This window comes from Sutcliffiella horikoshii (genome assembly GCF_019931755.1).
GTDB lineage: Bacteria > Bacillota > Bacilli > Bacillales > Bacillaceae_I > Sutcliffiella_A > Sutcliffiella_A horikoshii_E.
On the sequence record NZ_CP082918.1, the window covers coordinates 2357430 to 2414508 of the forward strand.

The following is a 57079-nucleotide window of genomic DNA, read 5'->3' on the forward strand; positions in this document are numbered from 1 at the left end:
TTCACGCCCCAATTGCAAGTTGATTTGATCAATGTGATTGGAATAAATATGTGCATCACCAAAGGTATGAATGAATTCACCTGGTTCTAAGTCACAAACTTGCGCAACCATCATGGTAAGCAAGGCATATGAAGCAATATTAAAAGGGACGCCGAGGAATACATCGGCCGACCTTTGGTAAAGTTGACAAGATAATTTTCCGTTAGCTACGTAAAATTGAAACATGGTATGACAAGGCGGTAAAGCCATAGAATCGACATTCGCCACATTCCATGCAGAGACGATCAGTCTTCTTGAATCTGGGTTATGTTTAATTTGTTCAATCAGGTTAGTTATTTGATCAATGCTTTCTCCATCTGGTGTTGGCCATGACCTCCATTGGTATCCATATACAGGGCCGAGGTCTCCGTTTTCATCTGCCCATTCATTCCAGATTCTTACCCCATTATCTTGCAAGTATTTTATATTTGTATCTCCGTTTAAAAACCAGAGTAGTTCATGAATGATTGATTTTACGTGTAGTTTTTTGGTTGTTACTAATGGAAACCCTTCTTGAAGGTCGAATCTCATTTGATAACCAAAAGTGCTAATCGTTCCTGTGCCTGTCCGGTCTTCTTTTTCGGTACCGTTATGTAAGATGTGTTTGCATAAATCCAGATATTGTTTCATTCTTTCTTCACCTCTTGGACTGTCTTTATTCTTAGTACATTCTATCATAAAAGCCCTGCGATTTTACTACTAACACAAAAAGAAAAAACATTCCTGGGAATGCTTTTCTAATAAGTGTTGGATATTAGGTTTCTGGTTACGGGGAGTTTTTCCATGTTTTGATAAAATAGGAATGTGTGGGGTGCGCTTTTCGCTAATTCTAGTCTTGACACATCATTTAAGTAGTACATGGCAAACGTCTCTGCGAAATATTCTTCTGGGAAAGTGTGAAAATAGTTTCTGTTTGGAAACAAGGCAGAAACCTCACTTTTCCATGCTTTGATGAAAGTCTGGTTAAAGCGGACATTCCCTAAGACATAACGGTCAATGGAATGTGCGAGTTCATGCAGTTCTAAATTCACAGAACCATGTCCCAATCCTTTATTGCTATGTCCAATCTTTGCTAATACAAGCTTGGAACCCCCAATGCCGGGAACATCTTCCCAGTTAGAGCCCTGATCACTATACCCCCTGGGCTTAACACCATGTAAATGTTCAAACCCTTCCACATCTGTAAGATTTCCGTTAAATAAATATAGGTGAACATTCTGTTGGACCAATACGTGTAATATGTGGGATGGTATATGGGAAACGTGACGGATCATGATTGCTGCTTCTTCTTCGGAGAAACTCCCTGGTGGAAGATAGATAAGTTGATTTAAAGCTTCTCGGTTAGCTATATCTTTAAGGTGGGAATCCATTTCAGAAGACCTATACTGTTTAAGTGAAATCGCATCCAAGCTGGCATATGCTTTCCAATATATCGGAATAATTGTCATTGTAATCAATATTACTATTGCAAATAAACGTTTCTTCATCTTTCCTCACCTTCTCTAGTTGTCCTGTTCATGTTGTGTAAAAATTATTAGAAAATTCAATTCTATTATAATAGTATTATAACATCTAGGGCTTTAATTGGTATGACATTTTTGTAATCTCTTCTTAATAAAAGGGATTAATTTTTTCCAGTCTACCTTCACCCTCTAACGAAAAGAGGCCTCTCTTGTTTTATTTTATTGTCATCGAGGTCTTCATCACAGCGATGAGGACTTCTCTACTCCTTTTTTCTTTTCACCGAGGTCTTCATATCGACGATGAGGACTTCTCTAATCCTTTTTCCTCGTCAGTGAGGTCTTCATGACGGCGATGAGGACTTCTCTAATCCTTTTTCCTCGTCAGTGAGGTCTTCATGACGGCGATGAGGACTTCTCTAATCCTTTTTCCTTGTCACCAAGGTCTTCATAGCGGCGATGAGGACTTCTCTAATCCTTTTTTCTTATCACCGAGGTCTTCGTATCGACGATGAGGACTTCTCTACTCCTTTTTCCTTGTCAGTGAGGTCTTCATGACGGCGATGAGGACTTCTCTACTCCTTTTTCCTTGTCACCAAGGTCTTTATATCGGCGATGAGGAATTAGTACGAAGGCTATTCTACAATTAAATTATTCCTATACAACAAGAAAAAGAGTGATTCTACAAGAGAATCACTCTTTTCAAACATGCTCTTATACAATTACTTCCTCTTCGCTTAATTCAGCCTCTTCTATATCTCTTGATCTGTGGGCAATCCTACTTGCTGCTGCTGCTGCAAGAGCACATACTATATCATCCATAAAGGTATGAACTTCTTCCCCTTCATGTTCGTCCAACCTCTTTATGATCCCAAATTTCTCTTTATCGAGAAATCCAAAGTTCGTCAATCCAATGGATCCGTACACGTTTACAATCGATAATGGGATGATTTCGTCAATACCATATAACGGTTCGTCAGTCTCCACCAAGTATTGAAGTGGATCTGGGAGCAGTTTTTTTTCTGCTAAAATATCAAGCGACAGCCCCGTTAGCACTGCATGAACAATTTCCCTTTTTTCCAAAACCTTCTCGACGTTATGTACACAATCTTCGAGGGTGACATTACTAATATATTTTTTTTGAAGAAGAAGAACGATTTCAGCGATATCCTGTATGGTGACGCCTCTGTCTTCTAACATCTTTTTTGTTGTTTCTCTCATCTCTTTTAACGTATATTTTCTCATATGGCCCCCTCTTTCTCTCTAGCTCAACCATTTAGGTGGTGTGTTCTTCGCCCAGAAAATAGATCCCAAAGCATGGTGCCCATGAAAATCATCATGATAAGTATGATAATGAAAATTAAAATAATAACCGTCAAGTGGTGGATGATCCTTTCTCACATGAAAGCGGATAAGATCTTTTCCAGTAACAGCATGATAAATATGAAAAATCTTTTCGCTATCTCCACCTGTCGGGTTTTCAGAAATAGTCAAATTACTGAGATCTTCTTCAGGATGCTCTTCTGCCAGATCCTTTAACACCTGTTCCATTTTTGGGAAAATTACATCTTTAAACTCATCTTGTATTTTAGGACCGATTCTTGAGCCGAATTTTGCAAAACTTTGTAGTTCAGCCTGTTCGGTAGCTAAAGACAGGAATGAATCTTTTGACAACCTTTGCTCAAAGGGTTCAATAAATTCATTTGAATAATCTTTGTTTGTTACATCGCCAAACGACGAATCATCCTTTTGGTCATCTATCGTCAAATAGGCAGGTGGCGATACTGTACCGAACGTAAGCGCTGTAATTAGTACGACTAACGATTTCTTAAGCCATTTCGGCATGACAGTCTTCCTTTCCATCTGTTTAACCCCATTCTATTATTTTCTCTATTATTATGTAAAACTAGTATATCACAAAAGTAAGAAAATTTTATCAATTTTGCGTTAACTTTTCTTTTCTAAGCTTGCACGTCTTACATCTCGTTAATTTTTGTTACGGAATCAGTAATAATCACTTGAATTTAGTAAAAATGATTTAATAATGATTCATTTATTTGTGTTTTTTTGTTAATATTAATGAATAGTACATATTGGAGGTTAAACTCATGGCAGATATTGCGATTTTGGTATCAAGCTTTGTTACTTTAGGTGCATTAATTTATTTATGTTTTGCTGATTGATGTGATGGAAATAAAAACTCGTGTTGAGATATGCTCAACACGAGTTTTTTTATATTCTAGCTAACACTCTATATAGCCAAAATGGAATTTAGCAGTTTTTCTTTCTAAGACAGTAAATCCAAATTGAGCAAACTTTTCGCTTTGCCAATGGTCTTTTAATACTACTCTCTCTTTGGCAACTCTTATTGCTTCCTGCAGTATATGTTTATTAAAAGCGTCTTTTACTGCAATGCTTCTTAGGGGCGCTATTCCATTAGATTCTTGGATCTCAATATCAAACATAGGGTCAAAATATACAACATCGAAGCTCTTATCTTGCAGAGTTGATAAAAGGTCCTGATGTTTACCTTGGAGGACTTTGATGCGTCTCATTGCTTCTTCTACGTTACTATTTTCTGATTCCCAAGCAGCGAGGCCTTTTTTTACAAGATAAGCTAGAACCTCATTTCCCTCTATGCCCCACACTTTTCCTTTTTCACCTGTTGCCAAGCTTGCCATGATGCTGTCTGAAGCGAGACCAAGTGTGCAATCAAGAAAACTCATTCCTTCTTTTAACTCTGTTGCTTCTAAAAACGGTTCTATTTCTCCTTTAAGCCACCTTTTAACTCGAAAGCCAGCGGTATTTGGATGAAAGAAAATAGGTTCTGTTATATTTAAGCGATACCATTCATAACGATTTTTCCCTATAACTAAGACATCTTGATTATATTCCTTGAATAAAGTAAGGACTGATTTTTTATTTCTTTGTATGTACATGCACCCAAGGTCTTGTGAAATATGCTTTGCAGTTTGAATCATTTCTTCATTGGTTCTCCCCGCGGTGGTTACAATCATAATTTGCTCCTTTATAAAAGGATGTGCGCAGTATAATACCTACACACATCCTTGCGAATTAACAGTATTGATGAAAAGCTCCTTGAAGGTTGGTCATGATATTTTCCATCGTGTTTGCTTCAATATCATGGCGATGGATGAAATGTACTACTTCTTTCCCTTTTAACAATGCCATGGAAGGCGAAGAAGGTGGGATGTCTCCAAAGATCTCCCGCATTTTGGAAGTAGCTTCTTTATCTTGGCCAGCGAAAACCGTTATCAGGTGATCTGGTGTTTTGTCGGCTTGGATAATGCTTTGGGTTGCTGCCGGTCGTGCCAATCCTGCTGCACAACCGCAGACAGAGTTCACTACTACAAGTGTTGTTCCTTCTACTTTATTGAAGTATTCCTCTACTTCATCGCTTGTGGTTAGTTCTTCAAATCCTGCTCTTGTTAGTTCATCTCTCATCGGTTTTACTATTTGTTTCATATAATCTTCATATGCCATAGACATGTTCATTTCCTCCTTTAGTTATTTCTTTCTGTCATTTGTTTCCAGACGGAGCCTTTTGCTTCTTCTCCGCCTTCTATGCGTTGGATAGCCATTTTTACTTGCATGCTCACTTCGAATTCTGGGTCGTTTTCTGCTTCTCGTAGTGCAGGAAGCGCAGTTTCGTCACCAACTTCGTAAAGGAACATGGCCGCTCTCCAACGAACTAATTTGTTTTTATCTTTCAAAGCTTCTATCATGGCTGGCATCGCTGCTTTATCGCCAAGGTCTGACATACAATCTCCAGCTGTTCTTCTAACTGTTACGGACTTATCTTTCAATGCTTTTGACAAGTAAGGTAAGATGTCTGATTCTTCAAGCATTCCAAAATAAACCGTTGCCAACCTGCGTATAGAACCCTTTTCGTCTTCTAGTGCCTTAGCCAGTACTGGGATGTCGTCTGGTTTTGGATCCATTTGATCTAGAGCAGCAAAGCGTTTGGACCAATCAGGGTCATCTAGCATTTCCAATGTCACTTTATAACGTTCTTTTGATTTTATTGTATTCGACTTATCCTTATTATCTTCTTGTTTTACCATTTTTTCCAAGCGATCGTCTGTAAATGTCGCAGAAAGCTCTTCCACTATCTCTACCCCAACAGCCTCTAAGTCTCCATAACGGACACCATGTTCCTTCCATTCACGTTCAAGCACCACATTATCTTGCTTTTCTTGTGCGGAAAGAATAGCTTTCATGAACCTTTCGGGTAAACCGACACGTTTTTCCTGATCCCCATCTGTCAATTTCACTTGCATCGGAATTCCTTGGAACATCTGAACAAAGACTTTCACTTCGCCAAAACCTTCTAGTGATCTTTGATCTTCTGTGTCTTGATTTTCCTCTGTTTCACCAAAAGCAGCCCTTACTTCTGAAAGAATCCCTTTCCAATCAAAGCGGGCATTTCTTTCTACGGCCAGGAAATCCGCTACATGATAAACCCCTTTTACACCTTCTATACCTAGTATGTCCTGGATGATTTCAGGTGCCTGGTCGCTATTGTCTTTTGTATAATTGTTTCTTGAACCTGCCGGCAGTTCCTCACTAAGGATAACTTTCATCGTGTTAGGACTTGGAGTTGGTTCAATTGATTGTATATTCAAGAATAAACACCCCTTCTTTACTTATGATTGCTCTTTAATCTTTTCTACTTTTTCAGATAGTTCTTCCCATCTGTTCATTGCCTCTTCCAACAGTTGGTTGGTTTGGTCTTGTTCTGAAAGCCACTTGCTGACCTTTTCATAATCGCTTCCTGCGGTTGCAATCTCTGTCTCGATGGTTTCAAGCTTTTCCTCAAGCTCCATAATTTTTTCCTCTATTGTCTCCCAGTCTTTTTGTTCCTGGTAGGACAATTTCAAGGTTTTTTGTTTTTGTCGTGTTACAGTTTGTGTTTCTTTTTTTGCTTGCTCTAACTGTTTTTGCTCTTTACGCTTTAGTTGTTGATCTTGAACATAATCTGAGTATTCGCCGAAAATCCTTTTAACGTTACCGTCACCTTCAAGGATAAACAGTTCATCAACGACTTTATCTAAGAAATAGCGATCATGGGAAACGGTTATGACAACTCCAGGGAATTCTTCCAAATATCCCTCTAAAATGGTCAATGTCTCCGTATCCAAATCATTTGTCGGCTCATCAAGCAGCAAGACATTTGGCTGTGACATGAGTATTCTTAATAAGTATAACCTTTTTCTTTCGCCTCCTGAAAGTTTCCGTATCGGAGTCCCGTGGGAATGCGGAGGAAAAAGAAAACGCTCGAGTAACTGTGACGCACTGATGTGCTGACCGTCTTCGCCTTTAATGACTTCAGCTTCTTCTTTAATATATTCTATCATTCTTTGATCAAGATTCATTTCCTGCTGCTCTTGGGTGTAGTAACCAAGTTTAACCGTCAATCCAATATCCACTTTACCGTGGTCAGGTGAGATTTTCTGAGCAAAGATATTTAAAAGAGTAGATTTCCCAACCCCATTTGGTCCGACAATTCCTACTCTGTCTTTTTGCTTGATCAATAAGCTAACATTTTTCAGAATAACCTTGCTTTCAAATTGAAGCGAAACATCTTCTATTTCCATTACTTTTTTTCCGAGTCTTGCAGAGCCCGTCAGAAGTTCTAATTCACCTGTGGAGGTAGAGGAGGATACTTTCTCATCCAAGTCCTCAAAACGTTTAATTCTTGCTTTTTGTTTTGTCGTTCTGGCTTTTGCTCCTTTTCGCATCCATTCCAACTCTTGGCGATAGAGGCTCTTCTGTTTTGCTTCCACTTTAAGCTCTTCTTCCTGCCTGATAGCTTTTGCTTCCAGATAATCTCCATAATTTCCCGAATAAGTATAAATGGATCCATTATGCAACTCAAATATTTTGTTTGTTACCTTATCAAGGAAATAGCGATCATGCGTTACAAGCAGCACCGCTCCTTGGTATTTACTCAGGTAGTCTTCCAGCCATTCGATCGCCTCAAAATCAAGATGGTTGGTAGGCTCATCCAAAATTAGCAAATCGGCAGCTTCCACCAACGTTTGTGATAGGGCGACACGTTTTTTTTGTCCACCAGAAAGGTTGGATATTTGCTGGTTAGTATCCGTAATTCCCAGTTTATTGAGAATGGCCTTGGCATTTGAGCTTGCATCCCATGCTTGGAGTTGGTCCATTTGTGATTGCAGCTTAGCAAGTTGATCCTGAAGTTTTTCGTTCAGCGGGTCAGCTTGGATTTGCACTAGGAACTTTTCATATTGCCTAATAACATTGTTTGTATTTGAGTCTTTGCTGAAGATTTGTTCCATTACAGAAAAAGTCTCATTTAATTCAGGCTGTTGAGACAGAAACCCAATTGTATAGTCATTGGAAGTAGTGATAGTTCCTGCATCAGGAGTTTCTAGTCCAGCGATGATTTTTAATAAGGTCGATTTCCCTGTACCATTTACACCTATAAGGCCGACTCTTTCTTTTTCCTGTATACTGAAAGAAGCATTTCCGAGAAGCACTTTTTCCACATATGATTTTGATAAATCTTCCCCAATCAACATTTTCATTTTGTTATATCTCATTCCATTCTTTCATAAATTGATCTACAAACTTCATCATAAATTCGTGGCGTTCCGAAGCAATCTTTTTCGCTTCTTCCGTTTGAAGTGTATCTTTTAATAGAAATAACTTTTCATGGAAGTGATTGATAGCAGTGGACTTTTCCCCTCGGTACTGCTCATAGGTCATAGATGTTCTAGCCTCTATCAGGGGATCGTACATCGCTTGTCCTTTTGCTGCCGAATACATGAATGTTCGGGCAGTCCCGATGGCACCTAGTGCATCAAGCCTGTCCGCATCTTGGACAATTTTCCCCTCAAGTGAGTCAAGTACTACCCCATTACCACCTTTAAACCCAATGTTTTCAATTGTATATATAATTTCATCTATATGTATTTTAGTTAGTGGCAGTTCAGACAATAGTGCAGCTATTTCTTCTTTGGCCTTGTCTTTATTTGCAGTTATTTTGTCATCCAGTACATCATGCAAAAGTGCAATGATCTCTACCATTAGAAGATTTGCTTTCTCTTCTTTTCCAATATGTAAGGCAAGTCTTCGGACTCTTTGGATATGAAACCAGTCATGTCCTGTACTGTCATTGTTGAATATCGATTCTACGTATTCTTCTACTTTATGTATCACTAAATGTAACTCCCTTTTTCATTTGATTCCTTTTCATTTTAACATGTTAAAGTCAATATCTATACCATTTCGCAATGGATGTCATTTCTTAAGTGTAACATATGGGTGATTACTTTCATAAAATGGGCTGAGACTGCTTTATTACTTTTAGTTATTGGTTTATACACCGCTGTTGATTTCCGCAAATGGCTTCGCTTTCCAAGGGGCGCTGCTGGAACTCACGGACCGCCCGCAGGCAAGCGAAGCGCCTGGAACGGAAATCAACTGGATTATAAACTCGCTTATCATCAAAAAAGCTAACGGCAATGTCTGGGTTAGCAGACGTTGCGCATTAGCTAGAAAGGAGAAAGATATGAATTTCCCATGGATTATGAACCGTACTCAGATTGGAACTGCCTGGTTTGGGACTCATATTGTCCTTATAAGATGCAATTATATAACCAATCAAGTGGTAGCGGTAGCCAAGAGTGACCATGCACCGTTCGAACCAACTGCTAACAGCTGTGCTGAAACGTTGTCCAGATATCTTAGTATTGGTTATACCTTAATAGGAGCCTATCCTCTTGGTGATAAGGAAGTCCAATATGTCCTTCAATATCGCTGATTTTTACTCGTTGTACCAGGAGATGCCGATTGTGTTGACTCCAGCATGTACGGCAATGGCCGTAGATAACGGAAAGCGGTTAATCGGAATATCAGGATATTTCCCCCTAAGGTTGTCCACTAGTGCGTCCGCTTCTTCTGTATTTGTTCCATGAAGGACAAACAGCTCTTTTATAGTAGAATTCGCTTGGGCCTCATCTAAGAAATCCACTATTTTTGATAGCGCTTTCTTCTGTGTGCGTACTTTTTCCGCGACATCCAGTTTGCCATCTTTAATTTGTATGATTGGTTTTATTTGAAGCAGACTGCCTAATAACTTTTGAACTCCAGACATTCGGCCGCTTCGATGCAACTGTTCTAAACTGCCTATCAGAACGTATATGTCACATTTAGTGGCTAATTCATTTAAATATTCCACAATTTCTTCATGTGATTTTCCTGCTTCTTGCGCCTCAATTCCCTTTTTCACCATTGCAGATAAGGGAAAGGAAATGACTTTGGAATCTATGGTATCAACAGGAATATCCACAAGCTCCCCTGCCTGTGTACTAGATGACACGGTTCCGCTCAAATGACTGGATAAATGGACAGAAATGATCCGATCGTATGATTCTGACAATTTATTGTACAACTCAACAAATGCACCTACAGAAGGTTGCGATGTTTTGGGTGGCGTGTTACTCGCCTCAAGTTTTGTATAAAAATCCTCTAATGATAGTGTCACACCATCAAGAAATTCCTCTTCTTCAAAGTAGACCACCATCGGAATGCTGTATACATCAGGATGATTTGTCAACATCTCGTCCAAAAACGCCGTGCTATCTGTAACCCATGCTATTTTCTCCATTAATAACTCCCCCTGTTCTCTATCTTTTTTCCTATTTTATTCTACTATTCTGATAATAATTCTTGCAACCGTGGAAATACCTTTAGTGCAGTGTCATGAAAAACTGCTTGATGGTAGTCTTTTGGAATGATTTCTTTTATAAACGAGAGATAGGATCCGACGGTAATAAGTGGCCAATCGGTACCAAACATCAATTTTTCGTAATGGTCGCAATAATCCAGTGCATGTAACAGATGTTGAAGAAATCTCGTTTTCTTATGACGGTTTATTTCCTGATTGGTACCAACAATCAAGCCGGAAAGATCGGCATACATATTTTTATTTTTATATACGACTTCCGCACCATCCAATACCCATGGATCCCCGAAATGTGCCATCACAAACGTCACATCTCTGTTAAACACCGCTACCTCGTCTAAAGTCAAAGGATGAGAATACTTTAATAGTCCTCTTTCTGAGTAGGTATCCCCTGTGTGGAACACAACCGGTAAATTATATTTGGCAGCCAAGCGGTATACTGGGACATAGACTTCATCATATGCGTAAAAAGGGTAGTAACCCAAATATATTTTCATTCCTACCACATTTCGCTTCTGAATTTCCCTTTCTAAACTTTGTATATTCTCTTCCTGTAATTTATAAGGATTTATCCCGGGACAATAGCCCATGGTTGGAGGAATGGAGTTTGCCAGATTCAATCCCATCGGTGTATTACTTTTATAATCAGGGAATGCATTTGGCTCTGTCTCTGTGACCCCCATTGCCACGGCCCCTACCACATTATAATCTTTCCATTCATTAAGAAGTCCTTCATATGTATAGGAGAGTCGGGATATGTTATCAGCGGTGTCCTGAAAGCTCTTTATTTTAGAAAAATGGACATGGGCATCAATAATCTTCAATAGGTTACTCCTTTCTTTGAATAGTGATATTATTATTTATTCGATAGTAATATAGAAAAACCCTTCTCTATTTTAAGAAAAGGGTTTGCTTTTATATTAACTTTAATAATGCAGACTTATTCTTATGCCTGAAAAAATAGGGATGAAATTATTATAGTAATTTTTCAATATCATTTTTCATTTTTGATGGGGAAGTTGCGGATGCAAAGCGTTCCACTACTTTTCCGTCTCTGTCAACCAGGAACTTTGTGAAATTCCATTTTACTGCTTTAGATCCCAACAATCCCTTTGCATTTTCTTTTAAATAGTCAAATAGTGGGTGAGCATCCTCTCCGTTCACATCCACCTTTGAAAACATCGGGAAAGAGACACCATAATTCAACTGACAAAATTCATTTATGTCTTCTTCTTTACCAGGCTCTTGGTTTCCAAACTGGTTACATGGAAAGCCAAGTACCATAAACTTTTTGTCCTTGTATTCTTTGTACAGCTCCTCCAGCTCTTCAAATTGTGGTGTGAAGCCACATTTGCTTGCTGTATTGACAATCAATAGAACATAATCTTTATATTCTGAAAGCGGGACTTCATTTCCTTTAATATCGAGTGCAGAAAAATCATAGATTGTTGTCAATGTAATCACCTCATTTTTCTTTTCATTATGGATGAAGGTTTTTTCTCTGTCCATTAATTGTGTGTTTATTCACTTAGAATAAACCTACCGCTTTTCCTTTTTCATCAACATCCATCTTCAGTGCTGCCGGTTCTTTCGGAAGTCCAGGCATCGTCATGATGTTACCTGTTAATGCAACGATGAATCCTGCGCCAACGGAAGGCTTCAGCTCTCTAATAGTAACCGTGAAGTTCTCTGGCCTCCCAAGCTTTTTCGCATCATCTGTCAGTGAATATTGGGTCTTCGCCATACACACTGGCAAGTGCCCCCATCCTTCTCCAACTATTTGCTGAAGTTGTTTCTGTGCAGCTGGCAACAACTCCACACCTGATCCTCCGTAAACATTCTTCACAATTGCCTCAAGCTTTTGTTCAAGCGTATCCTCTGATTGATAGAGCGGTGTATAGGCAGGCTTTTTAGTCTCCATTTGTTCAAGGACCGTTTGGGCTAGCTCTAGACCACCATCTCCACCCTGCTCCCATACTTGGGTAAGGGCCATAGGAATTTCATTATTTTGACACCAGTTTTTCACGAACTCTATTTCAGCAGCAGTATCTGTTATAAATTCATTAAGGGCTATCACATATGGCAGGCCGAACTTTTCTACTGTTTCCACATGTTTTTTTACATTTTCAATCCCTATACTCAGCGCTTCAAGGTTCTCTTCTTTTAACTGATCTTTTGACATGCCTCCATGCATCTTAATGGCACGGATCGTAGCTACGATGACCACTGCCTCGGGATTAAATCCAAGCGCAGGCGTTTTAATGTGCAGGAATTTTTCCGCGCCAAGATCTGCTCCGAACCCGGCTTCTGTGACCACGTAATCCCCTAGTTTTGCTGCCATTTGTGTCGCAATCACACTGTTACATCCATGAGCTATGTTGGCAAAAGGACCTCCATGAATAATGGCAGGCGTATGTTCCATCGTCTGTACAAGGTTTGGCATGCAAGCGTCTTTAAGAAGTAACGTCAAAGCACCTTCTACTTTTAAATCCTTTACTGTCACTGGTTTTTTATCTAAGTCGTATCCGATGACAATTCTAGCAAGTCTCTCTTTCAAATCAGCTACATCTTTTGCCAAACAAAAAATCGCCATAATTTCAGAAGCAACCGTAATATCAAAGCCATCTTCTCGAGGAACCCCTTGTGTTGGTCCGCCCATTCCGATGACTACTTTTCTCAGCGAACGGTCATTGAGGTCAAGGACCCTTTTCCAAGTAATTCTTCTTGTATCAATCTTTAAGTCATTTCCCTGATGGATATGGTTATCAATCATCGCAGCTAGCGCATTATTTGCCGTCGTAATGGCATGGATATCCCCTGTGAAATGAAGGTTGATATCTTCCATCGGCAACACCTGGGAGTACCCTCCCCCAGTTGCTCCTCCCTTCATTCCCATCGTTGGTCCAAGTGAAGGTTCGCGCATAGCAATAATTGTATTTTTTCCTAGCTTGTTAAGGGCCTGTCCAAGTCCAACTGTGACTGTAGATTTCCCTTCTCCGGCCGGAGTAGGATTTATCGCCGTAACTAAAATCACTTTACCATTTTGTTTATTATGTAAACGTTTCGTAATGTCAAGGGAGAGCTTTGCTTTGTACTTTCCATAAAGCTCTATTTCATCTTCTTCAATATCAAGCAGACTTGCAATATCCATAATCTTTTTCATAGAAGCTTGCTGGGCAATTTCAATATCGCTCTGCACTGCTGTCTTGGTATGCTTCATCCTTCATTCCCCCGTTATAAATGATAGACTTTTTTGTTTTTTTACAATGCTATTATTGTACCACTATTCCTGAAAATTATGGATTGGTTCTGCACTTATAATTAGCAGCGAGAAAATTTACGTAAAATTTAAAAAACTATTAATTCTACATAATAAATGGTTGATAGAATTTTTAGTAGGTAAAATTGGATAGGAGGCTTAAAGATGAGGAAAAAAGGGCTGAAGATTATTATTTTGACTGCTTCTTATGGAAACGGCCATCTGCAGGTAGCTAATTCACTTTATCAAGAATGTCTAAATAGGGGCTTAACAGATGTAAAAATATGCAATCTTTATGCAGAATCACATCCATTCATTTCAGAAGTGACAGAAAATCTATATACAAAAAGTTTTACGTATGGGAAGCAATTCTATAAGCTGTTTTATTACGGAACGGATATCATTCAAAATAAAAAGATGCTACGTTGGTATTATCAGTATGGACTTAAACGACTCACTTCCCTAATCCAATCAGAAGAACCCGACATCTTAATAAACACCTTTCCCATTAACGCTGTACCTGAATTCCGTCGCCGGACTGGAATTGTCATACCCTCCTTTAATATCATTACTGATTATTGCCTACACAGTCTTTGGCTCCATGATGATATTGATAAATATTATGTTGCCAGCAATGAATTGAAAGCAAAGGTTCATTCACGCGGGGTACCTGTTTCCAAAGTTGTGGTAAGCGGCATCCCCATCCGTCCTGCCTTTTCTCAATCGTACGATAAACAGGCTCTTTATGAAAAGTATCATATAAGCCCTGAGAAAGACTTAATCCTCTTAATTGCAGGAGCACATGGTGTGCTTAAGAATATTAAAGACGTTTGTGAAACTCTTCTGTTAAGTACTGATCACCAATTGGCGGTAGTATGCGGCAAAAATCTTTCATTAAGAAACGAGTTGGCACAACTATATAATAGTTACTCAGGTAGGTTTCATTGCTTCGGGTATCTGGAGAGAATCGATGAACTTTACAAGCTGGCAAATGTTATGATTACTAAGCCAGGTGGCATTACACTAACAGAGGCAACCGCTACCGGAACACCACTCATCCTTTATAAGCCTGTCCCTGGTCAGGAAAAAGAAAATGCACTATTTTTTTCTGAAAAAGGAGCAGCACTGATCGCCAAGAATCATGATGAGTTAGTGCTTCATATTAATACATTACTTCAAAGCAAACAGAATCAATCTTCTCTTCAGTCATCAATTGAAAAATTGTATCTGCCAGCATCTCAAGAGGTGATTATGACCGATATTCTCAAAGAGAGCGAAAATATTGCGAGAATTAATTATTCCTCTACTATTAAATCACCGAAAAAAAAGCTTGGGAGCTAATATTTACGCTTCCAAGCTTTTCTTGTTATATTATTCCGATTCACTATTGCCTTTGGCTTTTACACCTTTACTTTTGTAAGGTTTATTGCTTTTGGCCTTGTTGGCTGCTTTCTGCCAGCGGCTCCATCCCTTTTTGCCTGTTCCGCGGCCAGTTCCTCCGCCCTTGCTCTTTCCACTACTCATTTGTTTCACTCCTATATATATAACAACTAAGATTGTGATTTCGTTAAACATCTAGCTTACTACATTAGAGTGATTTAGCAAAGGGTTTTTATGTGGAGGAGTGCTATTCGCCTGTTGTGTAGACTTCTTCAAACGGCTGCACTACCACAAATCCGTTACCTGCGAATTTCATTTGAATCGATTCGCCGCTTCCTCTTCCAAGGAAAGTTTTCAATTGCACATCTGTAACAAACTCCGGTTGAAGGTTTCCTGACCATGCTACCGTTGCATTTGGATCTGTATAAACAGGCTGTCCTGGATGTACCATCAAAGTAAGAGGCTCATAGTGTGAGGTAAAGGCAACCATGCCCTGACCTTCCAATCTTACATTGAATAGACCACCAGCCATCATACCTGCCACTCTTCTCATAAGCTTAATGTCCCAGTTCAATCCCTTCTCAAAAGCAAGCAGATCGTTGCCATTGATATATATGCTGTCACCTTCGAGATCAAGAATCGTAATTTTTTTACCCTGATCGGCAATATACAGTTTCCCTTTCCCTGAAGCCTTCATAAGTTGTGAACCTTCCCCAGTAAGAGCCTTTTTCATCAGTTTCCCAAAACCGTGTTCTAACATACCTTCTCGTTGAAACTTGATGGCCCCTTCATTGGAGATCATCGAGCCCATTTTGGCCCAAATATCTCCATTAAGATTCACCTCAAGTATCCTTTCCGTCTCTAACTCAAATAGACCTTGCCCTTTATCCTCTTGCCTGCTTTTTTGAATAAATTGCTGAATGGAGTATTTAGACATAAACGAATCGCCCCTTTATTTTTTCTGGAATTCAAAAACCCACATGAACGTTAAAGCTTGTTTTAAAAAACGAGGTAAATTAGTGGTATCGAGTTTTTTAGCTTCTTCCTTATATACGGGCATCCCGTCCAAAAGTTCCCAACCTTCTTCTAGAGCAAGCCGTTCAAACTCCCACGGCATCATGGTGTTGCAGATTGCTTCTTTTCCATACAGCCTTTGGTAGCTATGTGCCCTTGGTCCGGCAGTGGGCCCCAACAATCCCAAAAACAATTTCCCTCCTGGCTTTAACACTTTATGAAATTCTTCTAACACTTGAAGAGGTTGTTCTACCCACTCGATAGAATTAATGGCCATCACGGCATCCATGGAATCATTCTCTAATGGTAGTTCCGTCAAACTCCCTTTTTGAAAATTAATGTTTGTATGTACCCGTTTTTGTACCGCTCTTTCTATCATGGCTTCTGCTATATCCACTCCTGTTACATGGTACCCGCTCTCAGCCAGTAAGAAGGAACCAAAACCATCTCCACAGCCTGCATCCAACACATGAGCTTCTTGTCTTAACCTCTCTTTTATAAAAGGAATGATCGTTTTCCTGCTACCGTTTAACCACATATTTTCACTGTTTTCGTGCCAAAAATCTGCTCGCTCATTCCAAACCTTCTCTGTTTCTTCATTCCAATTGAACTTCTTCATACGAACCCTCCCCATTTGAAATCGCCAATAACTACTAAGCAACTGAATAATTTTATTCTACAAGGAAACGCTACAATCGTATAGAGAAAGGAGGATCTACTTTGAGCGAAACATTTGTAGCTGTTCAGAAAAATGGCGATGGTGATATCACAGGGTTTAAGACATCCAGCGGCAGAGTTCTCTCCTATCAAGAAGCTGTAAACGACGTAAATCAAGGCACTGTCCTCGGAGCAAATGTGTTTAAAGGTAAGGACGGCGATATGTATATAAGAGGAAACGCCGACGGGGATCCAACAAACAACCTGGATAACTTACCTTTATTCTAAACTTTCAGAAGGAGCCAACAATCATGACGAAGAAGAATAACAAAGGCGGTAGCCAAAATCAGAACAGCCCTACAAGCAGCTTTACAGCCGGGAGCGAAAAAGTTGCCGGGGATAATAGCAAAGGCAATAAGCGTAATAAGGATCAAAAAGATAAAACAGAATTATAATACTTAGGAGCTGCCATTTAGGCAGCTCTCTTATTTTTTCTCCACATACCCAAAAAATCCTATATAATTTCATTAAGAGTTATTCCATTGAAACTGTAAATGTAAAGGAGCCGTGCATCATGTATATACCTAAGCAATTTAGAAAAGAAGAAACAAGCGATATAGTCCAATTTATCCGAGCAAACAGCTTTGGAGTATTATTCTCTCAACATAACGGAGTGCCCACCGCTACACATTTGCCATTCATCATATCTACTGAAGAGGACGGCAGTATTACACTACTTTCCCATATGGCTAAGGCGAATCCTCAGTGGAAAACCATGGACTCTAAAGATGCACTAGCAGTATTTAACGGGCCTCATGCCTATATTTCTGCTTCCTGGTATGAAGAAGAGAATACTGTTTCCACTTGGAATTATGTAAGTGCCCATGCACATGGGAAAGTAGAAGTTATACAAGACGACCAGGCACTATTACATATCTTGAAAGAAGCAACAGATTTCTACGAAGAAGGGTTCGAGAAACCTTGGAGATTGGAAGATAACCGCGAAACTGTCGAAAGTATGTTAAATGGAATTGTAGGGTTAAGGATGAGAGTGGAAAACCTTCAAGGTAAGTGGAAGTTGAACCAACATCATTCAACAGAAAGAAAAGAGCGTGTCATCCAACAACTAAAAAAACAACCACACTATGACTCAAATGAAATTGCTAGATTAATGGAATTAGAGCTACAACCTAAAAAAGAGGAGGCTGGGACAAAACCCTCCTCTAAACTGAAAAAGCCGGTGAGATTTTACAATGAGTAAAATTTCACCGGCTTTGTTTATTTTGGAATTAAAATAAGGACCACTTCTGATAAAATAAAGTTACCACACCAAATCTCATCGGAAAGAAGGGTCCTTATGTTTAAAAATTATATCATGAATCAAATAGTTTTGCCTTTAGATTTAGAAGTGAAATTACAAAAAAATGATATTGCCTTCCATGTCCATCACTTAGTTGAAAGTATCCCTCACGAAGTGTTCGAACCATTTCTCCGAAATGAAGGCTGCCCAGCTTATCATCCGCGTATGATGCTTAAAATTATCTTATGCGCCTACACACAATCAGTTTTTTCAGGACGTAAAATTGAAGCCTTAGTAAAAGACAGTATTCGTATGATGTGGCTAGCTCAAGGATATGAACCAAGCTATCGCACCATCAACCGATTCCGTGTGCAACCAGAAGTGAAAGAATTAATTCGCGAGTGTTTTGTCCAATTCCGTTGCCAATTGGTTGAAGAAAAACTCATTGATCAAGAAGCCATTTTTATTGATGGTACAAAGATTGAAGCAAATGCGAATAAATTTACATTTGTATGGAGGAAATCTATCGAGAAATATCATGAAGGTTTAATTGAAAAGTCAAACCAGTTATACAACGAGCTTCTTAAGAAGGAAATCATCCCTGAAATGGAACGTGAAACTGCTGAACAATTAACAGTGAAAGAGCTCGCTCAATTGGTTCAAAAAGTAGACGAAGTTGTAACCGAGTATGATAAAAAAATTGAAGCTACCTCAGACATTCCTAAACGAAAAGCCTTAAGAGGTGAGCGCAAATATCCGAAACAAGTCCGTAAACAATTGATTGATTTTGTCGTACGTAAACAGAAATATCAACAAGACTTAGAAACCTTTGGTACACGTAATAGCTACTCTAAAACAGATACCGATGCGACATTCATGCGAATGAAAGATGATTATATGAAAAACGGACAATTGAAAGCTGGGTACAATGTACAAATCGCCACGGAAGGTCAATACACGCTAGCCTATAGTTTGTTTTCAAACCCAACAGATACCCGTACGTTGATACCATTTCTAGATGAAATCGAGCAACATTATTTTGAGTTGCCGAATCACATTGTCGCAGACGCAGGTTATGGCAGTGAACAAAACTTTACCGATATTCTTTACAACAGAAAACGAGAAGCACTTATTACCTATAATCTATATTTGAAGGAACAAAAGAAAAAGTACAAACAAAACACATTTAACCCCGACAATTGGGAGTATGATGAAGAAACAGATACCTATACATGCCCAAATCAAAAACGACTTACATTTCAATACCACTCTACTCGCAATGATCGTACAGGCTTTGAACGGAAGTTCAAAATCTATGAGTGCGAAGGCTGTTTTGGGTGTCCATTCCGTTCAACGTGTACCAAAGCAAAAGAAGGCAACAATCGAAAACTTATGGTGAATGAGAAGTGGGAGCAACAAAAAGAATATGTAAGATCTAAGCTTTCAGAAGAGAAAACGAGTTCCATCTATCGAAAACGCAAAATCGATGTGGAACCAGTTTTTGGATTTTTGAAGGCTAATTTACGTTTCGCTCGATTTTCTGTGAGAGGAAAATCGAAGGTCGAAAATGAAATGGGCCTCGCGTTAATGGCAGTGAATTTGAGGAAATTCACTGCCAATCACTGAGGGAGTAGGAACTCTTACTCCTAAAATTAGAAAAAGATGAATTTGAGTGTGCTCAAATTCATCTTTTTCACTATTTGAAGCTAGTTATGTCCCAGCCTCTTTTGTTTTGCGTTTTCAAAGAAATATCTTCCATATACCCTTTAAAATGTTTATAATATTCTCTTGTTAGTGCTTTCATTCGGAAAGGACCAGGAGGTTGAAAACATGATTGAAGTGAAAAACATCAGCAAGCATTACCGTTTATTCGAAAGGGATCCAGGACTATCCGGTGCGGTAAAAGCTTTATTTAAAAGAAAATATATAAATAAAACCGCAGTAAATGATATCAGCTTCACCATCCCAAAAGGTGAGATTGTAGGGTACATCGGTTCTAATGGAGCCGGTAAATCCACTACTATCAAAATGATAAGTGGAATTCTCACGCCAGACGAAGGCTCTGTCATCGTAAATGGCATCACTCCTTATTCAGATAGAACCAAAAATGCTAAAAATATCGGGGCTGTTTTCGGTCAACGTACACAGCTATTTTGGGATATTCCAGTCCAAGAATCTCTTGAACTATTAAAACATATCTACGAAGTTCCACAAGAAGTTTATGAAAGAAACCTTGCGAAATTTAAGGAAGTGTTAGATTTGGAAGCGCTTTTGCCGATTCCGGTGAGACAGCTTTCTCTAGGGCAAAAGATACGTTGTGAGCTTGCAGCAGCCTTTTTACACAACCCATCCGTTGTTTATCTAGATGAACCCACCATTGGTTTAGATGCATCAGTCAAAATAAAGATTCGTCAATTTATTAAACAAATGAACAAGGAACATCAGACAACCGTCATTTTAACCACCCATGATATGCAAGACATTGAGGAGCTGTGTCATCGTATCATCATTATCGATAAAGGCAGTGTCATTTATGATGGAAGTCTACTTGGTCTTAAGCAACAGACAAGGTTTAACCGGACAATCAAGCTTGAAATTGATTCCAATGGGCCATTTATCCTTCCTTCTGCCTTGAAAAATTCTGTTCTTGTTGAATTACCAGAGGAACAAGATCACTTTTTACTCCATTTTAACAATACGGTCATTTCTGGCAGTGAAATTATGAAAGAGATTATGAGAGACTACCTCGTTCAAGATTTTACAATAACAGAACTTGGGATCGAGAAAGTGGTACAGGAAATTTACGAACGGGGGCCAGAACATGCGGAAGTACTTGGAGCTGTTAAAGTCTCAAATTAAAGTCGAGACGGCTTACCTAGCTTGGTACTGGGCTGATGTTGTCTCCACTTTGCTCCGGTTGGTCATTATGTATTTTTTCTGGGTGGCTGTCTTCCAAAATCGAACAGAGATCTCCTCCATTTCCTTTGAATCCATGATTACATACGTTGTGATTGCCATGATGCTAGAAAACTATGTATCTGGTGCAGGAAATGAGATGGCCAGAAATATTAAAAATGGCGATATAGCGTTGGAATTATTAAAGCCCTACGATTACCTGACTAAGTTAATCTTTATGGACCTCGGTTCTAAAGCAAACAGCTTTGTACGTACGACTATCCCTATTTTTCTTGTAGCCATCATTTTTATTGGAATTCAAGCCCCTCCATCTCTCGAGGTTGCTATTTTGTTTTTGGCCAGCATGCTGGTTGGGATTTTAATTGGTACACAAATCGACCTTATCATTGGCGTGCTAGCTTTTTGGACGGTCAATGTGTGGGGAGTGAGAGTATTACGCGAAGCTATTGTGAAATTCTTTTCAGGAGCCCTCATTCCACTTACCCTCTTTCCGGGTTGGTTTCAAGAAGTGAGCAGCTACCTGCCTTTTCAGTCCATGATTTTCGTACCTGTAGCAATATACACTGGCCAAATAAAAATGGGCCCTGATGCCTTGATTGCCTTTGCAACGCAACTGTTCTGGCTAGCCCTTTTATTTATCGTTGTCAGAGTAGTTTGGACTCAAGCTGTAAAAAAAGTAACCGTGTTTGGAGGTTAGTCTATGTGGAAAAAGTGTAAACGATATACGTTCTTATACGGAAAATACTTTAGCAATCACTTAAAAGTGATGATGGAGTATAAAGCAGACTTTTTCATCGGATTGTTCTCGGTTATGGTCCAACAATTCACTGCTCTTTTTTTCTTAAAAATTGTGTTTGATCACATAGAAGTCCTAAAAGGCTGGACTTTCTATGAAATTCTTTTCATATATGCCATCGCCTTTTTAGGCCGCTCCATTCACCATATTTTCTTTGATAATTTATGGACGCTTGGATGGCAGTATATAAGATCTGGTAACTTTGACAGACTACTGCTAAGACCTGTCAACCCTCTTTTTCAAATTGTAGCGGAAAGAGTGCAGCAGGACGGGTTCGGACAATTAATCATCGGTGGGATTGTGTTAACGATCGCCAGTGTGAATTTGGAGATTGAATGGACGGTACAAAGTCTGCTTTTATTATTTGTTTTTATTATTTCAAGTGGAATCTTATTTGTTGCCATTAACCTGTTTTTTATTACTTTTTCATTTTGGATGGTAGACAGTCTTCCTATTGTGGTTTCCGTTTTTCAGTTAAGTGAGTTTGCAAGGTATCCTTTGACCATCTATCCAAAGGCTGTCACGTTGATCATCACTTGGCTGATTCCATATGGATTTACGGCTTACTACCCTGCAACCTATTTTTTCGAAAAGGAATCCGTGGTCGCAATGGCACTTATTACACCCGTTATTGCCGTTATTTCTTTTATCATTGCATACTGGTTCTGGAACAAAGGAATTCGGGCCTTTACTAGTACAGGGAGTTAAAGCCAAAAGCAAAAAAATAGTCATTTGTTTATCACAGTTGTTCCTTTCCGCAAATGGCTTCGCTTTCCGCGGGACGGTGCTTGAGCCTCCTCACTTCGTTGTGGGGTCTCAATCTACCGTTACTCCCCCGCTGGAGTCTTTGCCATTTGCTCCAATCCACAGCTAGAAATTACGTAAGAAATGTTAATGCTTTTTAAACAACACGATTAGATGGTTTTTATTTGTTATTAAACTTAGTTTAATGAAGTAACCTTGTTGGTTGGAGTGGAAGGCGCGCAGACGCCCGCGGGAGGAAGGGACAGGTGAGACCCCGGAAGGCGAAGCCTGAGGAGGCTCACGGACCGCCCGCAGGCAAGCGAAGCGCTTGGAACGGAAATCAACTGTTTCTAATACTTTATGTTAAAAAAAGCCACTCCAGGTTGTGGTGGCTTTTTTGCTGTTTATTTTACCTAAACCTCAAAAGCTGCTTTCTATTGTTAAACAGGGTTGGATATGACAATAATCCAAGCATGGTGCTTGTGACAGATGCTGTCGTTAGTAATAAGAATACGATAAGCAGTTGAAATTGAACGGCCTGAATGGGACTGGCTCCAGCAATTATCTGACCGCTCATCATTCCCGGGAGCTGAACAAGTCCAATCGTTTTCTGACTTTCAATCGTCGGAATCATGCTGGCTTTGATTGCCTGTATCAATTGGGTATGTATGGCCTGTTTGGTTGTCCCGCCAAGGGAAAGAATTAGATCGATTTCATCCTCTCTTGCTTCTATCTCAGAAAGGAATCTATTGAGAAAAAGAATGCCTAGCACCATGGAGTTCCCGATAATCATGCCGCTTATCGGAATGATATATTGTGCAGTTGCCGGAATAATATTGAATCCAATCAAGATCCCTTGTGTCAGTACTTCAATAAAAATGAAGGTTATGGCCACCTTCCAAGTGATCCCTTTAATCGGTGTCTTTTTTCTCGCAACATTTTGAACGGCGGCGCCAATAATAATCAGTACCATTAAAATGATAAAGAAATAACCACTTGATTCAAAAACGAAGGTTAACAGATAACCGACGATAAATAGCTGAACAACAGATCTGATTACAGCAATTATCGTATCCTTTTCTAGGCCAAGTCGGAATGTTTTAGAAAGCATGATAGGTATCACAACAAAAATAAGGGCTATTGCGAGTGTAAAGGCGTTCATTTCAACTCCCCCTTAAGAAATGCTTGTACATATTCGTTTGTTGAGTTTTGAATATCCTGACTTTTACCTGCTTCTAATAATTCTCCGTCCATTAAGATCCATGTATAGGTTCCGACTGTTAAAGCCTGATTCAAGTTATGGGTGATCCATATTATAGTAGTGCCGTACTTTTTGCTTACCCTTTGTATTAATTCATCGATTTCTCTTTGTGAAGTATGATCCAACGAAGAAGTTATTTCATCCAACAGTAACACTTTCGGACGATTCACAAGTGTCCTTGCAATGGATAACTTTTGTCTTTGTCCGCCTGAAAGATCTTTCACATTCTGATGCAACTGGCCTTCTTCAAGTCCCACTACATTTAATATGTTGATCGCCTCTTCCTCTTCAAGAGAGCGCTCTTGCAGCCGCAAAGGTAAAGAAAGGTTATCAAATACATCTCCGTCAACCATCGGAGCACTTTGAAGGGCAATCCCTACCTGCTTGCGAAGCTCTGTTGGTTCGTAGTTATTCAACTCTTTTCCATTAATTATTATTTCACCTGATGTAGGAGTCAAAAGACCATTAAGCATTTTCAACAAAGTGGTCTTACCCGCCCCAGAGGGTCCGACAAAGGTGGTGATTTCTCCTTCGGTTATGCCTCCCGAAATACCTTTAAGAATAAGTTTATCATCGGTTTTATACTGTACATTCTTTAACTGTATAGCCTCCTTCAACGGTACCCCTCCTTTCCAGTTAATAGTACATACTATACCCTTGTTTCTAAAAAAAATAAGGCCGGGTAGCTCACGCTCGGCCTTTTACGTAATTTAAGAAAAAGCTAAAATACAAATTGTAATTTATCTTCCTTCCATTCTAATGAAGCATTAAAAACCTTTTCTCCTTTTTTAAAACCCTTAATTTCAGCAGTTCTTCCTTCTGTTAAAAGTTTTTTCGCGTTTGTAGCAGAGATGGTCTTACCGAGAATTTTTTTAGAAATGGTGAAGTTGCACTTATTGGAGTTGTAGTTCGAACATCCGTAAAATGATCCTTTGTCCACTACATCTCCATCGCACTTTTTACACGCACCCACCTTTGTTCCCACTCCCGCCGAACCACGTCCCTTGCGCTTGCCTTTTGAATATTTAAATTCACTAATGTCCATTCCTTCGAATGACCATTGATCGCTTTCATTCTTTGCATCCTCTATCAATTTTATGGACAGTTTTTTTGCCTGTTCCATGAATTCTTCAGGTGAAGCTGTACCTTGACCTATTTCATGCAGGCGCTGCTCCCATTTTGCCGTCATTTCGGGACTCGCGAGAATGCTAGATCCGATCGATTTAATCAGCAACTTGCCTTTATTGGTAGCAAATACTTGATTTCGTTTGACATCAATATATTTTCTGTCTTTTAGCACACCGATGATCCCGGCGCGGGTCGCTTCTGTTCCAAGACCCTCGGTTTTATTCAGAACCTTGGTAAGCTCTCCATCTTCTAAATGTTTGCCAGCTGTCTTCATCACCGTAATGAGTTGTCCTTCTGTATAACGTTTAGGAGGCTGAGTCTTTCCTTCTTTCACTTTTACGTCATGAACACGCCCTGTTTCTCCATGTTCTAGGGAAGGTAGATCTTGTTCCTCTTCATCTGTTTCTTTTTCTTTCTTGTTGCCATATATGACTGTTCGCCAACCTGCCTGCACCTCTTCTTTTCCTTTTGAAAAAAATGTGGCGCGACCATCTACTAGTGTATGTATCGTCGTGTAGTCAAAAATTGCTTTATCATAATGAGCCGCAATAAGTCGCTTTGCGATAAGTGTATAAATCTTCTCTTCATCCGGTGACATCTTAGATGGATCTGTTACTTGCTCTGTTGGGATGATCGCATAGTGATCTGTTACCTTTTTCTCATTTACCACCCGTTTATTATTCATGACGGATGAGAATGGAAGTGGAAAATAATCTTTAAATGCGTTAAATGCACTCAATTTTTGCAAGGTTTCAGGAAACATTCCTGCCTCTTCTTTCGTCACAAAGCTTGAATCAGAACGAGGATAGGAGATGATTCCTTTCACATAAAGTTTTTGGGCCACCTCTAATGTTTTTTGCGGAGAGAATTTATATAGGCTATTGGCAGTAGCTTGCAAAGAAGAAAGGTTAAAGAGAAATGGAGGCTGAAATTCTTTCCGTTCTTTCTCGATGTTTTCTATTTTCGCTTCTTTTCCTTTACAGAACTGCACAATCTTTTCTGCTAAGTTCGCATCATCAAGCCTTGATTCTTCGTCCTTATGCCATTTACCTTTATATTTCTTTCCATTCATATCAAAAGTGGCCAGCACTTCCCAAAACGGCTTTGAGACAAAGTTTTCAATTTCAAGCTCCCTTTTTACAATCAACGCAAGTGTTGGGGTCTGTACTCTTCCTGTGGAGAATACATCGGATATTCCCTTTTGCTGCAGGAGCAACGTATACGCTCGTGATGCATTCATTCCGACTAGCCAGTCCGCACAAGATCTACTTAAAGCTTCATAGTAGACATTTCTGGTTTCGTGTTCCGCTAAAAGGTTATCAAAACCTTTTTGGACAGCCTTTGGGGTTAAGGAGGAAATCCACAACCGCTTTAGTGGTTTATGACAATTGCTAACAAGAAGGATGATACGAATGATCGCCTCTCCTTCCCGTTCTGCATCACCTGCCATAATTACTTCTGAAACTTCAGGGTGATGTACTAATTTTTTGACGGTTTGGAATTGCTTCCATTTGGATTTGGTTACTTTGTGTTGGAATTTTTCGGGTATGATTGGGAGAGTTTGCAGGGACCAGCGTTTCCACGCCTTATCGTATTCTTCCGGAGACAACAGTTCACAAAGATGTCCAACAGCCCATGTTAGCAAGGCACCTCTAGGGAACATCGGTTGAGGGGGAATCTCAACATAGCCATCCTTTTTCTTGTAGGAAAATGGAGCAGCAAGCTTTAATCCTTGATCTGGCTTTTCAGCAATTATTAATTTCACTACATCTTCCACTCCACTCTATAAAAATAAATGTAGGAAAAGAGTGTGGCTTCCCTTCTCTTTTCCTACATTTATTATAAAAGCAAAACATTTGTTTGTATAGTTACACGGTCACAATATTTTTTCTGGGCACTATGTTCTGGACAGTGATTAATGGGTATGCACTTTGTTGAGTTTCTCCAACTAAGAGGTATTCACCTACTTCCAGCGCGAAGGAATCCATGAAATATATAACAGTTAAAGATTCACGCAAGCTGTTGTAAATGGTCTCCTCATCTAATGAATACAAATGAAGATTCGTTTTAATACGCAATATTATTTCCCTGCCTTCAAACGTTGTCCGCAGCATAGCTTATCCCTCCTTTACCTATTTATATGAAAGGATAAAAAAAATAAAACAGGTACAAAGTTTGAAACCTTGACTATAATAGAAGAAATATTGTATATTGAAATTGTCATTAAACCGCTTTCTTTTTTAGGAAATTGGTTGTGATAATACAATTTCACGGCACATTGTGCGCTATTTTTAGGAGGAAAAAGAACAATGCAAAACGGTAAAGTAAAATGGTTCAACAACGAAAAAGGTTTTGGATTTATTGAAGTAGAAGGTGGAGAAGACGTATTCGTACATTTCTCTGCAATCACTGGCGACGGTTTCAAATCTTTAGAAGAAGGCCAAGAAGTTTCTTTCGAAATCGTTGAAGGAAACCGCGGACCACAAGCTGCTAACGTTACAAAACTTTAATTTATAATTGTAAAATATATATAAAAGCGAGAGACCATCATTTGTTTGATGGTCTCTTTCGTTTTAATGAATATCTTTTGCCTCTTTTACTAATTCTAAAATAAGAAGGAGGCTGTAAAAATGGATAAACAACAATATAATAACAATACTGAATTGCACACAGGATATAATGATCTGGCTCAAGTTCAGGTGTCCATCCAATCTGCAGAAAAAATGGTGGGGTCGGCTACTATGAGTCTTGATCCTGAAGCTATGGATCATGCAGAAAGAGCCATTTCTAATGCTAGATCTCTACTTAACGATGCAAAAAGCGCAGGAACGGGGCTAGATACCGATTTTCTTCAAAATTGTGAATTATCCCTCACTCAATGCGAACATCAGCTTTCCGAAGCACGAAAATAACCGCCTGGATGGGCGGTTTTTTTGTGCAGCAAAAAACCAGCCGGTAAAGCGCGAATTTATTTGCGCTCCACTAACTGGTCTCCTAATTTCTTGATTTCAGCACCTACTGTACATTCACTGATGCAAAAAGATTGAGCATGCGTCTTGCCGTAGTCTTTTCGTAACGTTTGTTTAACCAGGCACTCCGTACAGTACGTATCTAAAATTTCACCAACTTCCAAAAGTATCTTTTTTCGATTAATCATTATTTACTGTCACTCCTATATATTCACAATTGCAATTTACTTTCTATCGGGGTTCCTTCTAATGCCTGTTTGGCCAGCTGATGGGCCTCTGTATTATCTTTTCTGTTTACAGGTTCATATACTGGCCTGATTTTAAGCTCTTTCAACTTTTGTTCTATCTTATCAAGCCAACGGTTAAATAGGTCATCGTAACACGGCCATTCTCCAGACAGTTGGTTTAAAACCACAAGGGAGTCACCCTTAAAAGTAACTTCCATTGAACGTATTTCAAGATACTCCAATTGTTGAACCAGAAAATAAAAAGCTGCATACTCCGCTTCGTTGTTCGATTCCAATTCTTCAATCCTTGCATTTATTCTGTATCTGTAGTCTTTTCTATTTTGATTATAATAAACCACATTTCCGATTCCCGCCAGTTTTGTGTCTGTGTCGTATCCTCCGTCAAAATAGGCGACAACATCTGAAATTCCTACTTCACTCTGCTTAATCCACTTGTTTATTTCTTTTTTCGTCCATTCTGACCCATCTTGATCAAAGAAAGAGAGACGTTTTACTCTCCCCGTCTTTTCTATATCTTCAGCAAGCCTAAGAGCCAGCCTAATATCCAGTTCGTCACTTCTAAAAGTGGTCTCAATGTGTTTTGGTGTGTGATAGTGCCATTCTAAGGTTAATTTCATGTTTTGGGTACCCCTTTACATCTATGTGTTCCTTACTTATACCCAATGGTGCGAAGAAGTATGGGTAAATGGCTTTATTACTTTATTATTATTGTGTATTCTTATCTTATCACAGGACATATCGAAATATGTTCGTGTAACACTTATTTAATAGGCAGGCGAATGCAATGATTGAGGTATATATTGACGGGGCGAGTGCTGGAGATCCAGGTCCTTCTGGCGCTGGAATATTTATAAAAGGGCATGGCCGTGCTGAACAATACAGTATTCCGCTTGGAATGATGTCAAATCATGAAGCAGAATTTCATGCATTGATCGAAGCATTGAAAATATGTACAAAACAAGGCTATCAAATTGTTTCTTTTCGTACTGATTCTCAAGCTGTCGAGAACGCGATGGAAAAGCGATTTGCAAAAAAGCCGCAATATCGGGTGCTGTTAGAAGAGGCGTTGAACCTGTCCGATCAGCTTGATTTATTTTTTATAAAATGGGTGCCGAGTAAAGAGAATAAGGTGGCGGATGAACTGTCGAGGAAGGCGATTCAACTTAATAAACAATAAGGGGAATTGGGTGCGGTCTCTGTTAGTTTGAGCTTTGGTTGTCCGATTTAGGTCGTTAAGACGTGGTGTCTGTTACCGTTTGTGATTTTTATTGGCGGCTTTGGGCATTGAGACGGCTTCTTTGGTTACCGTTTGGGCTTTTGTTGAGCTGGTTCGGGCGTTGAGATGGCTTCTCTGTTACCGTTTGGGCTTTTGGTAAGCTGCTTCGGGCGTTGAGACGGCTCCTCTGTTACCGTTTGGGCTTTGGGTGACGGACTTCGGGCGTTGAGACGCCTCCTATATTACTTTTCACCCTTTTACCGAGTTGCTTCGGGCATATAGAACGCCTCTATTTTACCTTTCGTCCCTTTAACAAGCTGCTTCGGGCATATAGAACGCCTCTATATTACCTTTCTCCCCTTTAACAAGTGGTTTCGGGCATATAGAACGCCTCTATGTTACCTTTCTCCCCTTTGACAAGTGGTTTCGGGCATATAGAAGCAGCCATTCAATTACACTCCCCTCACAATAAAGAAAACTTCCCCAAAAAAATTGGGAAAGTCCTCTATATAATCTTCTTTTCCTTGGCCAATTCAAAAGCCGCATGCTTAGTATGGACTTGTTCCTGTTTGATCATTTCCAAAAATGATACAAAGAAACTTCCATCAAACTGCTTTTGGGCTTTTAGTGTAATTTCGATGGCTATGTTGACTAAGTAATCCGAGCTGTCTGTATAATGTTTTCCAAATTCTATAAAACCAAGAGAATCTTCTCCGAATTTAAAGCCTTTTGCGGTAAGTTGTTGAAGGTAATCTTCTGTACTCCATGATTTGTTCATGTCTATCCATCCTTTTGTTCGTCCCCTTCCTCAATTTTACCGCAAAATTTGTCGTTTGCCCATCAAAGTTTGTCCCAAAGTTCCAATTTTTTCTTTTTAGGCAACAAGCGCATTCCCAAAAAAGCGAGAGCGATACCGAATAAAGCCCCTCCAACTACTTCCTCTGGCTGGTGTCCCAACCGTTCTTTAAGACGCTTTTTCAATTTATCATGGACATTCTTATCAGGTTTCCCCTCTAATCTATCCAACTTTTCAGCAAGGTCATTTACAGCAAGGGTTATCTCTCCTGTTTGCCTTCTAACTCCTTGTGCATCATACATAACAATGAGCCCAAAAATGACGGAAAGTGCAAAATCTATCGTTTTGAATCCCCTTTTTAAAGCAATGATGGTGGCAAGAGCAGATACTCCGGCCGAATGTGAGCTTGGCATTCCTCCCGTTTCAAAGAAGGTATTCCATTCCCATTTTCCCGTTCTAAGAAATTTTATTGGAATCTTTAGAAATTGTGCCAACGTGATAGCACTTAAAGCAATTTTAAGTGGTCGGTTCAAACTAATCACCTCTTGTGTAGTTTGAGTCATTCTGAACTTCACAATGCAACATAATTTTTAGCTGAAAAAGGAAAACTACTAATGGAGGTGAGAAGCATGAGTAGAAATAAGTCAGCAAACAGAGGAAAAAAAGCACCTGGTGTAAACCCTCAAGGATATGGTCAAGATGCGGAGTTTGCGCAGGAAGTAAACTCCAAGCTTGAAAATAAAGCGAAAAAAGATAACACGAAACGTTAAAAAAGAGAAGATGACTTGCTCATCTTCTCCTAACAAACTTTATCTATAAACACATGTAAATTTTTAAATTCCAGCTCGTCAAATTTACTTGCGACTTTGTTGCGGTCAATCTTAATGGTGGCATCATGCAATTCACAAGAAACCGGTACATCACACTTAATTGTTGCAAGCTCTCTTGACAGGTGCAGTAATTCCAAGCTGTCTTCAAATTTCTGACGTTGACTTTTCGTAAGAGCTGACAGATTTTCTAAGATTCCATCTACTGTCTGATACTCCATCAAAAGTTTTGTAGCGGTCTTTTCCCCAACACCTTTAACTCCAGGGTAGTTATCACTGCTGTCCCCCATTATGGCTTTAAGGTCGATGAGTTGCTGCGGTGTAAGGCCTTTTTTCTCATAGAAGCCATTCTCATCTAACACTTCATAATTGCCATAGCCTTTCATTAACAATGCTACTTTGATATTCGGTTTGATCAGCTGAAGTACGTCTTGGTCACCAGTCAGAATGATAACCTCTGCTTCTTCTCGATAAAGTTCTGCAAGGGTTCCTAAGCAGTCATCTGCTTCAAAGCCTGCAAGGCCAATATTAGGGATATCAAACGCCTCTACCACTTCTTTTACAAGGTCAAATTGTGGAATCAACTCTTGTGGCGGTGCAGGTCTGTTTGCTTTATAGTCATCAAACATTTCTGTGCGGAAGGTTTTGCTTCCCATGTCCCAGCAGCAGACAACATGTGTCGGCTCGAACGTTTCCATGGAAGTAATCATATGTTTAACAAATCCCTGAATAGCATTCGTTGGGATTCCGTTGGATGTATACATGAATCGATTATAAACACTGGTTGCGAAAAATGAACGGAATAATAAAGCCATTCCATCTATCAGTAATACTTTTTTCAAAAGAACACTCCCTCTCTATTCCGTTTCTGATTATAGCATAAATCGGGGTGTGTGGACAGGCACTCATAGATAGACCGTGAAGGGCAAATAGTCAAAAAAAATACTGAATTAGTCAAATAAGCAGGTGAATTAATCAAAAAACCCTTCAATTAGTCAAAAAATCACTCGAATATATCGAGAATCCATTTATTTCCTGAATCTTTAAAGGATTTATGTAGGGGCAAATCAAATAATTCCTAAAAACTGTTCCATTTAATAAAAAAACTGCCCAAAGTCGAAAAAATCGACCTTTGGACAGCGTTTTATTGCTTTAAAACTATTGGTTTTTCTTATTTGTCATTTTTGCTGCTTCGTATTCCGCATATGAAGCAAACTCTGAATCCATGTTACCTTTTTGTTTGGCGTTATTGTTGCGTTGTGCATTGGCATTTCCTTTTTTCGTACGTCCCATTCGAAATCTCCTCCTTCATATGGTGAATCTCTTATAGTTTGCGCAAGAGAATACCATTTAAGTGAGGGTAAATTTAGTTCTTTATTTAGAAATTGGGTTGTCTGTGTAACTTATCCAGTCGCTCCAGCTACCGGTATACAACTTTACTTTTTCATAACCAGCTTCTTTGAGGGCTAAAAACATTGAGCAGGCAGTTACACCCGAACCGCAGTAGACGACCACTTCTTTAGAAGGGTCAAGCTTAGAAAATCTTTCTTTCAACTCTTCCGTCTCTTTCCATTTTCCATTCTCAACGTTTTCCATCCAGAAAAAGTTAAGAGCACCCGGAATATGACCGGCAACCTTATCGATTGGCTCTTCTACTCCCCTATAGCGGTTAGGTTCTCTTGCATCAAGAAGGTACGCTGAACCACTTTCGAAGGCAGGTAGTTGGGATTTAACTTCTTTCATATCTGTTAGCAAATCTTCTTCCACTTTTAATGTAAGAGTACCTCGCTTTTCATGAGTAGGCACTTCTGCTGTTACAGGATAACCTTGCTTCACCCATGCACTGTAGCCACCATCCATAATCCAAACTTTCTCATGACCCAAAACTTTAAGCAAAAACCACAGCCTTGAGGCCATCGCACCGTTCTGATCATCATAAATAAGTACCTTGCCACCGTCATGAACCCCGATATCTTCAAGTTTAGAATGAAGTTCATGAATATCAGGTAACGGATGTCTGCCCCCATGTGTAGCGACTGAGCTGGATAAGTCTTTATTCAAGTGCATATAATGTGCCCCTGGGATGTGATGTTCTTTATATTCTTCAAGACCTTTATCAGGTGCAGGAAGATGGAAGCGACAATCAATGATCGTGAGTTCGTTTAAATGCTCCCTCACCCAATTTACCGAAACAATATGTTTCATGCTTTCCCCTCCGCATGCTAGTTACTTCGAGAAACAAATTCCTCTACCATTTCTTTCGTTACCAGTTGTCTTTGAGGTGCTATTCCTTTTCGTGCAAGTTCATTTATTCTTTTCGTTACCTCGTTAATTTTTTCCGTTGTATATGGTTTCTTTTGACGGCAAAGTACGATGGCCTCTTCTATGTATGCTTCTCTTTGCTGCTCAAGTTGCAGAAAATTCATTACCACTTGATTTTGTTTTCTAGAATGCTCACTTATGGCTTTATGTACGCTCATGGTTGTTCCTCCAATTTATCTGTTCTTTTTTCATTAATTGTATTATGTTCTCTTTCGGTTGCCAACAATCAAATTTATAATTCGGCTTTGTTTCAAAACCAAGTCTGCTGCAACGGTAAATAGTATGAGTAGTTAATTTTATCACTTGATAATGTTTACAGGTAGCACAAGCATGAAATCGATTTCCTTTTGTGATCTCACTCACCCTCTAATCCCAGCTGTTGAAAAAACAAATCCTCCAACATGTTACGATTTACCGTTCCCTCTTTTAATAAAATCAAAGACTCTTCAGCAGCATGGATAAAAGTACTTACTTTAGTAAAAAGTTGCGGAATGTGTGGTTTATCCGTTATTTCTTCTCCGGTCTTTAAGCTAAATAAATGAGATAAGTCTTCCTTGGTAAATGTCTTGCTTTTCTTTATAAGTTCTTCTAATTCTAAGGTTACTGGTTCATGGTGTATAACCTGTTCTAACATCAATGATGCCCGGACGGCATGAACAAGGTGAGAAACGACATTCTTTTTTCTCCATACTTGGAGATTGTTTTTCGCCATGTTCGCATAATGAAAAGCAAGTACCTTTCTGGAGTAATCCTTTAAAACGGTGTCTTTTAAAGAAAGCATGGCAAAATCCAACTCCCTATATACAATAGGAGATAGCATCCATTCATATAAAGATGGGTTGGACTTGCCGGCCAGTAACAATGCTTTTTTAAGGTCCCAACCTTGAATGTCGTATATGTCATCCTGCTGGGTAATGGTATCTTCCTTCTTCCATAAGGAAAGATAATCTTTTAGGGGAGCAACATAGATGAACCTGATATCATAATCACTGTCTTCGGTAGCAAATCCATATGCCCTGCTACCTGCTTCACAGGCATAAAGGATCTTCACCTTATGGGTTAATTCGATAGTAGTGAGCATATCCTCTATCCGGTTCACCTGTTTTCCCCCTTATTTTTGCTGTATGGTTTCTAGCACTTGTTCCAGATGCGGGATGTCCTGTTCTTGTTCAAGTGCTGACTTCATTCCTTCGTAATAGTCCTCGAGCTGTCTCAGGATATACTTTTTGACCTCATCAAGAGCCGTTTCCATTTCACCGTTATAATGGTGAGTTAGTTCCTGTGCGCTATCCTTTAAGTATGTGTCCATCAATGGAGACAGTTGCTCTTCTAGAAATGTTGCCATCTTTTGCTTTTCATTTTTCTCGAAAAAAGCTTTCGAATTTCGGAAGTAGCCAAGCGTTTGTTTTTCAAGCTTGGAAGAAATAGCGGGAAAAGAAGTTTTCACTTTAAAAGTTGTAAAATCCTCCGTTTCCAAAACACGCAAGGAAAGCTGAGTTTCTACCCGTTGAGCCTCCGCTTCTAACTCCTTTTGCCAGGAGTGCAAGCTCTTACGGATAAAGTTCTCTGTCCGCACGGTAGTTGCTCTAACTTCTTGGGAAAGATTGTGAGAAATATCTGTCACAAGTTCATGCAGGCAACTGATAAGCTGTGCTTTCATATTTCTTCCGTCTTCCCTGATCACTGCAGGATTGAAGCTTTCTTTAAAGAAATCAGAAAAACGTAATAATGTTCGTTGCTTAATATAATATACCAGTTCGTTTATTTCTTGCTCAAGCAGCGTATAGAAGCTCTCTGTTGCGTACCCTTTAATCTGAGTTTCCAGCTTCTCTTTGTTACTAGCATGTAAAAGCTGCAACTTCTCTTTTTCCTCGGAACCAAGCTTTGCTTGTTGAACAAAATGCTCAAATAAAGCGACCGCCCGGTTTAGGTCTGATTGTGCTGCATGAAGACTCATCTCAACCAAATCAGACTGAATGAAGGCTGAAAATGCTTTTTCAAAATCATCCATCAAAGAGCTTTCCAAAAATGGATGTTCAAATGAGCGGTCTTCTTTTTCTTTCAGGGCAAGAAGACTTGAAACTGGATATAATCTTGGATGACGAATTCCATAAGCAGTCAATTGATCTCCAACATAGTCACATACGAGTTCGAGTTCTTCCTCATTATTTGCAAGATCTGCTGCATTAACAAGGAAGAACATTTTATCCATGGCAAAAGCGTCTTTTACCCTGCCCAGTTGAATCAAAAACTCCCTGTCTGCTTTTGAAAATGCGTGCTGATAATACGTGACAAAAAGAATGGCATCAGCGTTCTTAATGTAATCAAATGACACATCGGTATGTCTTGCATTAATGGAATCCGCTCCAGGTGTGTCCACAAGTGTCAGCCCTTGTCTTGTGAATGGGCAATCATAAAACACTTCGATCCATTCCACAAAACATGATTTCTCTTCTTGTGCGACATACGCTTCAAACTCACTTAGCGTCACCTGTTGGAGCGTCCCTAATTTCGCCTTCATTTCATCCCAACCTGTTAAAAAGGCCTTTAAAAAATGAAAATGCGTTTTCTTGTTGGCATCCAGTTCAAGATGCTCATTTTTGGAAATGATGCTCTTGATTGCCGGAACGGCTTCTTCAAGACCCAATACTTCCATATTGAAAATTTGCAAGGCCTGTTTTACATCCTGAAACAGCTGATCAGTTGTTTTCATTTGTACACAAACCGTTCCATGAGGATTATCCTTGGTCACAGGAGAAATCTTGTTGATGGAAGCAGTTGTTGGATTTGGAGATACAGGCAGCACCTTTTCACCAAATAAAGCATTTGCAAGAGAAGATTTCCCTGCACTGAATGCACCAAATAACGCAACGGTAAAGGTCTGGTTTTCGATTTTTTCTGCTCTCTTTTTCAAGTCATCAACAATCGTCTGAAACCCATGTATCCCCTTTAAAGAGTTTGCTGTCTCGTGGAGTCCTCTCACTAACTTTGCCGGGTCATTCTGGTTTATTGTATCTAGAGTACCTTCTTGTTTCTGAATGTCAGTTTTTCGCTTACCTGTCGAGGAAGGCAATTCATCTCCGCGAACTTTTCTATAGGAACGGTGCAGATATTTGGTAATAAGATCTCCTGTATCACTTTGACCTAAATTCGCTGCAGTCTTAACTAAAATACTGTTTAGTTCTTCATATTGTTGTTCAAGTTTCATATGCAGCTGTGTAATCGCTTCTTGGGCATGATGTACCGCTGCTAATTTTTCCACTTCCACCGTCAATTCTTTTGTGCTATCTTGCATTTGTTTCTCAAGTTTTTCAAAGAAATCTTCCATGAATCTTTGTACTTGTTTCTGGTATTCTAGCTTGATGGAATGTGCTAAATCTTTTGTATAATGCAAAACGGCGTTTCCGGTATAGCCAGCACCAGGTTTTACATGGCTGGCAACAAACTCTTCCGAAATCGAAACCGTCAGCTCCTGGACTTTATCAAAAATGGCGGGAGAATAAAAGTTTTGCTCTTTTAGAAAGGAAATAATATGTTCATGAATGAACTTCTCGACCTGTGTTTTCACACGCTCTCTCAAATCACTTCGAAAAGCGGCACTTCTTTGCTCGCGCTCCTCTTGTGTTTTTTTTCCAGAGAACAGAAGCCCCACCTTGAATCCCTTTTGTTGCGATTCAAGATAACGTTCTGCTAGCTCCCTCATCTCAAAAGGTGTGATATTGGCATTTTCCAAGATTCGCTTTGTCTGATTGATAAACTCCTCTTTCATTTCAGCCGTTTCAGATTGGATGGTAGTAAGTTTATATTTTCTTATCCTTAAAGTCTCCGCAACATCTCTTGGCAGGTCTCCAACAGAGTCAATCGTTTGCTCATGACTGTTCATTTCCTCTGCCCGCTGATCGAGCTGCCATTCTTTATGTTCATCTATTACTTGAATGAGCGCTCGCTCAATCGTCTTTGGCAGGATATCCAATTTGTCCTGTCTTAAGATTTGAATCGTTTCTTTAACGATGGCAAGGTCGTTAAGAGGATGACTGGCATCCTTCAGGCTAGTAAAATAGATGCTTGCAGGGATAATTCCCCAATCCCCAAAGGACTCCATTATTCTATCGTTATAGGTGGAAAACGGGATTTCTTCCTCCCGATGCTTATCTATTTGGTTAACAATTAAATAGATCTTCTTCTCCTTGTCTTGAAGTTCTTTAATAAACTTAAGGTTTACTTCAGACTGGACGTGATTGTAGTCCATCACATAAAAAATGACGTCTGCCAAATGCAAGGCTGATTCTGTGGAAATGCGATGAGCATCGTCTGTAGAATCCACCCCTGGAGTGTCTAATATAACCATATCAGCCGGAAGTTTTTCAAACGGAAATTGGTATTCAACAGATTCTACTTGGTCTCCGTTTTTACAATACGCTTTAACATGCTCAAATGAGACTGGCGGGAGGATCTCGAGTGATTCTCCCTCAAAAAAATGAACATGGGCAAGCTCTTCCCCATTTCTAATTTGAACAACATTGGCGGAAGTTGGAATAGGACTGGCCGGCAGAATTGCTTCCTCTAATATCTCATTGATAAAGGATGACTTCCCCGCGGAAAAATGTCCGCAAAATGCTATACTTAATTCTTTTGTAGTTTGTTTATGTAAAAGTTCTGCCACTTTTCTGGCACTTTTTTGATCGCCGCGTTTGTGCAGTTTTTCTAAAATTAGCTGCAGCTTCATTTGGAGCTGACTTGTCTCTTGTTCTTGCTGCTGAATTTGCTGTTTTGGATTGTTTGATCCCATTTCTATTGTCCCCTTAGTTGTGTGTATCATTTCTCCGCTACTTAAGTCTATTTTACTTGATGTTGCAGTATTTTCCCACATAAGACGCCTTATTTATTAATATTTTTATTCAGGAAACTTGTGCATGTTTTGTATTGGCCAATTTATAAAAAAACAGGCCTCCTACACGAATGATGTAGAAGACCTGTTATGTATTATTTAATTAATCGACCTTGGCTCACATGTATGCTGTAATACAACTTTCATTAATACTGAATACGCTACCACAGTAGTACCAATCAACAATAATGTCATGTTGGTATGTCCCCCTCGTTGATAGTGATAATTATTATCATAATCATACCAGCTTATCGGCTAATTGACAATGACTTTCATTCAGATTCCTTCTGAAAAGTTGGCGAAAAGCGATTTCGGTCCTCCATATAAGAAGCGTAGTTGGTTGTTGTTTCAGCTAAAGCCCTTTCTTCAAGGGGAATTCGTACACTTAACATCCACGCGTTAAGTATGGTGAAGACTAAGACCGTATAAAAAGCATGAAACATCAATGGTATCAGCAAAATCTCTAACATAACTATTGTATAGTTGGGATGACGGAGAAACTTGTATGGACCTGTTTTCACAATGGATGCATCAGGTAGAATCAATACCTTTGTGTTCCAAAACTTCCCTAACGACTGTATAGACCAAACTCGGAGTGATTGTGTCATGATAAATAGACTTAGAATAGCCGGCCAAAAAGGGCTTATTGTCCGGTCGAATAGGATGACTTCTGCTAAGAAACTTGTTAAAAAAGCGACATGGAGACTGACCATGTATTTGTAATGCTCTTTGCCGTATTCTTTAGCCCCCATTGATCTGATCCATTTCTCATTTCTTCTTGCAATGCCTAGTTCCACCACTCGTTGTGTGACGATAAATGCAAAAAACAATGCGAAGATCATGTTACATCACTCCCATTCTAATAAAAGCATTTCAGAACTGAAACCCGGTCCAAGTGCAGCTGCAATCCCTTTCTCCCCTTTTTTCGGACTCTTTTCCATGATTTCCTTTAAAACGTATAAGACAGTTGCAGAAGACATATTTCCATATTCTTTTAGCACCTGTAGGGAAGTATTCAACTTTTCTGCCTCTAACCCTAAACAATCTTGGTATGCTTCCAACACCTTTTTCCCACCAGGGTGTAAGACAAAATGGTCCAGTTCATCTAGTTTTACGTGATGGTTATCTAGAAACCGTGTGACATTAGGGGCTAGCCAGTTCGTAATGATAACAGGGATATCCCGAGAGAAAACCACATACAGTCCTTCATTCTTAATCTCCCACCCCATCACATCTTCTGAATTCTCCATTAATGTAGACTGACTTCCTAACACTTTCGGATAAGCACCCTTACTATCTATCTGAACCTCATCTCCGGCCAGCAACACACAGGCAATGCCATCTGCAAAAAGAGAGGTTCCTACCAGATTACTTTTCGACCGGTCATTTTTTTGAAAGGTAAGACTGCAAAGTTCCACACATAATACAAGTACCTTTGCTTTAGGAAAGGCAAGACAATATTCATATGCTCTTGAAAGTCCCGCAGCACCTCCAGCACAACCGAGTCCCCAAATTGGTATTCTTTTAGTGTAAGGTGAAAACGGAAGGATATTCATGATTCTAGCTTCTATGCTTGGTGTGGACATGCCTGTAGTAGATATATAAAAGATAGCTTCAATATCTTCATGTGCTATAGATTGTGAGAGTGTTGCAGAATTATATAAACATGCATTAATTGCCTCTGCTCCATAAGCAACCGCCTCTTTTATGTAAATATCATTTTTTTCTTGAAGCGTATGTGGTTCCCTGAACCACTCTACGTCTCTGGCAAAATGCCGTTTCTCTATTTGGCCATTCTGAAAGACAGTAAGAAGGCGGTTAATATCCTTAAAAGAATCTTCGAATAGTTCTTTGGCAAATTCGACAACCGTATCTTGTTGGATCGGATATTTAGGAATGGACGTTCCAACAGACAAAATTTTTGGCATAATTTGAGCACCTCATCCGGTTTGGTACTGTTAATTTTTCCAGAATTTATATAATTATACCGATGAGTGACTTTCTAAGAGGGAATAACTTGCGGGAAAAAAGAAAAAACCTTCCCAAACTAATCCGGGAAGGTACATGTCGTTTTAAAGGAGTTGTTGTGTTGTGCATTTTTATTATAACGAATACCGCTAAATTTATCACTATAAATAATTGGAAATCACTTTTTGTAGAACTTTGCCATCCAAAGCTCATCCACATATTCTCCATTAATAAAGGCTTGTTCTTTTTGATTTCCTTCTTCATGGAATCCATACTTTTTATAAAGTTGGTAGGCAACCTGATTCGATGAGAAGACAGTTAACGATAATTTCCTAATATGTTGTTCACACCACATATCTGTATAATCCATGATTTTTTTTCCAATGCCGAGTCCTTGAGCTTCTTCAGCTAACCATGTTCGGAACAAGCCTGTATGCCGCTTCATCTGGATTTCTCCCCGAATAACACGGGCTATCCCGACCACTCTTCCATTTCTTTCTACTCCAATATACATATTTTCCTTTTTCTTCATATCACGGATGAAAAGCTTTTCTTCCTCGGGAGTTCGAGGGACATCCTTCTGTATGTATTGACCTGCAGCAATAATACTCTCTACTGCCGTCACGATATCTCCTGCATCTGATTCTTCCACCGGCCGTAAAATGACGGTCGACTCGTCTTTAGCTGTAAATTCAAAACGTAAATCTAACATGATGTTCCTCCTATAAACTCTTTAGGTACTACATCCTACTTCATTTATCTTTATTCTTCAACAAAAAACCCTTTATCAACCATGAAATTGCTGAAATTTGTTGAAAAATAGAATAGGAAGTGTGGTATGATTAATTTGTACTATATAGAAGGATTAAAGGAGGTGCCAAATGTCCCTTTCAGAGAGTTTAACACAGGTTTTCAACAGGACTTTAGACTCTCTTAAGACGGTTATTCCGATAGAGTTCACCTTTGATCAACCCAGTTTATATACGGAAAACCTAACGAATGTTACTTATGGAGTGCTTATCATGTTAACCGGAGACATTCGTGGTCAGCTGATTATCCAGGGAGACCAACATGCTTTTCAGCACATCGGAGAAATGATGTTTGGCATGCAGCTAGAAGGTGAAATGCTTCAATCTTTTACAGGTGAGCTTGGAAATATGATTGCAGGGACCCTCTCATCAAAAGTGGCGGGAAGTGGCATCAATATGGATATCACACCTCCTGACGTATTGAGCGAACAACAAAAAGAGTTTCACCTAATGCACCGATTACATACTCCTGTTTATTTAAAAGATACACTGCACATGCAAATCATTATGGAGTTGGAAGAAGCTTCATAACCATTGGACCCTCCTATATGGAGGGTTTTTTGTGTTTATTAAAGAGAAAAAGACCAGAGACTTTCTCCCTGGTTTTTCTGCCATCTATCATGTTAATTGATAAATTTTATTATACTTATCTTCCAAATACTTAATGAGGTGGTCCGCATTTAACTCTTCCCCTGTTACATCCTTCAAGATTTCTAAAGGCTTTTTCAATTTACCGTGTTGATGGACTTTTTCTGTTAACCATTCTTTCACCGGTCCAAGATCTCCGTTTGCCAAAAGCTCATCATAGTTTGGCAAATCCTTCAGCATGGCTTGTTTAAATTGAGCTGCGTACATATAACCTAATGCATAGGAAGGGAAGTATCCGAAGCTTCCACCAGACCAATGCACATCCTGAAGCACTCCTTTGGCATCATTTGGAGGGGTGATACCAAGATAACTCTGGTACTTTTCATTCCAAGCCTTTGGAAGATCCTTCACTTCCAACTCATCATTAAAGAGAGCTTTTTCCAACTCATATCGAATCATGATGTGTAAAGAGTACGTTAATTCATCCGCTTCAATTCTTATGAGTGACGGTTTGGACTCGTTGATGGCAAGGTAGAATTCTTCTAGGCTGATTTCATCAAACTTGCCGCCTGCATAGCGTTGAAGACTTTCATAATGACGCTTCCAGAAGTTTTCATGACGGCCTACAAAGTTCTCATAAAATAAAGATTGAGATTCGTGAATCCCCATAGATGTTCCGGTGCACAATCCTGTGCCTTGAAGTTCTTTAGAGATATTCTGCTCATACAGCGCATGTCCACATTCGTGAATGGTTCCAAAAACAGCCGTTCGGAAGTCCTCCTCATCATATTTAGTCGTAACACGTACGTCTCCAGGGTTCAATCCAATTGCGAAAGGATGGACGGTTTCATCCAATCTACCTGCATCAAAGTCATACGATAGCTCCTTTAATATCTCTACGCTGAAATCACGTTGCTTGTCTTTTGGAAATGACACCAACAATTCCTTTGCCCTCGGTTGAACGGAGGAATCTGCAATGTTTTGAACGAGAGGAACAATTCTTTCTTTTAGCTTAGCAAACACCTCATCCAATTTTTCAACTGTAATCCCCGGTTCGTACATATCTAATAAAGTATTATATTTGTTTCCTTCATAGCCCCAATATTCAATGAATTTTTTATTGAAGCCAACCAGTTTTTCTAAATATGGTTGTAAAAGAGAGAAATCCGATTTTTCTTTTGCTTTTTCCCAAAAGGACTCTGCTTTGGTTGAAAGCACTACGTACTCTTGATATTCCTTTGCTGGAACTTTTTTGTTGCGATCGTAGTTCTTTTTGCTTTCTAATAAAGAGGCTTTTGTAATGTCATCAAGTTCATGGAATACCTCTTCATTCAGAAGTTGGGTTAAGTAGCTTGCCATTTCTTCTGATGTGGACATGTTGAATACTTCTGAGGAAAGAATTCCGATGACGTCTGATCGACGATCTACTCCTTTTTTAGGGGCTCCTGTTCTGAGGTCCCAGAAAATAAGAGATAATGCTTCGTTATAGCTATCCATTTTGTTGATATGATTTCCGTATTCTTCTTTTACTTGGCTGATTTCTATCATATGTATCTCCCCCACTTTGTTATAAAACAGCTGAACACCGCTGGTGATTCCCGAAAATGGCTTCGCTTTCCGCGAGTCGCTGCTGGAGGCTCCTCGGCAAGCCTGCGGGGTCTCCACCAAGCGCTATCCCCCAGAGGAGTCTTCGCCATTTTCTTCAATCACCAGCTATATGTTACTCTGAAATATTAATATCGCTGATTAAAATTAATAATAGAGCTACTGTTAAGAATACACAATTTTCTCACTAGTTGGCAACAGTTTTGGAGCAGATGCTTATGGAAAGTTAGTTGTCTCTTACAGCTTCTTAAGTATATGGAGTCACCTTGTTGATTGTAGTGGAAGTCGCGTAGACGCCCGTGGGAGGAAGGGACAGGTGAGACCCCGCAACGAAGTGAGGAGGCTCACGGACCGCCCGCAGGCAAGCGAAGCGCCTGGAACGAAAATCAACAGTTTTATACACTTTCCATAATTCAAAAAAAGCACCGAATTCAGCTTCGGTGCTTTTGGTGTTTGTATTATTGTGTTACAGGGCTGGTAGGTAGGACGCCTTCGATTTTTGCACGTACAGCTTCCGGTAATCCAGATGGCAGATAGACGGTAATTTCTCCGCTATCATCTGTGGTTCGGATAAGTCGTCCCATTCCTTGACGAAGACGAAGTAGCATATACGGAACATCCAGTTGCATATATGGATCTTCAAGCCCTTTTCGCTTCGCAGCAAAGACCGGATCATTTGGTGGAAACGGCAAGGACCAAATAACAACATTAGACAATGAAGGTCCAGGTATATCCAACCCTTCCCATAGATGATAAGCACAAAGAACTGCACTTTCTTCATTTTGGAATTCAGAAACCAGTACACTGATTTCCTTTTCTCCTTCAAATAGGAATGGATAATCCGTGTTGTCGGCATTTTCGGTTTTGAACCTTAATAATTCCTCTTTAGTTGAAAATAAGACTAGCGTTCTTCCACCATTTCGTTCGATGGATTCCATTGTCTTGTTGAATTTTGTTTGAAAATCCTCTTCGACTGTTAATGAAAGTTTCATATTTTCTTCGTAATCAAATGGAGAATTAATGGAAAATGATAAATAATCTTCTATGCCTAGGGAAGACGCAAGATAACTAAAGTTCTCATTGTCAGATAAGGTTGCAGAAGAGAATATAAAAGGAATACGTTTAGAAAAGACATTTTCTCTTAATACTTCTTCGACTGTTTTTGGCATAACCACAAGTGTCAGGTCCTTACTTGCATGTTCAGCCCAAGCTATCACATCTTCTTTCGATAAAAGCAACTTTAATAAAAATTCAATAGAATCCAAGTATTCCTCCACAATGTGGAGCTGGTAATGGTCTACCGTGTGGAGTTCGCCTTCAAATACAAGCTGATTCCCTATCTCTTCTATTTTTGCCAGTAGATCTTTGGCGCTTTTCACAAGACGGGTATCCATCGTGATATCTTTGCGGTCAGAGCCCTCAATGCTTGTCAGGTTTTCTTCCAGCATATCAAAAAACAGATCGTTCGCCTGTAAAGAATCCTCTACTAAATAAGCAAACTCTTCCCTTAAATCGTTTCCTAATAAACGGGTAAGAATTTCTTCTACCTGTTGATTTTTAATTTTGTACGTTAGTGCCTTTTGGGCAGCAAACTCCAACAAATGCCCTTCATCAAAAACGACACTTGATGCTTCTGGTAAAAGAGGAAGCTGACCTTCCCTTTTTCTTTTTTCAAATGTCCAAACATGTTCCATGTAGAAATCATGTGAGCATATAATCAAATCGGTTGATTTTCTGTAATGATCACGGGAAAGAGTTTGTCCACAACGATGGCGTTTTTCACAACTGAAACAGTCCTGGAACGTGTCCCATCCGACCATGTCCCATTCCTCATCATTCAGTTTTGCGTAATCTTTGCGATCTCCATAAGGATGGAAAGACTGCATCGCAGCAGGTTTCGTCACAAAGCTTGGAAGTGCATCATACACTTCATCTATGTTGTCATTATCATATTTATTTACGGCATAATCTAATTTGTTCAAGCACAGGTATTGTTCTGGTGATTTCGCTAGACGTACATCCATTGTAATGTCTAGGACCTTTGATAGTTTTGCTATGTCCCCTTCTTTTTTGACAAGCTGCTCAATCAAAGACTCATCGGCACAGGTTATAATAGCAGGCTTCCCCATATATCTTGCATAACAGATTGCGTATAAAAGGTACACCATCGTCTTCCCAGTTCCAACACCGGCTTCCGAGAAAATCACCTTTTTCTCTTTAAACGCTCTTTCCAGTTGGAAAGCCATAAAAATCTGTTCATCACGCAATTCAAATCCAGCTTCAGGTAGGATGTCGTAAAATACATCCCCAATCCATTCGTTCAGGCGATCAAAAAAGGCATCCCCTTTGTTCATTGTAAATGGCAGACGATTGTTCATTATATGTACCTCCGAGAAAAAGTTTGCATCTAGTCATTATCTACTATTTAGGGAGTGCTTGTCAAGTGGGGTATTGGCATTAGTGGAAGGGGTTATTCTCTAATAGCAAAAAAAGCTATTCTTTTATAGGCTAAAGACTTTAGTTGCTCCATGAAGACTTCACCTTCTTATTTCCTGCTTCACTGAGGTCTTCATTCGCTTTATGAGGACTTCTATTTCTTTGTTTCCCCTTTACTGAGGTCTTCATTCGCTCTATGAGGACTTCTGTTCCTCGGTTTCCGCTTCACTGAGGTCTTCATAAGCCTTATGAGGGCTTCTGTTCCTCGGTTTCCGCTTCAGTGAGGTCTTCATACCTCCGCTCCAAATAAAAAACCTCCCAATAGGAGGTTTTCCGCTTAGTTCTTTGTAATATGGATTATCTCATCATCAAGCAGGGTGGCGTACAGCATTGCTTTTGTATATTCATCACGTGCAGCGTTCATTCGTTCTACACATTCATGATTATCTAGTAAGTTTTCACTTGCAAGGCGCTGATAGCTACTTTCCAATGCTTTGGAGATCCTCATAAAATCATTCACATGCAAAGGCATAGAAATCCCTCCAAACAGTATTGATAGGAGTATTCTATGCCTAATTTCTGAAGTTTATTCATCTAGGATGTATAGTGAATTATATGATTTGTTTAATCGTCATTACTTGAAGAACGATCTTTGGAGCCCTTCTTGTCACGTTCTTCCTCTTTTTCATATTTAATATCTTCAAGGGGAAGTTCATCAATCGGCATGACAAGTTGATCTCGGTTTTTCTGATTCTTTTTGTTTTCCTTAAATGCTTTGTCTTTCTCGTTTCTCTCAAGTAGAGTTTTTTCTTTAGTTTGGTCTCTCAACATCATCACTCCTTTTTAGGAGTAATTCCCTCTACTTGATGGTGATAAACGTTTTTTACCCTTTTCTGGGTGGACGCTTGCCCCAATATTGATATAAGTCGGTTTTGATGAATCCGTTAAATAGTTTACGTTTTTTGGTCGCTTTCTTGCCATAGAAGCTTTCAAATCCTTCATGGGATGTGAGCATATAAACAGACCATGTACCCAATACAGAGAAGGCCTTCCCCATCTCCCGATACATCTTCTCCACTTCCGGTCGCTCTCCAAGGCGCTCACCGTATGGAGGATTTCCGATAATAACTCCATACTCTTTTCTTGTGGTAAAATCTCTTACTTGCATTTGTTTAAAATCAATTAATTCTCCAAGGCCCGCTTCAAATGCATTTTCTTTGGCAATAGAAATCATGCGGTGATCGATATCATATCCTGCAATATCTAGAGGCTGGTCGTAGTTTGCCTTATCTTCCATTTCCTCACGGGCCTGACTCCAAAGGTCATCCCCAATCCAATGCCAATCTTCTGAGACAAAGTCCCGATTAAAGCCTGGAGCGATGTTTTGCCCTATTAGAGCGGCTTCAATAGGAATCGTACCGGAACCGCAAAAAGGGTCAACAAACGGCTTATCAGGATGCCAGTTCGTCAACATTACTAAAGCTGCCGCCAACGTTTCTTTTAAAGGCGCTTCCCCCTGATCTGCCCGATATCCGCGTTTATGTAAACCGATTCCAGAGGCATCAATAGTGATTTGCGCTACATCTTTCAGCAGGGCAACCTCAATTTTGTAAACTGCCCCTTTTTCATCTAACCATGCAGACTGTAGTTTATAATGCGACTTCATTTTTTCCACTACAGCCTTCTTCACAATAGCTTGGCAATCTGGAACACTAAAGAGCTTGGACTTTACTGACTTCCCAATGACCGGAAACTCAGCATCTTCTGGTAAATAGTCGCCCCACGGCAATGCTTTTGTCTTTTCAAAAAGTTCTTCAAAGGACGTTGCTTTGAATTCACCTACCACCACTTTGATTCTGTCTGCTGTCCTTAACCATAGGTTTGCCCGGCAAATAGCCATAGCGTCTCCCTTAAAAATGACCTTGCCGTTGTCAACCGTACATTCATAGCCCAAGTCTCTTACTTCTTTTGCCACAAGAGACTCTAAACCCATTGCAGCGGTTGCAATTAATGTGTAGTTTTTCATTGTATGATTCACCCTAACTATTATTCAAATTCTCTTATGTATTATTATCACAAATTCTTCTTCCCATATCCCATCTATCAAATAAAGCTCTCCTGGCAACAGGAGAGCTTATGTTACATAATCATAGTTGGATGCGACATTCAATCAATAGTGATCTGTAAGCCATGTTCTGTTCCTTTGTACTGCAAACGGATCGCTCCTTGTACGCAGGTGGTAACCATCTGTCTACAGAAACTTAAAGTATCTGTCCCTCTCATCGTTTGATTCCTTAGAGAAGGTGCCCCTACCATTATTTGGGTTTCTCGCTCGAGGGGTTTACCTCGTTCCACTCTTACAATTTCTTGTAAGACTACGTCACTGTGGCACTTTCAAGGTATTAACACCATATCTAAAAAGACTTAGGTGCGTTCCCTGCCGTTAGCTTCGTCCGAAAACCAAGCTACCCTAGCTTATTTTTTCGCTAGGCACGAACACTACAAGCATCTCAGCCTGTGCGAGCATGGACTTTCCTCTACAGCCGAAACTGTAGCGGTTACCCAATCACTATTGATGTCAGCAAGATATAGTATAGTAAATTTAAGCGATGATTGCAACTGTAAATTACTGTCAGTCGTATAACTTACTTCCGAATACATGCTTTTCTAGGTTTGATAATCTTCTTAAGATATCAAAGTTAGTAGATCCGCTGTTAGTATTTGTTTGCTGGGGTTTTTTCCCTGCTTCTTCGACTTGTCTTTTAAGCCTAGCGTTCTCCTGAAGAAGCAAGTCATATTCTTGATAAAAGGTTTCATAATCCTTTATGACGACATCCAAAAATTTGTCCACATCTTCTGCTTTGTAGCCTCTCATGCCTGATTTGAACTCTTTTTCTAGAATTTCTTTTGACGTTAATTTAATTTTATCTGATAGCATAAGTTCCTCACCTCTATGCGAGTGCCCACATTAATAGATGGGTCACTTCTCAATTTCTCTATTCCATTCTTACCAGTCTTGATTGTTATTGAATTGCTCTTCTTCGACAACAAGTTGAAGTTCGTAGCTGTCAATTATATATATAGGATAATTTGTCTGAGCTGATTTTTTACGTGCCATGTCTATTATATATTGAGGACTACCCGGGCCCTCTTCATCGTAAACAACCATTAAGGCGTCCGACTTATCCACGACAAACTGATTTTTCATTCTCAATTGAAGTGGGGATTCATATTTCTTTTTCGTAATAGAGTCAATATGATTAGCTTGCGACAAAATAGACTCATAATACTCCTTATTTTGTTCGCTCCATTTTTCTTCCTGTTCCAAAAATGGTGTAAATACGGCAAGTTTCAAGTTCAGAAATTCTGCTTGAAGGTCATAAACAACTTCTGCAGCCCAAAGTTCCACACCCAACTGCCCACTAATGACAACCCATTCTAACTCATTATGCTCTTCTAGTAAAGCAGTCAAGCGTTTCTCAACCGCTTTTTTAATGTATTGGATGGCAGGATCATCCTTTTTAAATATCTGCAGTTCTTGGGGTTTATACCCTGTAATTACTAATACTTTCATAAGCACCTCTACTTAAAATAATAAATAGAAAGCCAGAAAAGCGCAAGTGTTAACCAATAAGTGGAGTGGGACCGTTTATGTAATGGAAAAAGAACTGACTTAAAGCCAGTTCTCTTTCGACATTTATCAAGCAAAACAAGGATAAACTTGCTTATCTACCATAGCCATAATTTTTATTACATTTACCAGGCATGCCGCCAGGTCCCATTTGTCCCATTCCAGGACCTTGTTGCGCACCCATTACTTGACCAGGCATTCCCATTTGACCGTATCCAGCATTGGTTTGTGCACCCATTACCTGACCAGGCATTCCCATTTGACCATATCCAGGGCCGGTTTGTGCTCCCATCACTTGACCAGGTTGACCACCCATTCCAGGGCCACCTGGGCCACAATTGAAGTGTTGGTGTGACACAGAATCTACCATGGAATCTGTGTGCGGGAAATAGTGTTTGTGTTGGAACTGTTGGTTGTTTACATATGTTGTGTGTGAAGGATGAATGTGAGGAACCTCAGTAGTAGAATATAGATTTTTTACACAACATTTTGTAGGATGGACGATTGGTCCCATCATGTTAGGTCTACAGTTGTACATACTTTCGATCTCCTTTCAATTTGTTTTTTCTCTTTACATTAACAAACTATGAAAGAAGTGAGATACATGTACTAATACAAACACCTATTTTCTTAATTAAAATACATTTGCCTACCATTTTTATAGTAAAATCGTGTAGATATTATCCTTTAAATTGGAAAGTCCAAATAACGTAAGACCGATAACAACAAAAAACAAACATAAAATAAATCTAGACAACGTGCTCTCTCTCCCATATAACTAATAGTAATTTTGTCATTCACAATAGTTAATTTTACATGGTAAAAAGCACGTTGACAATATATGTTTTGCAGAAATTTAGACAAAATGTGAAAATATTTTCAATTTCTTGATTTATTTTTAAGTCGATTAATTCTTTTCTCCAAATCAGTTAACATTGCACTATTATTTTTAAAGGATTTATTATTAGATGACATATAAAATTCGAGTGATTTCTCAGCATAAAATAAAGCAAGGGAGTAGTCTTTTTCTTTGTGCTCGAGTATTTTTGCGATTTCTATTCCAGCCGTTTCCTTGTACAGATTATTTTCATCAGCAAAGCATTTTAGAAAAAGTATTTTTGCCTCTTTGTAGTTCTGTTCCTTCTTTTTCAACATCCCTAAATTAAAGGTGGCTTGGGGAGAAGAATCGGAAATATTGCTATATAAAGTTTTAGCGGCTTCCTTCTCTCCCAACGAGTCATACCATCGCCCTATTTCATACTCTTCCATTTTATCTCTTTGCTTGTTATCCACTAAAAGGAGTGAGGAGAGATGCGCATACAAAGTAATCAGGGTCAACACATCCCATTCATTGTGCTTCATTACTCCCTTTATTCCTTGCATTTCATGTGTTTTTACAAAATCAAAATAAATCATCGGTGCCAAAAATCCCGGTATATCATCTTTCCGCTCAATTTCAAGGATTTCTTTTTCTACATTTGCAAGCCTTACTGATTCTAATTTATTCTTCCATAGTCTTCTGGACGCATGTAAAAGGTCATAATGTCCAAAGGCAGGAAGTTTCGGGACATGTTCCCGAATAAGCGTATGCCGTGTTTTTACTTGAGGCCAGTCGAATGCCTTTCCGTTGTAAGTCACAAGTGTCGTATAGTCGACTTCTTCAAGGAAACTCTGATATAGTGCTACTTCATTCCCCGGACCAGGTAAAAGATGTTGTCTGACTACCACCTTATCACGTAGCACTCTTGCATATCCAAGCAGAAAAATTGTTGTACCCGTCCCTCCACTGAGTCCGGTTGTTTCAGTATCGAAGAAAAACAAGTCATTCGCCTGATGACCTTTTGCAGATAGCGGATGCTCTACACTGGACTTTTGCCACTCTTCCATAACAGGCAATAGATCCCCCAAGCGATATTTACCATGCTTATAATTTAAATCGTATTCGACTTCCCGTATAAGACAATATTCGCCATTTGCATAGTATGGTGTGACACCATAGGCTTCCCATTCTTTTAAATTAGGAATGCTAGCAAGTGAAGTCGCTGTCTGATCTTGAACCTTTTCAACTTTACGTTCCTCAGCCGATGTTTCTGAAGGATTCGATTGAAGATGCTTTCTCATTCTGTTTAATTTATTTTTCATGCTCATATGCGTTCCCCCCTTTACACAAGCTTTTGAAGTAGAGAGAGTGCCAATTCTTTAGAGTCTTCGTCTGGATAATCTGCACCTATGCAAGAAGGGCAACCTGAGTGACATGGGCAGTTTCCTATTAGTTCACCCGCACTGTTAAGCAACTCGTTTATATAGTCGTACGCTTTTTCACTTAACCCGACTCCTCCAGGATAGCGGTCATAAAAATAGACTACAGGCTTCTCATCGTGAGTCGATTTAACTTGAGGGACTACTTGCATATCCATCGGTTCACACATTAATAACAGCGGAGTTACGTGTTTAAGAGCATGTGCGATCCCCAACAGGCTCTTTTCTAAATCATCACCCTTTAGACGATCAGTAATCTCTTCTTCAAGTGTTATCCAAGTTGCACTCGTCTGAAGCTCATCTTCCGGTAGGTAAATCGGTCCTGAACCGATGTTTTCATGAGTTTCAAATTTTATCTTTTTGAAAATAGTGGCCATCGCTCGGACTGACACATCCCCAAACGAAATGGTGCCTGCTTGGTAATCGGTCTGTTTGTCCACCTCAAGTACATCAAGGGAAACAGCGAGATTTGCATCAGTAAAATAGTCAACATTTACTTCTCTTACAAATGCTTTCTTCTCTTCCCAATCAAGTTTCTCTACTTGATATTGAACTCCCTGGTGCAAATAGATCGCTTCATCATGCAGAAGAGTCATCGAACTGAAACGGTCCATTTCCCCAATCACCTTGTTTGCAGGTTCTGATGATTGGTCTATGATGATGACATTTTCCTGAGAGGCAGAACGCAAACTGATGTTATGTGCCGGGAAGGCATCATTCATCCAATGCCATTTCCCTCCGTTTTCGTGGAGCACTCTTTCTTCTGTCAAATAATCTAAAATATCCTCAAGCTCCACCCCATCAAAGGTGTCGCCCTCTTTAAACGGCAACTCGTATGCAGCACACTTTATATGATCTACAAGGATAACAAGATTGTTCGGATTAATCCTGGCTGATTCTGGATTGCTTTTCAGGAAAAACTCCGGGTGTTGTATGACGTATTGATCTAAGGGATTAGAGCTCGCCACCATGACAATTACGGCCTCCCCCTGCCTGCGCCCAGCACGGCCCGCCTGCTGCCAGGCACTTGCAATCGTTCCCGGATATCCTGTCATGATACAGACCTGCAATTGACCAATATCTACTCCAAGCTCCAGCGCGTTTGTACTAATTACACCGTATATCTCACCATTTCTTAAACCTTTTTCAATCGCTCGGCGTTGGGTTGGCAGGTATCCTCCCCTGTATCCTTGAATGGACTTTTCTCCAAGTTGATTTTTGACCAGCTCTTTAAGGTACGTTAATAAAATTTCTACTCGGACTCTGCTTTTAGCAAAGACGATGGTTTGAATCTTCTCTTGAAGAAACTCTGCAGCAAGCTTTCTTACTTCTAGCGTTGCGCTCCTCCGGATATTAAGCGGTTTATTGACGATTGGAGGGTTATAAAAGACGATATGCTTTTTACTGGATGGAGCCCCGTTATTATTAATGAGTTCAAAGGACTCTCCAGTGAGCTCCTGAGCTAGTTCTTTCGGATTCGCTATCGTTGCAGATGTACATATGAATGTAGGGTTGCTTCCATAAAACTTACAAATTCGTTTCAACCTTCTAATGACATTAGCTACATGGCTTCCAAACACACCTCTGTACGTATGCAATTCGTCTATCACGATATATTCCAGATTTTCGAAAAGGGAGACCCATTTCGTATGATGTGGAAGGATAGCAGAATGAAGCATGTCAGGATTAGTAATAACTACATGCCCTGCTTTTCTTACCTTTTGTCTGATAGTAGGGGCCGTGTCGCCATCATATGTATAACTGTTGATTGGCACACCCATTTGCGTAATAATTTCGTTTAATTCACTCTTTTGATCTTGTGCAAGTGCTTTTGTCGGGAACAAGTACAGTGCCCTGGCATCATTGTTTTGCACAATTTTCTGAAGTACCGGCAAGTTATAGCATAAGGTTTTTCCTGAGGCTGTCGGGGTGACAGCAACAAAATGCTTTTTATTGGATGCAGCCTCAAATGCTGCTGCTTGATGGGTATATAAAGAGTTGATCCCTCTTTCAGTCAAGGACTTCAACAAACGTTCATCTATTTGAGCAGGAAACGGAACAGTTTGTGCTTCTTTTGGCGGAACTGTTTCCCAATGTACGATATTTTTTGCTATTGATTCCTCACTTTTCATCCAATCAATAACTTCATATATTGTTTTTCTCCATTTCATTACAACTCACCTCATTGTCTATTCTCTATTTTAGCGAATAAGCGTTCGGTTAGTAAAGTCCAAAAAGAAAAACCAAGCACCTGTAAGGTGCTTGGTTTTTCTTTTGACTATATTTACATCTTCTGATTTTGACTGTAGTTATTGATGACTGCTAGCACTTTGGTGGATTGTGTCATGCTGCTGTGGCATAGAGGACATGTCGGGACATCGCTTTCGCTATTCTTGAAGTTATCTCTCATCCAACCATTGCAATCCTCAGATTCACAAACCCATACTTTCGTTTCCTCGGTAACAATTTCTTCTACTTCTCTTCTTCCAAAAGCCATAGTACCACTCTCCTATCTTTTGAGGTGGGGCGCAGTTTATCCTCACTAATATACTCTTAGTATGCCAATATACGAGGAAAAAATAAGAAAAAAATAAAAAAAGCATCCTCGTCATACAATCTCTTCCAATATATTATAGCATAAATTACAGAGAATTGCATTTTTCTCAATGATTAATAAGTTGCAAAATCTGCACCTAAAAGACAAAAAACATAGTAACCCAACTAAGCCCATTTTTATATAGTAATGATAAAGAGCAAGAAAGGAGCCATACCATGAAAGACGAACAGGATAAGCTTTCTAATAAGAAAGTACCTCAAAATAATATCATGACTTCTATTGATTCATTTTTCAGCAGTTCACCGATAAAAGGGATGCTTCAGCAAATGGATAATTTTTTTGGCCATGCATTTACAGAAGCTTCATTGCCAGTGGAAACTCGAGAAACATCAGGAGAGTTTATCGTCATCTGTAAGCTCCCTGGAATTAAAAAGGAACAAATTACAATAGAGACCTTTGATCGATACTTAACCATTGGAGTCAAAAATGAAGAACAACTCGAAACCATTGATGAATCAACTTCTTATATTAGCAACAGCTATTCCATGAAACACCAAAAACGGACCATACCCGTCCCGCCATATGTAAAATTAAATGCCCTTCAAGCAAACTACCGAGACGGCCTACTCCAAATCCGCATACCAAAGAAAAACATCAAACAAATTAAGATTGATGACTGAAAAAACCAGAAAAAAACTGCCCTGTTCTATTAAATCTTAGTTTTTTGGTAATCGCCGCTGTTCCTTTCCGCAAATGGCTTCGCTTTCCGCGGGACGGTGCTTGAGCCTCCTCACTTCGTTGCGGGGTCTCAACCTACCGTTACTCCCCCGCTGGAGTCTTTGCCATTTGCTCCAATTCACAGCTAGAAGTTTCTTGAACGAAAGGTTACATCATTTGCAGCTATTTTGTTAGGGGCCATTTATAAAACCCTAGGTGATTAAAGTCAACTTGTTGATTGCCGTGGAAGTTGCGCAGACTCCTATGGGAGGAAGGGACAGGGAAGACCCCGCAACGGAGTGAGGAGGCTTCCGGACCGCCCATGGAAAGCGAAGCGACTGGAACGGCAATCAACAGTTAAATGCAATTTTTGATATTCTTAAAAACACCAAAAGCAGTCACCACGGGAGTGACTGCTTTTGGTTTAGTTTTTATGTGATTTTGATCCGTACTTTGCATTTTCCTCAGGAGTAGAATCCATCTGGATGCTGGCCAACTCCTTAGACACCTCTTGTTGATGCTGATTTGACGGATATTTATTTTTACGCTCTCTATTATCATTTCTATTTGTCATCATTACGCCTCCAAAAAATAAATTTCCCTGCCTTTATAGCTTGGATGAAATCATCATATTTATGATTGGAAATAAAAGTCCAAATACAAATTACATAAATCCAAATCCACCACACAAGATAACGACTAGGAGGTGTAAAAGATGAGCAAAGAATTTAAAAAAGTGTATGCAAGTCCATCTACTTCGCCATCACTTGTGATAAAAACCAACCTTGATAAAGAGCAAAAAGATGAAAATCCATACTACAGCTCCTCCCTTAACCACCAGGAAGAGGAAAAATTGGACAACTACTTCTTTGAACAAGAACCAAAAGGCGATTACCATAAGTAATGTGAGGAGAGAACTTTCTCTCTCCTTTTAATCAAAATAAGATGCCCTCAATAGGAAGGCATCTCTTTTATGCTTTAAATGTTGCAGTAAGACCTTTAAACATATTGCTGAGTTGGTTAACCGTATTCATCATTTGACCTGCAGTGTCCATCATTTTCTTCATATCAACATTGCCGTCCTGCCCTTTAAATTGATTCATGAAGGAATTCACTTGGGACGTTTGAGGCTTCGCTGACTGTCCCTGTGTTGGATATGGATTCATAAATGGCATGCTCATTTGATTAGGCATCATATTTCCCCCAGGCCCTACTCCCTGCTGTGGTAATCCTTGAGGATAGCCATTCTGCCCCATCCCATTAAACGGCATCCCCTGAATAAAACTATTCTGTCCCATACCGCCCATCGGCATGGTTTGAGGGAAAGCATGTTGATTCATATTATTCATCATGTTAAAAGGAAAAGCTGAATTTTGCATCCCATTTCCTGAGAACGGCATTGTATTCATATATTCAGGAAGCATCCCTTGTTGATTCATCCAGCCCCCGTTCATTACCTGCTGTGGATACATCCCTTGCATGGATCCGCCGCCTGCATTTGGCAATAAATTATTTAAAAAAGGAAGCTGACTTAACATATTCATATTCCTAGTATGTGATAAATGTCTAGGCCTCGCATACATTCTCCTAAACATTCAAATCCCTCCTCTTTTCTAGCTATATATAACGTATGAAAAAAGCCGGGAAAGGTGCCTATTCCACTTTGCTGTACAACTGGTTTAAGTTCTTGCCACAATGCTCAAATTTTGTCCCAATTTGTCGGAAGTTTCATTTTTTCAAAAACAAGAAAAATTTATTTTGCATGCTATGATGGAATTAACTTCAAAGGGGGGATTGGATTGGTACTTGAAGAGTTGCGTCATAAATTTATAAGTTGTAAAACCTATGAACCGATGGAGCATAATGAGTTAATGGACTTTGCCAGACAGCTGTACCTCAGAGGGGAATTAACGATTGGTCAGTTCCGCAATCTTATTCGTGAGCTCGAGTCAAAAGGTGCTGTTCCGCCAAATACGTTTGAAGACATTTTAGAAATAACATAATGTATTACTATCAGGAGACCTTAATGGGTCTCTTTTTTTATATATCAAAGCTACAGATAATTGCGTAATGAGAAGGACGATTGCGTGGAAAGCTAAAAAGGATAAAAAGGAGGGATATAAATGAGTCGCGGAAAAAACTTTAACCATAAGAAAAAAGGCCACGAACCTACACTTGGTGCACAGCCAGCTGAAAAAAAGGTGTTCGAAAAAGTTGAATACGCAATTGAGCCTGTGGCTACTGCTGAAGAACGCCCTGTAACAAACAAAGCTCAAAAAGATCGTTAAAAAGAAAAGCCTGATCTTCACTTGATCAGGCTCTTACTAAATATTTTTGGAAATTGTATCATTCAAAACATACCGAATAGACTGTATCATGCCTTTGAATCGTTTTTCACGTGTGTCCGGATAAAAGCATTGTACAGCAACCATGTTAATATTTTCAACCGTGCTATCTATTTGTTGAACGTGTATATATTTAGGTTTATCTGACAAAATCCAGTTTTTAACCGTACTTTCCCATTGTTCGACAGTCGCAAATACACCATCAGC

Annotated in this window: 65 protein-coding genes and 1 other RNA gene (2 of these 66 only partly in view); 18 read left to right on the forward strand and 48 right to left on the reverse strand. The window is 39.5% G+C overall.

Annotation, left to right across the window (positions count from 1 at the left end; all coding sequences use genetic code 11):
- From K7887_RS11980 to K7887_RS12020, 9 genes are all read right to left on the reverse strand, one after another.
- Window positions 1-669, reverse strand: the 5' portion of a protein-coding gene (locus tag K7887_RS11980) for a thymidylate synthase (RefSeq protein WP_223489461.1). It extends 126 nt beyond the left edge of the window; only the first 669 of its 795 coding nucleotides appear in the window; its start codon is at window positions 667-669; the stop codon falls past the left edge of the window.
- 107 nt (window positions 670-776) lie between these two features.
- Window positions 777-1526 carry an anthrax toxin lethal factor-related metalloendopeptidase gene (locus K7887_RS11985; RefSeq protein WP_223489463.1) on the reverse strand — a complete coding sequence of 250 codons (750 nt, stop codon included), beginning with the start codon at window positions 1524-1526 and terminating at the stop codon, window positions 777-779.
- Between the two features lie 687 nt (window positions 1527-2213).
- Window positions 2214-2744 (reverse strand): phosphatidylglycerophosphatase A family protein, encoded by a 531-nt coding sequence (locus tag K7887_RS11990; RefSeq protein ID WP_223489464.1) that lies wholly within the window; start codon window positions 2742-2744, stop codon window positions 2214-2216.
- 18 nt (window positions 2745-2762) lie between these two features.
- Window positions 2763-3344 (reverse strand): YpjP family protein, encoded by a 582-nt coding sequence (locus K7887_RS11995; protein WP_223493638.1) that lies wholly within the window; start codon window positions 3342-3344, stop codon window positions 2763-2765.
- 398 nt (window positions 3345-3742) lie between these two features.
- A complete protein-coding gene (locus K7887_RS12000) occupies window positions 3743-4516 on the reverse strand; it encodes a class I SAM-dependent methyltransferase (RefSeq protein WP_223489466.1) in 774 nt (257 codons plus the stop codon).
- 58 nt (window positions 4517-4574) lie between these two features.
- Window positions 4575-5009 carry a BrxA/BrxB family bacilliredoxin gene (locus tag K7887_RS12005; protein WP_223489467.1) on the reverse strand — a complete coding sequence of 145 codons (435 nt, stop codon included), beginning with the start codon at window positions 5007-5009 and terminating at the stop codon, window positions 4575-4577.
- A gap of 14 nt (window positions 5010-5023) precedes the next feature.
- Entirely contained in the window at window positions 5024-6145 is a 1122-nt protein-coding gene (locus tag K7887_RS12010) for a conserved virulence factor C family protein (protein WP_223489468.1), read from the reverse strand.
- A 21-nt stretch (window positions 6146-6166) separates the two neighbouring features.
- A complete protein-coding gene (locus tag K7887_RS12015; RefSeq protein ID WP_223489469.1) occupies window positions 6167-8074 on the reverse strand; it encodes an ABC-F family ATP-binding cassette domain-containing protein in 1908 nt (635 codons plus the stop codon).
- 4 nt (window positions 8075-8078) lie between these two features.
- On the reverse strand, window positions 8079-8708 hold the full coding sequence (locus tag K7887_RS12020; RefSeq protein ID WP_223489470.1) for an HD domain-containing protein: 630 nt from the start codon (window positions 8706-8708) through the stop codon (window positions 8079-8081).
- 172 nt (window positions 8709-8880) lie between these two features.
- On the opposite strand from K7887_RS12020, the gene K7887_RS12025 reads away from it, so the two are divergent.
- Window positions 8881-9312 (forward strand): hypothetical protein, encoded by a 432-nt coding sequence (locus tag K7887_RS12025; RefSeq protein WP_223489471.1) that lies wholly within the window; start codon window positions 8881-8883, stop codon window positions 9310-9312.
- Window positions 9313-9315: 3 nt separating this feature from the next.
- On the opposite strand, the gene K7887_RS12030 is transcribed toward K7887_RS12025, so the two are convergent.
- The 4 genes from K7887_RS12030 to K7887_RS12045 form a co-directional block, all read right to left on the reverse strand.
- Entirely contained in the window at window positions 9316-10158 is an 843-nt protein-coding gene (locus tag K7887_RS12030) for a DegV family protein (RefSeq protein WP_223489472.1), read from the reverse strand.
- 44 nt (window positions 10159-10202) lie between these two features.
- Entirely contained in the window at window positions 10203-11060 is an 858-nt protein-coding gene (locus K7887_RS12035; RefSeq protein ID WP_223489474.1) for an amidohydrolase family protein, read from the reverse strand.
- Window positions 11061-11211: 151 nt separating this feature from the next.
- Complete coding sequence (locus tag K7887_RS12040; RefSeq protein WP_223489475.1) at window positions 11212-11745, reverse strand: glutathione peroxidase; 534 nt, start codon at window positions 11743-11745, stop codon at window positions 11212-11214.
- A 19-nt stretch (window positions 11746-11764) separates the two neighbouring features.
- Window positions 11765-13456, reverse strand: a complete 1692-nt coding sequence (locus K7887_RS12045) for a formate--tetrahydrofolate ligase (RefSeq protein ID WP_223489476.1) — start codon at window positions 13454-13456, stop codon at window positions 11765-11767.
- A gap of 204 nt (window positions 13457-13660) precedes the next feature.
- Here K7887_RS12045 and K7887_RS12050 point away from each other — a divergent pair, with 204 nt between their 5' ends.
- A complete protein-coding gene (locus K7887_RS12050) occupies window positions 13661-14836 on the forward strand; it encodes a diglucosyl diacylglycerol synthase (protein ID WP_223489477.1) in 1176 nt (391 codons plus the stop codon).
- 30 nt (window positions 14837-14866) lie between these two features.
- Here K7887_RS12050 and K7887_RS12055 read toward each other — a convergent pair whose 3' ends face one another.
- The 3 genes from K7887_RS12055 to K7887_RS12065 form a co-directional block, all read right to left on the reverse strand.
- A complete protein-coding gene (locus K7887_RS12055; protein WP_223489478.1) occupies window positions 14867-15019 on the reverse strand; it encodes a DUF3934 family protein in 153 nt (50 codons plus the stop codon).
- A gap of 103 nt (window positions 15020-15122) precedes the next feature.
- Complete coding sequence (locus K7887_RS12060; RefSeq protein WP_223489479.1) at window positions 15123-15812, reverse strand: AIM24 family protein; 690 nt, start codon at window positions 15810-15812, stop codon at window positions 15123-15125.
- Between the two features lie 15 nt (window positions 15813-15827).
- A complete protein-coding gene (locus K7887_RS12065; protein ID WP_223489480.1) occupies window positions 15828-16508 on the reverse strand; it encodes a class I SAM-dependent methyltransferase in 681 nt (226 codons plus the stop codon).
- 101 nt (window positions 16509-16609) lie between these two features.
- On the opposite strand from K7887_RS12065, the gene K7887_RS12070 reads away from it, so the two are divergent.
- The 7 genes from K7887_RS12070 to K7887_RS12100 all read left to right on the forward strand — a co-directional run bounded on the left by K7887_RS12070 (window position 16610) and on the right by K7887_RS12100 (window position 22266).
- A complete protein-coding gene (locus K7887_RS12070; protein WP_223489482.1) occupies window positions 16610-16834 on the forward strand; it encodes a DUF3892 domain-containing protein in 225 nt (74 codons plus the stop codon).
- A gap of 23 nt (window positions 16835-16857) precedes the next feature.
- Window positions 16858-17001 carry a hypothetical protein gene (locus K7887_RS12075; RefSeq protein WP_223489484.1) on the forward strand — a complete coding sequence of 48 codons (144 nt, stop codon included), beginning with the start codon at window positions 16858-16860 and terminating at the stop codon, window positions 16999-17001.
- Window positions 17002-17120: 119 nt separating this feature from the next.
- The gene (locus K7887_RS12080; RefSeq protein WP_223489486.1) at window positions 17121-17807 is read left to right on the forward strand and encodes an FMN-binding negative transcriptional regulator; all 687 of its coding nucleotides are present in this window, start codon (window positions 17121-17123) and stop codon (window positions 17805-17807) included.
- A 96-nt stretch (window positions 17808-17903) separates the two neighbouring features.
- On the forward strand, window positions 17904-19472 hold the full coding sequence (locus K7887_RS12085) for an IS1182 family transposase (RefSeq protein ID WP_223489488.1): 1569 nt from the start codon (window positions 17904-17906) through the stop codon (window positions 19470-19472).
- 204 nt (window positions 19473-19676) lie between these two features.
- Entirely contained in the window at window positions 19677-20705 is a 1029-nt protein-coding gene (locus K7887_RS12090) for an ABC transporter ATP-binding protein (protein WP_223489490.1), read from the forward strand.
- On the forward strand, window positions 20668-21459 hold the full coding sequence (locus tag K7887_RS12095; RefSeq protein WP_223489491.1) for an ABC transporter permease: 792 nt from the start codon (window positions 20668-20670) through the stop codon (window positions 21457-21459). The genes K7887_RS12090 and K7887_RS12095 overlap by 38 nt, the downstream gene beginning before the upstream one ends.
- Before the next feature lie 3 nt (window positions 21460-21462).
- Window positions 21463-22266: an ABC transporter permease gene (locus tag K7887_RS12100; RefSeq protein ID WP_223489492.1), complete on the forward strand. Its 804-nt coding sequence runs from the start codon at window positions 21463-21465 to the stop codon at window positions 22264-22266.
- Between the two features lie 445 nt (window positions 22267-22711).
- On the opposite strand, the gene K7887_RS12105 is transcribed toward K7887_RS12100, so the two are convergent.
- The 4 genes from K7887_RS12105 to K7887_RS12120 all read right to left on the reverse strand — a co-directional run bounded on the left by K7887_RS12105 (window position 22712) and on the right by K7887_RS12120 (window position 26805).
- Window positions 22712-23464, reverse strand: coding sequence for an ABC transporter permease (locus K7887_RS12105; protein ID WP_223489493.1), 753 nt, complete (start codon window positions 23462-23464; stop codon window positions 22712-22714).
- A complete protein-coding gene (locus tag K7887_RS12110; RefSeq protein WP_223489494.1) occupies window positions 23461-24180 on the reverse strand; it encodes an ABC transporter ATP-binding protein in 720 nt (239 codons plus the stop codon). The genes K7887_RS12105 and K7887_RS12110 overlap by 4 nt, the downstream gene beginning before the upstream one ends.
- Window positions 24181-24284: 104 nt before the next feature.
- A complete protein-coding gene (locus K7887_RS12115; protein WP_223489495.1) occupies window positions 24285-26456 on the reverse strand; it encodes a DNA topoisomerase III in 2172 nt (723 codons plus the stop codon).
- Between the two features lie 103 nt (window positions 26457-26559).
- Window positions 26560-26805, reverse strand: a complete 246-nt coding sequence (locus K7887_RS12120; RefSeq protein WP_223489496.1) for a hypothetical protein — start codon at window positions 26803-26805, stop codon at window positions 26560-26562.
- A 195-nt stretch (window positions 26806-27000) separates the two neighbouring features.
- On the opposite strand from K7887_RS12120, the gene cspD reads away from it, so the two are divergent.
- The gene (gene cspD, locus K7887_RS12125) at window positions 27001-27201 is read left to right on the forward strand and encodes a cold-shock protein CspD (RefSeq protein WP_223489498.1); all 201 of its coding nucleotides are present in this window, start codon (window positions 27001-27003) and stop codon (window positions 27199-27201) included.
- A 120-nt stretch (window positions 27202-27321) separates the two neighbouring features.
- A complete protein-coding gene (locus tag K7887_RS12130) occupies window positions 27322-27603 on the forward strand; it encodes a DUF2564 family protein (protein WP_223489500.1) in 282 nt (93 codons plus the stop codon).
- Between the two features lie 56 nt (window positions 27604-27659).
- Here K7887_RS12130 and K7887_RS12135 read toward each other — a convergent pair whose 3' ends face one another.
- The gene (locus K7887_RS12135) at window positions 27660-27848 is read right to left on the reverse strand and encodes a zinc-finger domain-containing protein (protein ID WP_010193776.1); all 189 of its coding nucleotides are present in this window, start codon (window positions 27846-27848) and stop codon (window positions 27660-27662) included.
- 23 nt (window positions 27849-27871) lie between these two features.
- Window positions 27872-28525 (reverse strand): reverse transcriptase-like protein, encoded by a 654-nt coding sequence (locus K7887_RS12140; protein WP_223489502.1) that lies wholly within the window; start codon window positions 28523-28525, stop codon window positions 27872-27874.
- Between the two features lie 167 nt (window positions 28526-28692).
- On the opposite strand from K7887_RS12140, the gene K7887_RS12145 reads away from it, so the two are divergent.
- Complete coding sequence (locus tag K7887_RS12145; RefSeq protein ID WP_223489504.1) at window positions 28693-29085, forward strand: reverse transcriptase-like protein; 393 nt, start codon at window positions 28693-28695, stop codon at window positions 29083-29085.
- Between the two features lie 544 nt (window positions 29086-29629).
- On the opposite strand, the gene K7887_RS12150 is transcribed toward K7887_RS12145, so the two are convergent.
- Window positions 29630-29902 carry a DUF6123 family protein gene (locus tag K7887_RS12150; protein WP_010193771.1) on the reverse strand — a complete coding sequence of 91 codons (273 nt, stop codon included), beginning with the start codon at window positions 29900-29902 and terminating at the stop codon, window positions 29630-29632.
- A 62-nt stretch (window positions 29903-29964) separates the two neighbouring features.
- The gene (locus K7887_RS12155) at window positions 29965-30453 is read right to left on the reverse strand and encodes a divergent PAP2 family protein (RefSeq protein WP_223489506.1); all 489 of its coding nucleotides are present in this window, start codon (window positions 30451-30453) and stop codon (window positions 29965-29967) included.
- Between the two features lie 96 nt (window positions 30454-30549).
- Here K7887_RS12155 and sspL point away from each other — a divergent pair, with 96 nt between their 5' ends.
- The gene (gene sspL, locus K7887_RS12160) at window positions 30550-30690 is read left to right on the forward strand and encodes a small, acid-soluble spore protein L (protein ID WP_010193769.1); all 141 of its coding nucleotides are present in this window, start codon (window positions 30550-30552) and stop codon (window positions 30688-30690) included.
- A 29-nt stretch (window positions 30691-30719) separates the two neighbouring features.
- Here the strand turns inward: sspL and K7887_RS12165 are convergent, their stop codons facing one another.
- The 9 genes from K7887_RS12165 to K7887_RS12205 form a co-directional block, all read right to left on the reverse strand.
- A complete protein-coding gene (locus K7887_RS12165) occupies window positions 30720-31589 on the reverse strand; it encodes a 5'-3' exonuclease (RefSeq protein WP_223489508.1) in 870 nt (289 codons plus the stop codon).
- Window positions 31590-31905: 316 nt separating this feature from the next.
- Window positions 31906-32040: a hypothetical protein gene (locus K7887_RS22975; RefSeq protein ID WP_010193767.1), complete on the reverse strand. Its 135-nt coding sequence runs from the start codon at window positions 32038-32040 to the stop codon at window positions 31906-31908.
- A gap of 81 nt (window positions 32041-32121) precedes the next feature.
- Entirely contained in the window at window positions 32122-32952 is an 831-nt protein-coding gene (locus K7887_RS12170) for a sulfurtransferase (RefSeq protein WP_223489510.1), read from the reverse strand.
- 17 nt (window positions 32953-32969) lie between these two features.
- Window positions 32970-33227, reverse strand: coding sequence for a YpbS family protein (locus K7887_RS12175; RefSeq protein ID WP_223489512.1), 258 nt, complete (start codon window positions 33225-33227; stop codon window positions 32970-32972).
- Window positions 33228-33424: 197 nt separating this feature from the next.
- Window positions 33425-34168 carry a nucleotidyltransferase domain-containing protein gene (locus K7887_RS12185; RefSeq protein ID WP_223489513.1) on the reverse strand — a complete coding sequence of 248 codons (744 nt, stop codon included), beginning with the start codon at window positions 34166-34168 and terminating at the stop codon, window positions 33425-33427.
- Window positions 34169-34180: 12 nt separating this feature from the next.
- Window positions 34181-37858, reverse strand: coding sequence for a dynamin family protein (locus K7887_RS12190; RefSeq protein ID WP_223489514.1), 3678 nt, complete (start codon window positions 37856-37858; stop codon window positions 34181-34183).
- A 371-nt stretch (window positions 37859-38229) separates the two neighbouring features.
- Window positions 38230-38799, reverse strand: a complete 570-nt coding sequence (locus tag K7887_RS12195) for an isoprenylcysteine carboxyl methyltransferase family protein (RefSeq protein ID WP_223489515.1) — start codon at window positions 38797-38799, stop codon at window positions 38230-38232.
- Window positions 38800-38805: 6 nt separating this feature from the next.
- The gene (locus K7887_RS12200) at window positions 38806-39885 is read right to left on the reverse strand and encodes a type III polyketide synthase (protein ID WP_223489516.1); all 1080 of its coding nucleotides are present in this window, start codon (window positions 39883-39885) and stop codon (window positions 38806-38808) included.
- Window positions 39886-40103: 218 nt separating this feature from the next.
- The gene (locus K7887_RS12205; protein ID WP_010193757.1) at window positions 40104-40637 is read right to left on the reverse strand and encodes a GNAT family N-acetyltransferase; all 534 of its coding nucleotides are present in this window, start codon (window positions 40635-40637) and stop codon (window positions 40104-40106) included.
- Window positions 40638-40806: 169 nt separating this feature from the next.
- Here K7887_RS12205 and K7887_RS12210 point away from each other — a divergent pair, with 169 nt between their 5' ends.
- Window positions 40807-41265, forward strand: a complete 459-nt coding sequence (locus tag K7887_RS12210) for a chemotaxis protein CheX (RefSeq protein ID WP_223489517.1) — start codon at window positions 40807-40809, stop codon at window positions 41263-41265.
- Window positions 41266-41352: 87 nt separating this feature from the next.
- On the opposite strand, the gene K7887_RS12215 is transcribed toward K7887_RS12210, so the two are convergent.
- The 12 genes from K7887_RS12215 to K7887_RS12270 all read right to left on the reverse strand — a co-directional run bounded on the left by K7887_RS12215 (window position 41353) and on the right by K7887_RS12270 (window position 53750).
- Entirely contained in the window at window positions 41353-42870 is a 1518-nt protein-coding gene (locus K7887_RS12215) for a carboxypeptidase M32 (protein WP_223489518.1), read from the reverse strand.
- 515 nt (window positions 42871-43385) lie between these two features.
- Window positions 43386-45305: an ATP-dependent DNA helicase gene (locus tag K7887_RS12220; protein WP_223489520.1), complete on the reverse strand. Its 1920-nt coding sequence runs from the start codon at window positions 45303-45305 to the stop codon at window positions 43386-43388.
- A gap of 395 nt (window positions 45306-45700) precedes the next feature.
- Window positions 45701-45895: a hypothetical protein gene (locus tag K7887_RS12225; protein ID WP_047968909.1), complete on the reverse strand. Its 195-nt coding sequence runs from the start codon at window positions 45893-45895 to the stop codon at window positions 45701-45703.
- A 92-nt stretch (window positions 45896-45987) separates the two neighbouring features.
- Window positions 45988-46191: a hypothetical protein gene (locus K7887_RS12230; RefSeq protein WP_244951563.1), complete on the reverse strand. Its 204-nt coding sequence runs from the start codon at window positions 46189-46191 to the stop codon at window positions 45988-45990.
- Between the two features lie 55 nt (window positions 46192-46246).
- A complete protein-coding gene (locus tag K7887_RS12235; RefSeq protein WP_223489522.1) occupies window positions 46247-47389 on the reverse strand; it encodes a THUMP domain-containing class I SAM-dependent RNA methyltransferase in 1143 nt (380 codons plus the stop codon).
- Between the two features lie 153 nt (window positions 47390-47542).
- Window positions 47543-47933: RNase P RNA component class B (gene rnpB / locus K7887_RS12240), an RNA gene on the reverse strand.
- Between the two features lie 62 nt (window positions 47934-47995).
- Window positions 47996-48301: a cell division regulator GpsB gene (gpsB, locus tag K7887_RS12245; RefSeq protein WP_223489524.1), complete on the reverse strand. Its 306-nt coding sequence runs from the start codon at window positions 48299-48301 to the stop codon at window positions 47996-47998.
- A 69-nt stretch (window positions 48302-48370) separates the two neighbouring features.
- On the reverse strand, window positions 48371-48937 hold the full coding sequence (locus tag K7887_RS12250; RefSeq protein ID WP_223489525.1) for an SLOG family protein: 567 nt from the start codon (window positions 48935-48937) through the stop codon (window positions 48371-48373).
- A gap of 151 nt (window positions 48938-49088) precedes the next feature.
- Complete coding sequence (locus K7887_RS12255) at window positions 49089-49532, reverse strand: spore coat protein (RefSeq protein WP_223489526.1); 444 nt, start codon at window positions 49530-49532, stop codon at window positions 49089-49091.
- A 341-nt stretch (window positions 49533-49873) separates the two neighbouring features.
- A complete protein-coding gene (locus K7887_RS12260; protein ID WP_223489527.1) occupies window positions 49874-51142 on the reverse strand; it encodes a ribonuclease H-like domain-containing protein in 1269 nt (422 codons plus the stop codon).
- Window positions 51143-51156: 14 nt separating this feature from the next.
- A complete protein-coding gene (locus K7887_RS12265) occupies window positions 51157-53424 on the reverse strand; it encodes a DEAD/DEAH box helicase (protein ID WP_223489528.1) in 2268 nt (755 codons plus the stop codon).
- Window positions 53425-53537: 113 nt separating this feature from the next.
- Window positions 53538-53750: a cold-inducible protein YdjO-related protein gene (locus K7887_RS12270; RefSeq protein ID WP_223489529.1), complete on the reverse strand. Its 213-nt coding sequence runs from the start codon at window positions 53748-53750 to the stop codon at window positions 53538-53540.
- 275 nt (window positions 53751-54025) lie between these two features.
- On the opposite strand from K7887_RS12270, the gene K7887_RS12275 reads away from it, so the two are divergent.
- Entirely contained in the window at window positions 54026-54490 is a 465-nt protein-coding gene (locus tag K7887_RS12275) for an Hsp20/alpha crystallin family protein (RefSeq protein ID WP_223489530.1), read from the forward strand.
- Between the two features lie 461 nt (window positions 54491-54951).
- Here the strand turns inward: K7887_RS12275 and K7887_RS12280 are convergent, their stop codons facing one another.
- On the reverse strand, window positions 54952-55104 hold the full coding sequence (locus K7887_RS12280) for a hypothetical protein (RefSeq protein WP_157182430.1): 153 nt from the start codon (window positions 55102-55104) through the stop codon (window positions 54952-54954).
- Window positions 55105-55242: 138 nt separating this feature from the next.
- Here K7887_RS12280 and K7887_RS12285 point away from each other — a divergent pair, with 138 nt between their 5' ends.
- Window positions 55243-55431, forward strand: coding sequence for a hypothetical protein (locus K7887_RS12285; RefSeq protein WP_223489532.1), 189 nt, complete (start codon window positions 55243-55245; stop codon window positions 55429-55431).
- A 67-nt stretch (window positions 55432-55498) separates the two neighbouring features.
- Here K7887_RS12285 and K7887_RS12290 read toward each other — a convergent pair whose 3' ends face one another.
- Complete coding sequence (locus K7887_RS12290; protein ID WP_223489533.1) at window positions 55499-56122, reverse strand: YppG family protein; 624 nt, start codon at window positions 56120-56122, stop codon at window positions 55499-55501.
- 204 nt (window positions 56123-56326) lie between these two features.
- Here K7887_RS12290 and K7887_RS12295 point away from each other — a divergent pair, with 204 nt between their 5' ends.
- Both K7887_RS12295 and K7887_RS12300 read left to right on the forward strand, forming a co-directional pair.
- Complete coding sequence (locus K7887_RS12295) at window positions 56327-56530, forward strand: YppF family protein (RefSeq protein ID WP_223489535.1); 204 nt, start codon at window positions 56327-56329, stop codon at window positions 56528-56530.
- 120 nt (window positions 56531-56650) lie between these two features.
- On the forward strand, window positions 56651-56815 hold the full coding sequence (locus K7887_RS12300) for a hypothetical protein (protein WP_223489537.1): 165 nt from the start codon (window positions 56651-56653) through the stop codon (window positions 56813-56815).
- Window positions 56816-56851: 36 nt separating this feature from the next.
- On the opposite strand, the gene K7887_RS12305 is transcribed toward K7887_RS12300, so the two are convergent.
- Window positions 56852-57079, reverse strand: the 3' portion of a protein-coding gene (locus K7887_RS12305) for a YppE family protein (RefSeq protein ID WP_223489539.1). 135 nt of this gene lie beyond the right edge of the window; the window shows 228 of its 363 coding nt (coding positions 136-363); its start codon lies beyond the right edge, outside the window; its stop codon occupies window positions 56852-56854.

Bases quoted from the DNA above. Each gene is read 5' to 3' on its own strand.
- K7887_RS11985 (WP_223489463.1), bottom strand. From the start codon at position 1,526: ATGAAGAAACGTTTATTTGCAATAGTAATATTGATTACAATGACAATT.
- K7887_RS11990 (WP_223489464.1), bottom strand. From the start codon at position 2,744: ATGAGAAAATATACGTTAAAAGAGATGAGAGAAACAACAAAAAAGATG.
- K7887_RS11995 (WP_223493638.1), bottom strand. From the start codon at position 3,344: ATGCCGAAATGGCTTAAGAAATCGTTAGTCGTACTAATTACAGCGCTT.
- K7887_RS12000 (WP_223489466.1), bottom strand. From the start codon at position 4,516: ATGATTGTAACCACCGCGGGGAGAACCAATGAAGAAATGATTCAAACT.
- K7887_RS12005 (WP_223489467.1), bottom strand. From the start codon at position 5,009: ATGTCTATGGCATATGAAGATTATATGAAACAAATAGTAAAACCGATG.
- K7887_RS12015 (WP_223489469.1), bottom strand. From the start codon at position 8,074: ATGAAAATGTTGATTGGGGAAGATTTATCAAAATCATATGTGGAAAAA.
- K7887_RS12030 (WP_223489472.1), bottom strand. From the start codon at position 10,158: ATGGAGAAAATAGCATGGGTTACAGATAGCACGGCGTTTTTGGACGAG.
- K7887_RS12040 (WP_223489475.1), bottom strand. From the start codon at position 11,745: ATGGACAGAGAAAAAACCTTCATCCATAATGAAAAGAAAAATGAGGTG.
- K7887_RS12045 (WP_223489476.1), bottom strand. From the start codon at position 13,456: ATGAAGCATACCAAGACAGCAGTGCAGAGCGATATTGAAATTGCCCAG.
- K7887_RS12050 (WP_223489477.1), top strand. From the start codon at position 13,661: ATGAGGAAAAAAGGGCTGAAGATTATTATTTTGACTGCTTCTTATGGA.
- K7887_RS12055 (WP_223489478.1), bottom strand. From the start codon at position 15,019: ATGAGTAGTGGAAAGAGCAAGGGCGGAGGAACTGGCCGCGGAACAGGC.
- K7887_RS12060 (WP_223489479.1), bottom strand. From the start codon at position 15,812: ATGTCTAAATACTCCATTCAGCAATTTATTCAAAAAAGCAGGCAAGAG.
- K7887_RS12065 (WP_223489480.1), bottom strand. From the start codon at position 16,508: ATGAAGAAGTTCAATTGGAATGAAGAAACAGAGAAGGTTTGGAATGAG.
- K7887_RS12075 (WP_223489484.1), top strand. From the start codon at position 16,858: ATGACGAAGAAGAATAACAAAGGCGGTAGCCAAAATCAGAACAGCCCT.
- K7887_RS12080 (WP_223489486.1), top strand. From the start codon at position 17,121: ATGTATATACCTAAGCAATTTAGAAAAGAAGAAACAAGCGATATAGTC.
- K7887_RS12085 (WP_223489488.1), top strand. From the start codon at position 17,904: ATGTTTAAAAATTATATCATGAATCAAATAGTTTTGCCTTTAGATTTA.
- K7887_RS12090 (WP_223489490.1), top strand. From the start codon at position 19,677: ATGATTGAAGTGAAAAACATCAGCAAGCATTACCGTTTATTCGAAAGG.
- K7887_RS12095 (WP_223489491.1), top strand. From the start codon at position 20,668: ATGCGGAAGTACTTGGAGCTGTTAAAGTCTCAAATTAAAGTCGAGACG.
- K7887_RS12100 (WP_223489492.1), top strand. From the start codon at position 21,463: ATGTGGAAAAAGTGTAAACGATATACGTTCTTATACGGAAAATACTTT.
- K7887_RS12105 (WP_223489493.1), bottom strand. From the start codon at position 23,464: ATGAACGCCTTTACACTCGCAATAGCCCTTATTTTTGTTGTGATACCT.
- K7887_RS12120 (WP_223489496.1), bottom strand. From the start codon at position 26,805: ATGCTGCGGACAACGTTTGAAGGCAGGGAAATAATATTGCGTATTAAA.
- cspD (WP_223489498.1), top strand. From the start codon at position 27,001: ATGCAAAACGGTAAAGTAAAATGGTTCAACAACGAAAAAGGTTTTGGA.
- K7887_RS12130 (WP_223489500.1), top strand. From the start codon at position 27,322: ATGGATAAACAACAATATAATAACAATACTGAATTGCACACAGGATAT.
- K7887_RS12135 (WP_010193776.1), bottom strand. From the start codon at position 27,848: ATGATTAATCGAAAAAAGATACTTTTGGAAGTTGGTGAAATTTTAGAT.
- K7887_RS12140 (WP_223489502.1), bottom strand. From the start codon at position 28,525: ATGAAATTAACCTTAGAATGGCACTATCACACACCAAAACACATTGAG.
- K7887_RS12145 (WP_223489504.1), top strand. From the start codon at position 28,693: ATGATTGAGGTATATATTGACGGGGCGAGTGCTGGAGATCCAGGTCCT.
- K7887_RS12150 (WP_010193771.1), bottom strand. From the start codon at position 29,902: ATGAACAAATCATGGAGTACAGAAGATTACCTTCAACAACTTACCGCA.
- sspL (WP_010193769.1), top strand. From the start codon at position 30,550: ATGAGTAGAAATAAGTCAGCAAACAGAGGAAAAAAAGCACCTGGTGTA.
- K7887_RS22975 (WP_010193767.1), bottom strand. From the start codon at position 32,040: ATGGGACGTACGAAAAAAGGAAATGCCAATGCACAACGCAACAATAAC.
- K7887_RS12170 (WP_223489510.1), bottom strand. From the start codon at position 32,952: ATGAAACATATTGTTTCGGTAAATTGGGTGAGGGAGCATTTAAACGAA.
- K7887_RS12175 (WP_223489512.1), bottom strand. From the start codon at position 33,227: ATGAGCGTACATAAAGCCATAAGTGAGCATTCTAGAAAACAAAATCAA.
- K7887_RS12190 (WP_223489514.1), bottom strand. From the start codon at position 37,858: ATGGGATCAAACAATCCAAAACAGCAAATTCAGCAGCAAGAACAAGAG.
- K7887_RS12195 (WP_223489515.1), bottom strand. From the start codon at position 38,799: ATGATCTTCGCATTGTTTTTTGCATTTATCGTCACACAACGAGTGGTG.
- K7887_RS12200 (WP_223489516.1), bottom strand. From the start codon at position 39,885: ATGCCAAAAATTTTGTCTGTTGGAACGTCCATTCCTAAATATCCGATC.
- K7887_RS12205 (WP_010193757.1), bottom strand. From the start codon at position 40,637: ATGTTAGATTTACGTTTTGAATTTACAGCTAAAGACGAGTCGACCGTC.
- K7887_RS12210 (WP_223489517.1), top strand. From the start codon at position 40,807: ATGTCCCTTTCAGAGAGTTTAACACAGGTTTTCAACAGGACTTTAGAC.
- K7887_RS12215 (WP_223489518.1), bottom strand. From the start codon at position 42,870: ATGATAGAAATCAGCCAAGTAAAAGAAGAATACGGAAATCATATCAAC.
- K7887_RS12220 (WP_223489520.1), bottom strand. From the start codon at position 45,305: ATGAACAATCGTCTGCCATTTACAATGAACAAAGGGGATGCCTTTTTT.
- K7887_RS12225 (WP_047968909.1), bottom strand. From the start codon at position 45,895: ATGCCTTTGCATGTGAATGATTTTATGAGGATCTCCAAAGCATTGGAA.
- K7887_RS12235 (WP_223489522.1), bottom strand. From the start codon at position 47,389: ATGAAAAACTACACATTAATTGCAACCGCTGCAATGGGTTTAGAGTCT.
- gpsB (WP_223489524.1), bottom strand. From the start codon at position 48,301: ATGCTATCAGATAAAATTAAATTAACGTCAAAAGAAATTCTAGAAAAA.
- K7887_RS12250 (WP_223489525.1), bottom strand. From the start codon at position 48,937: ATGAAAGTATTAGTAATTACAGGGTATAAACCCCAAGAACTGCAGATA.
- K7887_RS12255 (WP_223489526.1), bottom strand. From the start codon at position 49,532: ATGTACAACTGTAGACCTAACATGATGGGACCAATCGTCCATCCTACA.
- K7887_RS12260 (WP_223489527.1), bottom strand. From the start codon at position 51,142: ATGAGCATGAAAAATAAATTAAACAGAATGAGAAAGCATCTTCAATCG.
- K7887_RS12265 (WP_223489528.1), bottom strand. From the start codon at position 53,424: ATGAAATGGAGAAAAACAATATATGAAGTTATTGATTGGATGAAAAGT.
- K7887_RS12270 (WP_223489529.1), bottom strand. From the start codon at position 53,750: ATGGCTTTTGGAAGAAGAGAAGTAGAAGAAATTGTTACCGAGGAAACG.
- K7887_RS12275 (WP_223489530.1), top strand. From the start codon at position 54,026: ATGAAAGACGAACAGGATAAGCTTTCTAATAAGAAAGTACCTCAAAAT.
- K7887_RS12280 (WP_157182430.1), bottom strand. From the start codon at position 55,104: ATGATGACAAATAGAAATGATAATAGAGAGCGTAAAAATAAATATCCG.
- K7887_RS12285 (WP_223489532.1), top strand. From the start codon at position 55,243: ATGAGCAAAGAATTTAAAAAAGTGTATGCAAGTCCATCTACTTCGCCA.
- K7887_RS12290 (WP_223489533.1), bottom strand. From the start codon at position 56,122: ATGTTTAGGAGAATGTATGCGAGGCCTAGACATTTATCACATACTAGG.
- K7887_RS12300 (WP_223489537.1), top strand. From the start codon at position 56,651: ATGAGTCGCGGAAAAAACTTTAACCATAAGAAAAAAGGCCACGAACCT.